Here is a 57,671-nt window from a genome sequence, read left to right as displayed (position 1 = left end):
CTTCCCGGCGCCGGGCAACCGGATGCTGCCGCGGCCGTGGCAGCCGGAGGGACCGCCGGTGTGGGTCGGGGGGAACGGGGCCGCCGCCCGACGTCGGGTCCGTGACCTCGCTGACGGCTGGCTCCCGTTCGAGCAGCCGGCCGAGCGGGCGAAGGTGACCGACACCCCCAGCCTCGACGCTGCGTCCCTTCCGGAGGCGATCGACGCCATCGCCGCGGGCCGCGTCGAGCGCGGCCGTGACCCGCACTTCGACGTCTGCTTCACACCGCTGCTCTCCGGCTCGGCGCCGGAGCGTGCGGAGAAGCTCGGCTCCATCGCCTCGGATCTCGCGGGCACCGGAGTGACCCACCTCGCCGTGACCGGCCGCGCCGCGAGTCTCGCGGACTGCATCGCTGAGCTGGAGTTGCTCGGCGACGTTGTCCGGCACGCGTAGCTGCGACACCGCCGTCCGGGGCCGACATCAGCGATCTGCAGGAAGGTCGATCGGAGACGGGTCGCCGGCCGCCCGCCCTCAGCAGGACGACCCCGTCGGCGCCGGACAGATGCGGCGGGTGTCACAGGGCGGCCGCTCGGGACCTAAGCCTCGGGTGCCCGCCTCGACGACCATGACAAACTCGGGGTATGCACCCCCGCGTCGATCCGTGGCTCGTGTGGCCGCGTGCGTTCTGTGTGGGTGCCGTCGCGTTCACGTTCGGGGTGGTCGGCCACGTCACGGCCGACGGGCTGCTCCCGGGACCGTTGCTGCTCGCCGTCGTGCTCGGCCTGTCCGTGCTGCTCTCGGTGCCGATGCTCGCGCGTCCGGCCGGCCGGCTCCGGCTGGTCGCGATGCTCGTCGGTGGACAGATGCTCGTGCACCTGGTCCTCACGCTCAGCGCCGGGCACCGTGGCGACGTGACCGGGGTCGCGTCGGGCCGCCCGGTGCCGGCCGGGCTGAGGTCGCTCCCCGTCGTCGACGGGCGCCGGGTGGGCTCGCTCCAGGACGCCTACCAGGGGATGTCCGGCCAGTCGGTCGGCGGCACGACCCCGACGCTGCCGATCGGCCACCTCGTCAGCGACCTGTCGGCGCACGCGCCGATGATGGCGGTGCACCTCGTGGCGGCCTCGGTCGTCGGGCTGTGGCTGGCCTACGGCGAGCGCTGCCTCTGGACGGTGCTGGCGCTGACGGGCCGTCGGGTGCTGGCGGCGTCGTGGGCGCTCGGCCCGGTTCCCGGCGCACCGCGGCCGGCCACGCGCAGCGCGTACGCCGAGCTGCCCGTCGTCACGGCCTCGTGGTGGCAGGCGCGGCCGCACACGCGCCGAGGGCCGCCGGCGCTCGCCTGCTGACCGCACCGCCGGCTCCCCGCCAGTCCCTGGCGTCGTGAGAGGCACGGCGTGCGGTCGCGCACGCCACCCCGCCGCCCCTTCCCGGGCCGCGGGGCATTCGCCCTTACTCACGAACAGGAATCATCGATGCTCCACACCCGCCTGGCGGCGGCGCTCGGCGCCGCCGTCCTCACGCTCACCCTCGGCGCCTGCGGCGACGACTCGACCGAAGGCTCGAGCGCCGCGGACCCCTCGTCCGCCTCGCCAACCGACGCCGCGGCCGGCTCCGCCGACATCGAGGCGGCGTCGCTCTCGATGCGAGACCCGTGGGTCAAGTCGGCCGCGACGGGCATGACGGCCGCCTTCGGCACCCTCGTCAACGCCGGCGACAGTGACATCACGGTCACCGCCGCGACCAGCGACGTCGCCACGACCACGGAGCTCCACGAGACCGTCCAGAACGACGACGGCGCCGTCACCATGCAGCCCAAGGAGGGTGGCTTCACGATCCCGGCCGGCGGCGAGCACGAGCTCGCACCGGGCGGCGACCACCTGATGCTCATGGACCTCGGTCGGGCTCTGAAGCCGGGGGAGGCCGTCACCATCAGGCTCGAGCTCGAGGACGGCAGCACGACCGAGGTCGACGCCACCGTCAAGAAGTTCACCGGCGCCGACGAGAAGTACCAGGACCACGACATGGCCGACATGGCCGACATGGACATGGGTGGCTCGGGCTCATGACCGACGACGCCCCCCGCCGCTGGGGTAGGCGTCAGCTGCTCCAGACCGGTGCCGTCGCCCTCGGGGGCGCCGGCGCCGGCTGGTCGGCCGCCGCAGTGGCCCTGCCGGCCGAGCACTCCGACGCCCCGGGTGCCGCGGACGACGGAGCGACGCCGTACGCCGCCTCGCCGGGCACGAGCACGGTGGCGTTCCACGGCCCCCACCAGGCCGGGATCGCCACCCCCGCGCAGGCGCACCTCAGCCTGCTCGGGCTGGACCTGCTGCCCGAGGTGCGGGCCGAGGGGCTCGGCCGGCTGCTCACCCTGATCAGTGACGACGCCGCTCGGCTGGCCCGTGGCCTGCCCGCGCTCGCCGACACCGAGCCCGAGCTCGCCACGACCCCGGCCCGGCTGACGGCGACGTTCGGGCTGGGGCCGCGGGTGATGTCGGACCTGCTCGGCTCCACGGTCGCCGTCCGGGCTCTTCCGGCCTTCGGGACCGACCGCCTGGACCCGGCCTGGGGACAGACGGACCTCGCGGTGCAGCTCTGCGCCGACGACCCGATGGCCGTCGCGCACGCGCGGCGGATGATCCTCAAGGACGTCTCCGGGTTCGCCCGGGTGCGGTGGATCCAGGACGGCTACCGCCACGCCCACGGTGCGGTGCCCGACGGCACGACCATGCGCAACCTGATGGGCCAGGTCGACGGCACGGTCAACCTGGCCGAGGCGATGCCCGACTTCGCCGACCTGGTGTGGTCGGACGAGACCGGCTTCGAGGGCGGCACCTTCATGGTGGTACGCCGGATCCGCGCGCGCATGGAGTCGTGGGACCGGGTCGACCGGGTCGGTCGTGAGGCCGCCGTCGGGCGCCGCCTCGCCGACGGGGCACCACTCACGGGGACCTCCGAGCACGAGGAGCCCGACTTCGAGGCCGTGGACGACCTCGGCTTCCCGGTCATCGACCCGGCCAGCCACATCGCCCGCGCCCGCAGCGCCGATCCGCGCGAGCGCTTCCTGCGCCGCGCCTACAACTACACCGTGCCCGATCCGAGCCGACCCAGCGGCGAGGACAGCGGCCTCGTCTTCATCGCGTTCGCCGCCGACGTCGACCGCCAGTTCGTCCCCGTCCAGCGTCGCCTCGCCGAGCTCGATCGACTCAACGAATGGGTCACCACGATCGGGTCCGCCGTCTACGCCGTCCCGCCGGGTGCCGCCGAGGGCGAGTACGTCGCCGAGCGGCTCCTCGCCGTCTGACCTTCCAGGAGCAGTCATGAGCAAGCAGAGCAAGAAGAAGCCGAACCTCCCACCCGTGCCCGCGGAGCAGCGGGCCGCGAGCGCCGACCGCCGGGCGGCGGCCGCGCAGCTCATGCAGCAGCAGCGTCGCCGGGACCGGCGCCGGACGGTCCTGATCCAGGTCGCCGTGGGCCTCGTCGCGGTCGTCGCGGTCGTGGCCACGACGCTGGTCGTCCTGAGCCAGCGGGACGGCGACGGCGCGGTTGCCACGACCCCGCCGGGCCTCACCGAGGACGGTGCGGTCCGCTTCGGCGCCGCCGACGCACCCGTCACCCTTCAGGCGGTCGAGGACTTCCAGTGCCCGGCCTGCCGGCAGTTCGAGCAGGCGAACGTCGACCTGCTGACGTCCTACCGGGAGGGCGACCAGGTCGCCGTCGAGTACCGCCCGATCGCTTTCCTCGACCGGATGTCGACCACCGGCTACTCGACCCGCGCCCTCAACGCCTCCATGTGCGTGCTCGAGGACGCCGGCAAGGACGCCTGGCTGGCGATGCACCAGTCCCTCTACGAGCAGCAGCCGCCGGAGGGCGGCGCCGGCCTGCCCGACGACCAGCTCGTCGGCATGGCCGAGGACGCCGGCGCCGGCGGCGCCGTCGAGGGCTGCATCGACGACGGCCGGTACGACGACTGGGCGGCCCAGCAGACCGCGGACGTCTTCAGCGGCGAGGTCAGCGGCACGCCGACGGTCTTCGTCAACGGCACGAAGCTCGGCGGCACCGACACGGCGTCGATCCAGAAAGCTGTCGCCGAGGCTGGTGCGAAGTGAGCGACCGGCCCGACGAGGTGGGCGGCGTGGTCGACGGGAACGAGCCGGTGCGGGTCCGCGGCTTCGGCGCCGGACTCGTCGTCCTCGGCGTGATCGGCCTGCTCGCCGCCTTCACCCTCACGGTGGACAAGTTCCGCCTGCTCGAGGACCCGACGTACACCCCGTCGTGCAACCTCAACCCGGTGCTGTCGTGCGGGTCGGTGATGGTGACCGAGCAGGCCTCGGCGTTCGGGTTCCCGAACCCGCTCCTCGGCCTGATCGGCTTCAGCGTCGTGGTCACGATCGGCGTGGTGCTGGCGACCGGGACGCGGCTGCCGCACGGGATCATGGTCGGGCTGGCCGTCGGCGCCGCGGCCGGGCTCGCGTTCGTCCACTGGCTCGCCTTCCAGAGCCTCTACCGGATCGATGCGCTCTGCCCCTGGTGCATGGTGGTGTGGGCGGTGACGATCCCGATCGCGGTCTGGTCGGTGCTGGTGGCCCTGCGGCTGCGCGGGTCGCACCGTCTGGTCGAGGGACTGTGGTCGGTGCGGTACCTCATCGTGCTGTTCTGGTATCTGGTGATCCTCGTGCTGATCCTGGTGCGCTTCTGGGACTACTGGAGCACCCAGCTGTGAGCGCCGCGATCCGTACCGTCGTCCGAGCCCTCACCGGCGCACTGCTCGGAGTGCTGGCGCTGGCGGTGCTGCCGGCGGCACCGGCCGCCGCGCATGCGGCTCTCGTGTCGTCGTCGCCGGCGCAGGGTGACCGGCTCCGGGTGCTGCCCGCCGAGGTGACCTTCGAGTTCAACCAGGACATGTCCGCGCCGGCGTACGTGATCGTGACCGCGCCCGACGGCTCGTCGGTGACCGACGGCGATCCGGAGGTCGACGGCGCGGTGGTCAGGCAGGCCGTGTCGGAGGGGCCGGAGGGCACGTACACCATGGCCTACCGAGTCGTCTCCGAGGACGGCCATCCGGTCACGGGTGAGATCGCGTTCACCGTCGGCGACGGGGGACCGGACCCGACCGGGACGCCGTCCGCGGCGGCGCCGTCCGAAGCCACGCCGGAGGCGGGTGGTCCGGCCCGGTCGACCGCAGATCCCGCACCGGGGCAAGGTGACTCGTTCGCCCGACGGCACGTCGTCGCGATCGCGGTCGGTGCCGCGCTGTTCTCGGCCGCCCTGCTCCTGCTGCTGCTCGCGCGGCGTACCGAGCCGTGACGGCGCCCTCCGTGCTCTCCGGCCGCCGCACGGCCCTCGGAGGGATCGTCGTCCTCGGCCTGGGGGCGCTGGTCGTGCTGCTGCTCCTCGGCGGTGGTGCGCCCCGGCCGGAGCCGGCCGGGCTGCCCGACCCGGGCCCGTGGACGGGGTGGGGGCTGCCGGTGCTCACCTACCTGGGACTGCTGCTCGGGATCGCCGTCGTCGGCGCCCTGCTGGTGCCCCCGCTGACGATGCCGGGTGGCGGCGAGCTGGGCGGCCGGGCCTTCCGAGCGGTCCGCACGGTCGGACCGCTCGCCCTGGCGTGGTTCCTGGTCACCGTGGGCGTGCTGGTGCTGACCTACTCCGACCAGTTCGCGGTGCCGGTGCGGCACGTGCGGCCGGAGGAGGTCTGGGGCTTCGCGCGGGGCGTCGACCAGGGTCGGGCGCTGCTGGTCCAGGCGGCGCTCGCGCTGGTGGTCGCGGCCGCCAGCCGCTTCGCCCTGACGGCGCGTGAGGTGGGAGTGCTGCTCGTGCTCGCCGTCGCCACGCTGATGCCGCCGGTCTTCACCGGCCACTCCGCGGCCGCCGGCAGCCACGACACGGCCGTCGTCAGCCTGCTCCTCCACGTGGGTGCCGCGGGCGTCTGGGTCGGTGGGGTGGTCGCGCTCTGGTGGCACCTCGGGTCCGCCCCGGCGCTCCGAGCGGTCGCCGCCCGGAGGTTCGCCCGGGTCGCCACGTGGTGCTTCGGCGTCACCGCGGTCTCCGGCGTCGTGAACGCGCTGGTCCGGCTCGGTGGCCCGACGGGCTTCGTCACCAGCGACTACGGCCGTGGCGCCCTGGTGAAGGTGCTCCTCCTGGGGGTGGTCGCTCTCGTCGCGTTCTTCAGCCGGGAGGTCGCCCTCGGGCGGCTGGCGCCGGACGGCCGGGGCTGGCGGGACCTCACGGTGCTCACCGGCATCGAGGTCGGCGTCCTGGCCGTCGCGACCGCGTTCGGCGTCGGGCTCGGCCGCACGCCGCCGCCCGTGGGGGAGATCTACACCTCGCTGGCGGAGAGCCTGCTGGGCGGTCCGGTGCCGCCCGCCCTGACGCCGTACCGGCTGCTGACCGAGCTCACGCCGTCGGGCATCGGCCTGGCGATCCTCGGCCTCGGCGGCACGGCGTACGCCGTCGGGGTGCTGTCGCTGCGCCGACAGGGCGTTCGCTGGGGCGCCGGGCGCACCGTGTCGTGGTACCTCGGCCTCGCGCTGGTCGGCTACGCGACCATCGGCGGCCTCGGAACCTACTCCCACGCGATGTTCAGCGCGCACATGGCCGCCCACATGGTGCTCTCGATGATCGCGCCGATCCTGCTGGTGCTGGGCGCGCCCGTGACGCTCGCCCTGCGGACCCTGCCGGGTGCCGACGTGCCCGGCGGGCGGGGACCGCGACACTGGCTCTCCGGGGTGCTCCGCTCGCGGCCGGTGCGGGTCCTGACGCACCCGGTCGTCGCCGCGATCCTCTTCGTCGGCAGCCTCTACGCGATCTACTTCAGCACGCTCTTCGAGGCGCTGATGAGGAACCACCTGGGCCACGCCTTCATGGAGCTCCACTTCCTGCTCGTGGGATGCCTCTACTTCGAGGTGCTCGTCGGCAACGCGCCCGTGCCGCGTCGTCCCTCCCACTTCGCCCGGCTCGGGCTGCTGCTGGTCGTGATGCCGTTCCACTCGTTCTTCGCCATCGCGGTGATGAACGAGTCGACCGTCATCGGTGGCGGGTACTACCGCCTGCTGGACCGTCCGTACGCGACCGACCTGCTCCAGGACCAGTACGTCGGTGGCTCCCTGACCTGGGCGTTGGGCGAGGTCCCGATGGTGCTGCTCCTCATGACGCTGGTCATCCAGTGGTACCGCAGCGACGCGCGGGAGGCCGTGCGCCACGACCGGCGCGCGGACCGGGACGACGACGCCGAGCTCGTGGCCTACAACCGGATGCTGGGCGGACTGGCCGCGCACGACGACGAGCTGCGCACCGTCGATCGGGGTGCCGTCGATCGGGGTGCCGGGGGTGCCGGGCGGCGGTGAGCAGGCAACCGTTCCCCGCGCCGGAACGGTTGCTGACGCACCGCCGTCCGGACCCCGACGCGCGGTCCGACATGACCGGCGGCTGTCAGGTGCAGTCAGACTCGATAGCCCGCCCGACACCCCGGCATTTTGGCCCGTTCGGGCTATCCCTCGGTGGTCAGGTCCGGCCTAGGGTCAGGGGCGCGGGCTGGGGACCCTCGATGCGTGGGGAGGAAGCAGCCCATCCGATCTCTGGGGGGAGACCAGCATGGGAATCATCGAACTCGTCGACCAGTCCGCGGCCACCGCGCTCGACCACGCGGCGACGCTCCAGGACCACCTCAAGACGGCCGGCACCAGCGCCACGATGGCCGAGTGCCGTGCCGAGATGCACCAGCTCGTCGGTGACATCGTGTCGCTGCGCAACGCCGCCGAGCTGCTCAAGCGGGCTCACGACGCGGCGTAGCCACACCGCTCGGTCGACCGTCACGTGCCGGCGGGAATGCCGGACCCGGACAGATGATTGAAATGTCCATGACTGAGATCGAGTTCGGCCTCGACACCTTCGGAGGGGTCACCCAGGACGCCGAGGGCAGGCCGCAGACGCACGCGCAGGTGATCCGCGACATCGTCGAGGAGGCGGCACGGGCCGACGAGGTGGGGCTCGACTTCTTCGGCGTGGGGGAGCACCACCGCAGGGACTTCGCCGTGTCGAGCCCGGAGATGGTGCTGGCCGCCCTCGCCTCGCGCACCGAGCACATCCGGCTGGGGTCCGCGGTCACCGTGCTCAGCTCCGACGACCCGGTGCGGGTCTTCGAGCGGTTCGCCACCCTCGACGCGGTGTCGCGGGGCCGCGCGGAGATCGTCGCGGGCCGCGGCTCCTTCACGGAGTCCTTCCCGCTGTTCGGCTTCGACCTGAGCCAGTACGAGACCCTGTTCGAGGAGCGGCTCGAGCTGCTCGCGGCGCTCCTGAAGGAGGAGCCGGTGACCTGGCGGGGGACGACCCGCGCCGCGCTGGTCGACCAGGAGGTCTTCCCGAAGACGGAGGGCGGGATCCGGGCCTGGGTCGGCGTCGGCGGCAGCCCGGAGTCGGTGGTGCGGACGGCGCGCTACGGGTTCGGCCTGTTCCTCGCCATCATCGGCGGGCCGAGCGACCGGTTCGCGACGTACGTCGACCTGTTCGAGCGCGCGCAGGACCAGTTCGGCGTCCCGCGGCAGCGCGTGGCGGTGCACTCCCCGGGGCTGGTCGCCGAGACCGACGAGGCGGCCCAGGCCCTGGTGTACGACGGCTGGCTGGCGATGCGGACCAAGCTCGGGAGCGAGCGCGGGTGGCCGCCGCCGCAGCCCGGGGACTTCGAGCGGGAGGTCGGCGACGGTGCGCTCTACGTCGGCTCGCCCGAGACCGTGGCGCGCAAGATCGCCGGCACGGTGAAGGTGCTCGGCCTGGACCGGTTCGACCTCAAGTACGACCAGGGCCAGGTGCAGCACGGCGACCTGCTGCGCTCGATCGAGCTCTACGGCACCGAGGTCGTGCCCCTGGTCAAGGACATGCTCAGCTGATCCCCCTTGCTGCGGTCGGTGTGCCTCAGGGCACGTCGGTGGCCTCGTCGACGATCGCCAGTGCCTGACGTCGCGAGGTGACCCCCAGCTTCCGGTAGATCGCCGCCATGTGCGTCTTGACGGTGTCGGGTGAGAGGTACAGGACCTCGGCGATCTCGCGGACCGTCTGGACGGTCCTCAGCTGGTACCACACGCGCAGCTCCCCGGGCGTCAGGGCAGCCAAGGGGGATCGCGCCGCCACCGCTCGGCGGGAGGCGCCCAGCACGTCGTCGAGCCACGCCGAGGGCGGGCCGAGGGCGCGGGTCCGGTCGGCGCGGTCCAGAGCGTTCCGGGCGGACCCGGCGTCGCCGATCATCGCCCAGGACTGAGCGCCGAACGCATCGACGAGGACAGCGACGCTGGGCATGGCGCGGGCGAGGTGGGTGGTCAGCGGCTCGGTCCGGGACAGATCGGCGCGCGCGGTCTCGAACCGCCCGCGCGACACCTCGAGGTAGCTGGTGAGGCCGAACAACAGCGCCGTGGCCGGCGCCGAGTCCTGCATGTCGCGGGCGATCCAGGCGGCTCGTGAGGCCTCCGCCATCGACGCGGCGGACTTCAGGTCACCGCGCGTGGCGTGCAGGAATCCCATCACGGCCGGTGCCTCGACCGCCGTGGTGCCGATGCCGATGGAGTCCGCCACCGCCCGACTGTGCTGGAGGATCGCAAGGCCCTCGTCGAACGACCCGTCGAGCACCTGCAGCCAGCCGTGCACCATGAGGGCCAGCGAGCGAACCCAGCTGTTCGTCGGCAGCGCGGCAGCGGCCGCACCGGCGAGATCCCGCGCGTCGTTCGTCGGGAGCGCGCCGCTCAACACGGCCAAAAGGGCCAGGCCGGGCTCGATCGGGGACCGATCCAGTCTCGCCGGCCAGTCCTCGCCCAGGCCGGCCTGCGCCGTCGCGACCCACCGCTCGACGCCCGGCCCGTCGGCGTTCTCGGCCGCGGTCCAGGCCGCGGTGACAGCGACTCCGGGTGCCGTCGCGCTGACCTCGGGTGGGACCCGGGCCAGCCAGTGCTCCACGGTGGTCGAGCGCCCCAGCATGAGGGCCCGCGCGCCGTACTCCCACATCAGGCTGCCCAGCAGTTTGTGGTCGTCGCCCTCGACCGCGTGCGTAATCGCCTCGTCCTCGTGGCCGCGCGCGGCGTACCACTGCGCGGCGCGACTGTGCATGCGTGCGGTCAGCGCCGGCTCCTCGACCAGTAGGGTGCCGAGCAGCCGCTCCCGGAGCAGGGGATGAGTCCGGTACCAGCCGCCGGATCCCTCCAGCCGCGACACGAGCAGGGTGGCCCGCTCGGCGCGACGCAGGAGGTCGGAGCTCGTGGACTCCTGGAGCACGTGGTCGCACAGGGCGCCGCTCAACGACGTCAGGATCGACGTACGGCGGAGGAGGGTCGCGATCTCCCCGGGCACACCGGTGAGCACCTCGGTGTCCATGAAGTCGTGCACCTCGCGAGCAGCGGTGTCGGAGAGGGCGCCGCGGCGGGCGAGGGACAGGGACTGGAGATAGACGCCCACGGGCCATCCGGCGGTGAGCCGATGGACTCCCTGGGTCTCGTCGATCGCCGGTGTGCGCTCCAGCGCCCGGCGCAGGTACTCCTGCACCTCTGCGGGGGAGAAGGCGAGCTCGTCGGGACCGACCGCGCTCAAGCGGCCCCGGCCCCGCCACAGGTCGACCGGCAGGGCCGGCCGGGAGCGGCCGACCAGCGCCACCTGAGATCCCTCGGGCAGCGAGTCCACCGCGGCCTGGAGCACCACCGTGGCCGGCGAGTCGGCCGTCGCGTGCAGGTCGTCGACGACCAGGGTGACGGGCCGTCGGATGCCCTCGATGGCGCGCTGGAAGCACGGCAGGACGCGCCGGGAGAACGCCGGCTCGTCGCCGGTCAGGATGCCCTCGGGCATGACCAGGCCGACGCCGGCCTGGTCGACGGCGGCCAGGATCGACGACATGAGCACGACCGGGTCGTGGTCGGTCGCGCCGGCCGTGGTCCAGGCGACCGGTCGTCCGGCCGCGTCGGCCCACTGGGCGACCAGGGTCGTCTTGCCGAAGCCGGCGGGTGCCAGCACCAGCACGATGTCCGCTGCCGAGTCGATCAGCTGATCGATCACGGCCGACCGCCGGATCGCCGCACGGGACGGCCGCGGCCGACGGGTCTTGGCGAGCGGAACCACGACGACTCCGCCGATGCCCGGACGCGGCACCGGCGGCTTCTCGGCTCCCTCGACTGTCGATGCCACCGGAGCCAGGGTATGGGCGCGGGACCGACCGCGTGGTCCTGCCCACGAAATGAGCCGTGCCGATTCGCGGGTGACCTCACCCTGTCTGTGTGATGCCGGCTGGGCCGTGACGGCGCATGCTGCCGGCATCGAGGCTCGTGGAGAGGTGGGACCGGGATGGGGATCTTGCGCGGACGCCGTGCTGGCGGGGACGCTCGGCGCTTCCAGATGCGGCAGAAGTTGGCGTCGATCGGGGACGACTTCTGGATCGAGGACGAGCAGGGCGAGCGCGTCTACAAGGTGAACGGGAAGGCGTTGCGGCTCCGGGAGTCGTTCGTGCTCGAGGACCTGTCCGGCCGCGAGGTGGCCACGATCCAGGAGCGCAAGCTCAGCGTTCGCGACAAGGTCGCGATCGAGCGCGACGGCCGTCCGATGGCGACCGTGCACAAGGCCCTGGTGGGCATCCGGGACCGCTTCGCGATCGACGTCGAGGGAGGGGCCGACCTGAAGGCCCACGGAAACATCGTCGACCACGAGTACGAGATCGAGCGGGACGGTGACGCGGTGACGCGGATCTCCAAGCGCTGGTTCCGAGTGCGCGACACCTACGGTGTCGAGATCGAGGCGGGTGAGGACGAGGCGCTGCTCCTCGCCGCCGTCGTTGCACTCGAGTCCCTGACAGACTGAGCGCCGGGGATTCGGCATCGAGCGACCGCAGGAGAGCTGATGACCATCGACGGGCACTCGCACACCACGACTCGAGGAGCCGCGCCCGCGGCCGGAGACGTCCCGACCGGCTACAACACGCCGATCCCGACGCAGGTCACCACACCCGACCGGGTGATGACCAGGCTCGGCGAGTTGGAGTTCGCCGACGGCGTACCGACGCACGCGACGACGGGGCTGCTCTTCGAGCACCTCGACTTCCTCCGCGGGGTGGAGGTGTTCCTGAACTGCATCCCCGCGGCCTCCCTGGAGGGGATGCGCCGCGGCATGGTGGGGGTGGGGCTGGACGCCTGCCACCGGGCCGCGATCACAGACCGGCTGCTGGACTCGAACCCGCTGTTCCTCACCGGCAACACCGATACGGTGTACGCGATCACGATGCTCGACATCGAGCGCGACGGTCCGACGGTCATCGAGGTACCGCCGGGGTGCGGCCCCGGAACCGTCGACGACGCATGGTTCCGGTTCGTGGTCGACCTGGGCGCACCCGGGCCGGACCGGGGCGCGGGCGGAACGTACCTGATCGTCCCGCCCGGGTACGACGGCGAGCGGCCCGAGGGCTGGTTCGTCGCCGAGACCCCGAGCGCGGTCAACCTGGTGATCCTGCGGGGGTTCCTCGTGGACGGCAAGCCCGACGCGGCGGTGCAGCTGTTCGAGACCGGGGTGCGGGTGTACCCGCTCTCGACCCGCGAGGACCCGCCGGCGATGGAGTGGACCTCCGTGTCCGGGGCGGTCGTCAACACGATCCACGCCAACGACCTCGGCTTCTACGAGGAGGTCGCGCAGGTGGTCGCCAAGGAGCCCGTCGACGTCATCGATCCCGAGACGCGGGGGCTACTCGCGTCGATCGGCATCACCAAGGACGCACCCTTCGAGCCGGACGAGCGGATGCGCGCGATCCTCACCGAGGCCGCGGCCGTCGGCAACGGCACAGCACGGGCGATCGCGTTCCGCTCACGGGAGGCCGACTGCCGCGTGTACGACGACCGTCGCTGGGCCACGCCGTTCCCCGGTGGGGACTACCGCTTCCTCCGCGACGGTGGCAGGGGTGGGCGCTTCCAGGACGCCCGCACGATGTTCTTCTACCTGGCGACCGTCAACACCCCGGCGATGGCGCTCGAGATGGTTGGCAAGGGCTCCCAGTACGCCCTCGCCACTGTCGACGTGAACGATGCTCCGCTGGACGGCGGCAGGACGTACCGGCTCCGCCTCCCCGCGGACGCGCCGGCGGCGGACTTCTGGTCGGTCGTCGTCTACGACCCGCAGACCCGCTCGGAGCTGCAGACGGGCCAGCCCCTGCCGAGCCGCAACAGCAAGCGGGACGCCCTCGAGTACAACACCGACGGTTCCGTCGACATCGTGTTCGGACCGGAGGAGCCGCCGAGCCTCGCCTCGAACTGGATCCAGACGGTCGCAGGCAAGGGCTGGTTCGCGCTGATCCGGCTCTACGGTCCCCTCGAGCCCTGGTTCGACCGTACCTGGCGACCCGGCGACATCGAACCGGCCTGACGCGCGAGCTGCCGGCAGCGGTGCCGCCGCAACATCACCCACCCTGGGTGAGGACCCTGGGCGATCGTCGGCCCTAGGTTCCCATTCCGGGCCGGACGGCGGGCGCGCCTCCGGATCGCGAGGGGGTGTCCATGTCCGCAGGCCGACCGGCCGACGCGTCGATCGACCACCTGCCACGCCTCCCGCGGGTCTACGTCCCGCGGCGTCGGCTCTGGACCCGCCTCGACCGCGCCGCCGAGGCGGCGGTGACCGTGCTCGTAGGCCCCGGCGGCGCCGGCAAGACCCTCGGCGTCGTGGGCTGGCTGCGCGAGACCGGCCGCACCGAGCAGACCACCTGGGTGCGCGCGGACCCGACCTGGACGCCGGAGCGGCTGCTCCCGCTGCTCGACCGCGACCGGCTGGTGGTCGTCGACGATGCGCAGGACCTGCCGATCGCCACCATCCGGGCGCTGGACGCGCGCCTCGACACCGAGCCCGACTCGCTCCGTCTGCTGATGGTGTCGCGGTGGGACCTGCCGTTCACCCGGCTCTCCTCGGAGCTGCTCGGCCACTACACAGTGCTCCGCGGCGAGCTCCTCCGCCTCGATCGCGAGGAGTCCGAGGCGCTGGTCGCCGCGCACGTGCCCGCCGACGCCGCCCAGGTGGCCGGCATGCTCGCCGATCGGACCCAGGGCTGGTGCGCCGCGGTGGTGTTGGCCGCACGTGCCGTCGCCGCCGCGCCCGACCCCGTCGACCACGCGCGGCGGTACGCCGACGGCGGCACGACCGTCGCGGACCGGGTCGCCACCGAGGTGTTCGCGACCCTCCCGGAGCGGCAGCGACACCTGCTGCTCTGCGTGGGCGCGGAGCCCGTGGTCGCCCCCGAGGTGGCCGTTGCCCTCACCCACGACCCCGAGGCCGGCGAGACACTCGCCGAGTTGGAGTCGATGGGCCTGCTGGTCGCCCGGCTTCCCGACGCCGACGGCGTCCGCTACGCGATCCACCCGCTGCTCGCGGAGGTGGTCCGTCGGCGTACGGCGACGGGGGGTGACGACGTGCACCGGGCGGCCGCGACCGTGCGGCGCGCCGTGCGGCTCGACGTCGCGGCGGGGACCACCGAGCACGCGTTCCGCCGACTGGTCGCCCTCGGCGACCACGCGGCCGTCGCGGAGCTGCTCGCCACCGTGGGACCGACGCTGCTGCTGCGCGGCCACGGCGCCGGCATCGGCGCATGGGCCCTCGCGCACCCCTCGGCCGTCGACGCGACCCCCGGAGCGTGGTTCACGATCGCCCTCGAACGATGGCTGACCGAAGCAGTGGGCGACGCCCGGCACTGGCTCGACCGCATCATCGCCGCGCCGCCGGCCGGCGCCGACATCACGACCCTCCAGCGAGCTGGTGCGCGACTGATGCGGTCGCGACTCGGCCTGGAGTCGGTCGCGGACGCCGTGGCCGACGCCGAGCGGGTGCTGGCCGACCGCCGACCCGAGCCCGACGAGGCGCTGGTGCCGGTGCTGCTCTGCCAGCTCGCGGTCAGCCAGAACTGGCTGGGCCGCCTCGACGAAGCGGCCGCCAGCCTGACGATCGCCCTCCAGCTCGGCCGATCCCGTGACCTCCCGGCACTCGTCGCGGTCGCGCTGTCGCACCTGGCGCTCACCCAGTTCATGCTCGGGAGGGAGGCCGGCTGCGTCGAGCTCACCGACGAGCTGCTGGCGTCGACCGAGCGACAGCCCTGGGGTGCACGGCTCGCCCGCGCCCGTGCGGTACTGGTCCGCGAGCTCGCGCTGCTCACCGACCTGCCGGCCGCCGCCGGCCGGAGCGTCGATCGCGAGGACCAGGAGTCGCTGCGCGCCGCTGACCCGGCCACCAGGTTCTGGGCGCGGATGCACCGCTCGCGGATCGAGCTGAACGCCGGCTCCCTCTCCGGTGCCGAGCGGGCGCTGGAGGTGTCGATCGAGACGCCCGAGCTTCCGGATCATCTCTGGGCCGCGCTCCAGGTCGAGCGGGCGTTCCTCGCGAGCCTGACCGGCAACCGGGCGCCGCTCGGCGGGCTGCGCGACCGGCTCGAGGAGCGCGGGTTCCCGGGCGAGGCCGCCCTCGTCGCCGGCCTGCGCGCCGACCTGCGCGGCGACCGGCGCGGTGCGGCCGCGCGCTTCGAGCGGGCTGCGGCTGCCGCTCGCCTCCCACAGCCGCCCGTGCAGGCACTCGCGCTGGTGGCGGCGGCCCAGCTGCGCGACGAGCTCGGCGAGGCCACGACCGCACGCGAGCTGATGGATCGAGCGGTGATCGCCACCGAGGTACGCCGCAACGCGGTGCCGTTCCTCGGCTGGACCCGCCACGGGACCCCGGTCGCCGGCATGCTCGAGCGGCAGTGGCGGGTGCACGCGACGCCGTGGGTCGGGGAGCTGGTGGCCACCGTCGCGGAGCTGCCCGGCGTCGCGGCGTACTTCGGTCCGACCCCGGCCGCGCCCGAAGCGGAACTCGAGGTCGCCGAGGCGAGCGGTGCGCCGGTGCTGAGTCCCCGGGAGCGGGACGTGCTCCGCGAGCTGGCTCGGGGAGCGACGTACGCCGACATCGCGGCGAAACTGTTCGTGTCGGAGAACACCGTGAAGACGCACGTCTCCAGCCTCTATGCCAAGTTCTCGGTCAACCGGCGCAGCGCCGCCCTCGCCGCCGCACGCTCGTTGCACCTGCTGTGAGCGGGCGCTCCGTCCACCCGAATCGGGCGAGCCCGGCGCAGCGGTCACGGGACGACCATGAGCGCATGACCAGCCAGCCCACCGCCCGGGGACGCCCGCCTGCCGCGGGTGCAGCCGCGAGGGGACGACGCGGGTGACCGGCTGGCGGCGGGTGCTGCGCCTGCTCACGTTCACCGCACTCGCCCTGGTGGCCTACTTCACCGTCCCGGTGAGCCTCGAGGACGAGAACCTGGTGGCGCGCGCGGTCACCGGGGTGGCCGCGCTCCTGCTGCTCGCGGCGGGCGTGATCTGGCAGGTCGTCGTCCACGTCGAGGACCAGAACCGGCAGGTCGACGGGCTGCTGCTCGCCCTGGTGATCGCGGTGCTCGCATTCGCGCTCGCGTTCTACCGGCTCGCGACCTCCTACCCCGGCGAGATCGTGGGCCTGGAGACCCGGTTGGACTCGCTCTACTTCACGATGACCACCCTGCTCACCGTGGGGTACGGCGACATCCATGCCCAGGGCCAGGTGGCCCGGGGACTGGTGTTGGTCGCCATGGTGTTCAACGTCCTCGTGATCGCGACCGCCGTCAGCACGGTCACGGCCCGGATCCGCAAGAAGGCCGAGGAGCGTGCCGAGGCGCGACGCGCCGACGTCGGGTCGGACCCTCCGGCCCAGCGACGGACGTTCAAGCGGAAGCCGAGGTGAGGCGTGCTCTCGGCCCGGCGGCGCCCGACCGGACCCGCGGCACCGCCGATCCACCCGTACCGGGTGATGCCATCGGGCCCCGGTGGCTCGAAGGTGGAAGCCCCCGATCAAGGAGCGCCCGGAATGTCAGATGAGAGCAAGAACCCCGACCTCGAGGTGAGCGCCGCCGCGGTCTCCGACGGAGCCCGCACCCTCCTCGTCGCGGACTTCAGCGACACCAGCATGGCGTGGGAGGCGTACGAGGCCCTCAAGTCCATCGAGGACGGCCGCACCGTCGCGGTCGAGGGCGTCATCGTGGTGCGCCGCTCCGAGGACGGCAAGCTGGAGGTCCAGAAGGCGACCGACCACAGCACGAGGTCCGGGCTCAAGTGGGGCATCGTCGGCGGCATCGCGCTCGGCGTGATCTTCCCGCCGTCGATTCTCGGCAGTGCGGCCGTCGCCGGCTCCGCCGGCGCGCTCGTCGGCAAGCTGCGCCAGCGCCATCACCACGGCGAGCTCGAGCAGCAGCTGGAGCACGCCATCCCGCCCGGGCACTCGGGCCTGCTCGCCCTGGTCTCCGACCCCGGCGCCGTCAGGATCCAGAAGGCGCTCGAGCGGGCCGACGCCATCGTCCAGTCCGCCATCGACAAGACGGAGGCCGACGACATCAAGGCGGCCGCCAAGGAGGCCCAGGAGGCCGACGGCTGAGAGCCCGGCCCTCGGCGGCCGACCGCTCAGCACCGACCGCCCGAGGGATCGCAGGGGCCCCAGCCCGCCACCGGTGCGCTCCAGCGGCGGCGGCTGGGAGCCATGTCGGCCTGCCCGCCCTTCGCGACCCGGACCGTGGCCCGCCACGAGCCCGGGTCGACGGCTCCCGGAGTCGGCGCCCGCAGGCACGACCAGAGGTCGAGCGCGAGCACGACGCTCCGCTGGCCGCTCCGGATCCGCCCGGCGGCCGGCCGATCGCCCTCGGGGGTCGTGCACGACACGCGCTTGCCCCCGCGGCTCCAGCCGCCGCCCACCCGGAACTCCTGGACCTTGCGCAGTGCCGTCCCGTGGGGCCGCGTCGGCGTGCGTAGCTGGAGGGTGACGTGGCCGTCGGGCGTCGCGTCGCCGTCGAGGTCGAACCACGCGGTCAGCCGATGACCCGGCCGGAAGCCCTGCGGCACCCGCACCCGCACGCTCTGCACCGAGTCCCAGTACCAGCTGGCGTCCAGCCTGACCCGGGAGATGTCGACGGCCGGAACCGAGGTGTGGCCGTCGCGGACGACGACGGTCTCCGGCGGGGGTCGCCCGACGCCCGTGGCCGACGGCAGCGCTGCGGCGAGCAGGAGGACGCACCCGGCCGGAACCAGGACGAGACGACGAGGACCCGGCATGCTCGCGCACCTCCACGGGTTCGGTGGCACGCGACGATAACACCGGCGGCTTCTCCGATCGCGCCAAATTGGGTCCCGCCCACTGGTGCCGGCGCGCCCCTCCGAGGGAGGTTTCATCAAGGTATGAGGGCGAGGCTGCGCCTCCCCGGCTGAGTTCGGCTGGGGAGGCGCTGGTCGATCTTCATCCCTTGATGAACCGGCGTCGCCGGGGACCACGGGCACGCGATGGTCCCCGCCCAGCCCGTGCGCGAGCGAGGACTCAGTCCAACTCGGCGCTCGGGTGGTACCGCCGGACCCGGCGCAGCGTGTTCTGGTCGGTGTGGTGCATCTCCGCGCCCGTGGCGGCGAGCCGGAGCAGCAGGTCCGAGGTGTAGCTGAACGTGTCGTCGTCCTCGAAGGTGAAGGCGCTGGTGAAGTCCTTGATCTCCGCGCGCTCCATCAGGTACCGGTTCTGGAGGATGCCGTACGACGGGTCGCCGGGCTTGGCGTCGAACCGGAGGACCCGGTCGCCCGGCCGGGCGTCGCTGCCGGCGAGGATCGCGATCCCGCGGCCGAACACGACGTTGCGGATGACCTGGCCGTGGGCCTTGTCCCACAGCAAGAAGCCGATCTCGTCGTGGAAGGGGTCCATCGCCTCCTCGCCGTGTCGCCACGCCGTCATGGAGTAGCTCAGCCCCCAGAGGACCTGCTGGCCGTTCTCCTGGATCGGGATCGGCTTGAAGGTGGCCTGCTCGAAGTAGGACGTGTGGCCGGTCTCGTCGTCCTGGTTGTGGTACGACAGGTCGACGCCGACGTCGCCCTCCCACTCGCCGACCAGCGGGGTCAGCGGCCCCAGCTTCTGCGGGCCTCGGACGCCGGCGTGGTCGAGGGCCGGGCTGCTGACGGTCGTGCTCATGTGCGTCTCCGCTCGATGGTGGGGCGAATGGTGGGGCGAATGGTCGGGCGATGCGTCGTGGTCCGGGCGCGACCGCCCGGCGGGCCCGGGCGGGCGGTGTCGTGCGGCCCCACCGAACTCTTGAACCAGTCCAGTTCACCTTCGCGCAAACGCTTGCAGGATGCAAGAGTTGTGACACGCAAGACTTCGGCCTCGCTCCGCCGACGGGCGCGGACGCGAGGCGCGGCCTCGCTCGGGTCACAGCGGCAGGTGCGGGTGCGGCTCGACGGCGCCGGTCTCGGCCAGGAGGTCGTGCAGCTTCGTCAGCGCGGCCGCGCAGGCGGCCCGCTCCGCCGGCTCGAGCCGGTCCAGCGCCTGGCTGAGCGACCGGCGGCGCTGCGTCGTCACCTGCCGGACCACGCGACGCCCCGCGTCGGTCAGCTCGAGCGTGACGACGCTGCGGTGGCCCGGGTCCGCGCCGCGGACCAGGTGCCCGGAGGCGTGCAGCCGATCGGCCAGCCGGGTCACCGAGGAGCCCGCCACCCCGAGCGCCTGCGCGCACCGGGTCGAGCTCGCGCGACCCAGCTCGTGCAGCACCATCAGCAGGCGGAACTGGGGCAGCGACACCTCGGCGTGCTCCACGCTGCGCAGCGCCAGGCCGACGAGGTCGCGGGTCGCGGCCTCGAAGGCCACCAGCTCGTCGACAGACGTCTGCGCCGGTCGGCCTGGTCCCACGCGGCGAGTATCGCATGAGCCGGAAGATCCGCTCGGTGTGCTGCATCTCGCGCGCCCACTGTCCGAACTCTTTGAGACGATGCCTTCATGCATCTGATCGAGCCTGTGGGTGTCCCGGACGAAGCGGTCGGACCTTCGCAGGATCGGTCGGACCCTGGCATCGACCGGACGGGCTCGCGGCGGCGTTCGTCGTCGAGGGCGGCCCGGTGACCGCCACGGCCACCGCCACGACTCCCGCCACGACCCCGGAGCGATCCCGCCGCTCCGGCCCGATCGTGCTGGTGCTCGCGCTCTGCGGCACGGCGGTCTCGCTGATGCAGACGCTCGTCGTACCGCTGCTGCCGGACTTCCCGAAGCTGCTGAATACCAGCGCCGACAACGCCTCCTGGCTGGTGACGGTCACGCTGCTCACGAGCGCGGTCGCGACGCCGATCCTGTCCCGCCTCGCCGACATGCACGGCAAGCGCCGGATGATCGTGGTGTCGCTGCTCGTGCTCCTCGCGGGCTCCCTGCTCGGCGCGGCGAGCGACTCCCTGGTCGTGCTGATCATCGCCCGGGCGCTGCAGGGCTTCGCCCCGGCGCTGATCCCGATCGGCATCTCCACGATGCGCGACGAGCTGCCGCCGGAGCGGATCGGCGGAGCGGTCGCGCTGATGAGCGCGACGCTCGCCATCGGCGGGGCGGTCGGGCTCCCGCTCTCGGGCGTGATCTACGAGTCGATCGGCTGGCAGGCGGTCTTCTGGGGCAGCGTGGTCATGGCTGTGGTCCTGCTCGTGCTGGTGCTGACCGTGGTGCCCGAGTCCACGCTGCGGACCCCCGGCAGCTTCGACTGGCTGGGCGCCGTGCTGATGTCGGTGGCGCTGACGTCGCTGCTGCTGGGCATCTCCAAGGGCGGCTCGTGGGGCTGGACGTCCCAGTGGACCCTGCTGTCCTTCGTGGTCGCCGCGCTCGTGTTCGCGCTCTGGGCGCCGTGGGAGCTGCGCACCGGCCAGCCACTGGTCGACCTGCGCACCTCGGTGCGCCGACCCGTGCTGCTGACCAACATCGCCGCGCTGCTGGCCGGGTTCGCGATGTTCGCCAACATGCTGGTGGCGGTGCAGCAGCTCCAGCTGCCCGTCGTGAGCGGCGTGGGGTTCGGCCTCGGGGTCACCGAGGCCGGGCTCGCGATGCTGCCCGGCGGTCTGCTGATGGTCCTGATGTCGCCGATCTCGGCGTCGATCACCCGGCGGTTCGGCCCCCGGACCACCCTGGTCGGCGGACTGCTGGTGACCGGCCTGGGCTACGTCGCCCGGGTGCTGTTCGACGCCTCGGCCCTCCAGTTGCTGATCGGCGTCGCGATCGTCTCGATCGGCGTCGTGATGAGCTTCGCGGCGATGCCGGTGCTGATCATGCAGTCGGTGCCGATCACCGAGACCGCGGCGGCCAACGGTCTCAACACCGTGGTCCGCTCCATCGGCACCTCGACCTGCTCGGCGACCGTCGCCGCGGTCCTGGCGGCGGGCACCGTCGCCGGCGGCTTCCCGTCGGAGGCGGCGGTGCACGCGACGAGCTGGCTCGCCGCGGCCGCCGCCTTCCTGGGTGCCGCGGTCGGCTTCTTCGTCCCGGCCCGGATCGCACCCGCCCTGGCGCCGCTGCCCGCGGCCCGGCCGGGGGAGAGGCCGACGGCCGTCCGTGCCGACGCCGTACGCCGGGCCGACGCCGGCGCCGAGGTCGTGGTCCGCGGTCGGGTGCGGCGCTCCGACGGCCGGCCGGCCCGGCTGGCGGTCGTGTCGGTGCTCGACCGGAGCGGCCGGCAGGCGGACTGGTCGCGCGCCGACAACGACGGACGCTGGTCGGTCGTGCTGCCGGGTGCGGGGGAGTACCTCGTCATCTACGCCGCCGAGGGCTGGGCCGCGCGGTCCGAGCTGCGCCAGCTCGCCCCCGAGGTGGTGCCGGAGCTCGAGGTCGCCGAGCGGCTCACCGTGGCCGGGGTGATCTCCCGGGGCGGCTGGCCGATCGAGGACGCGCTGGTCGTGCTCACCGACGCCACGGGCGAGTCGGTGGGTGCGACCCGTACCGACGAGGGTGGTCACTACGAGCTCGGACTGCCGCCGCTCGGTCGTTACGTGCTCACCGCGCTCGACCCCGGCAGCGGCCGCTCCGAGTCGCAGGACGTCGTGGTCAGCGCGCAGCAGCGGCGGTTCAACATGGTGCTGCCCGAGCTGCCCGAACCCACGGAGTCCGAGGTCGCGGCGCGGGTCTGAGGTCCCGCCCCGCCGGGGAGCGGGTCAGGCGAGGAACTTGGCGATGCGCTCGTGGTAGCCCGGCGGCTCGAGGAGGAACGAGTCGTGGCCGAAGGGTGAGGCCAGCTCCGCCCAGTCGACCTCCACCCCGAGGTCGCGCAGCTGCTCGGTGAGCGTCGCCGACTGCGCCGAGTCGAAGCGCCAGTCGGAGTCGAACGACGTCAGCTGGAAGCGGGTCCGCGTCCGCCGCAGCGCGGCGGCGGTCCCCGGGTCGGCGAAGGGGTCGAAGTAGTCGAGCAGTCGGGTCAGATAGAGATAGGAGAGGGCGTCGAACCGGTCCAGGAACACCTGTCCCTGGTGCTGCAGGTAGTGCTCCACCTCGTAGTCCGGCTGGAGCGTCCAGTCGTCGCCGTGCGAGCGCCGGCGGTGGCCGAACTTGGCCTCCAACGACTGCGGCGAGACGTAGTTGATGTGGGCCATCATCCGGGCGACCTTCTGGCCGCGCCACGGGAAGACGCCCTGCTCGACGTAGCGGCCACCGCAGAAGTCGGGGTCGGACATGATCGCCTCACGGCCGACCGAGGAGAAGGCGATGTTCTCCGCCGACAGCCGCGACGACGCGGCCACCAGGAGGGCCCGGTCGAGCGCGTCGGGATCGTCGATCACCCACTGCAGGGCCTGCATGCCGCCCAGCGACCCGCCGACGACGGCATAGAGCCGCTCCACCCCGAGGTGCGCGGTCAGCCGCCGGTGCACCGCGACCAGGTCGGTCATGTGCAGCATCGGGAAGTCGAGGCAGTACGGCGTCCCCGTGGCGGGATCGGTCGACAGCGGACCGGTGGTGCCCGAGCAGCCACCCAGCAGGTTGGGTGAGATCACGAAGAACCGGTCGGTGTCGACCGGCTTGCCCGGACCGATCAGGTTGTCCCACCAGCCGCGCTTCTTCGCACCCAGGTGCAGCCCTGCGGCGTGGGCGTCGCCGGTGAGGGCGTGGCAGACGAAGATCGCGTTGTCGCGCGCCGGCGACAGCGTGCCGTAGGTCTCGTAGGCGACCTCGACGTGGTCGAGCCGGCCGCCGCCACGCAGGAGCAGCGGGTCGTCCTGGTCGGCCAGGACGACCCGCTGCGTCTCGACGTAGCCGAGCGTGCCGCTCACGGCGTCATCGTGTCACTCTCCATGGTGCTGGCCGGGACCGGCCGCTCACTTGCTGGCCGCGAGCGCCTGATCCAGGTCGGCGATGATGTCCTCGACGTTCTCGATGCCGATCGAGAGCCGCACCATGTCCTCGGGCACGCCGGCGGCCTCGAGCTCCTCGGGCGTGAGCTGGCTGTGCGTCGTGGTGGCGTTGTGGATCGCCAGCGACTTCGCGTCGCCGATGTTGGCGAGGTGGCTGAAGAGGCCCAGCGACTCGATGAAGCGCTTGCCGCCCTCGCGCCCGGACTTCACGCCGAAGCTGATCAGGCCGCCGTACCCCTTGCCGGTGCCGATCCGGTCGAGCACCGCCTTGTAGGGGCTGCTGGGCAGACCGGGGAAGTTCACCCACGAGACCGCGTCGTGACCCTGGAGGTACTCCGCGACCTTGAGCGCGTTCTCGCTGTGCCGCTCCATCCGCAGGTGCAGCGTCTCGAGGCCCTGCAGGAAGAGCCAGGAGTTCATCGGGGTGGTGGCGGCGCCGGTGTTGCGCAGCAGCACCGTGCGGGCCCGGATGATGTACGCCGCGGGGCCGGCCGCGTCGGTCCAGACCGCGCCGTGGTAGGCCGGGTCCGGCTTGGTCAGGCCCGGGAACCGGTCGGAGTGCGCCGCCCAGTCGAAGTTGCCGGAGTCGACGATCACGCCGCCGATGGAGGTGCCGTGGCCGCCGATGTACTTCGTCGCGGCGTGCACGACGACGTCCGCGCCGTGCTCGAAGGGCTTGACGAGGTACGGCGTGGGCGCGGTGTTGTCGATGATCAGGGGCAGGCCCTGGGCGTGCGCGGCCTCGGCCCACGCGTCGAGGTCGACGACGTTGATGCTCGGGTTGCCGACCGTCTCGCCGAAGACCAGCCGGGTCTTCTCGTCCACGTGCCGGGCCAGGTCCTCCGGCTTCTCCGGGTCGACGAAGCGCACCTCGATGCCGAACTGCGGGAGCGTGTGCGCGAACAGCGCGTAGGTGCCGCCGTACAGCGTCGACAGCGCCACGATGTTGTCGCCGGCGTAGGTCAGGTTGAGCACCGCGTAGGTCGTCGCGGTCGAGCCGCTCGCCACCGCCAGCGCGCCGACGCCACCCTCGAGCTGGGTCATCCGCTGCTCGAAGACGTCCTGCGTCGGGTTCATGATCCGGGTGTAGATGTTGCCCGGCTCGGCGAGGCTGAAGAGGTTCGCGGCGTGCTCGGTGTCGTTGAAGACGTACGACGTGGTCTGGTAGATCGGCACGGCCCGGCTGTTGGTGGCCGGGTCGTGCTCCTCCTGGCCGGCGTGCACGGCCAGGGTCTCGGGGCGGTAGGTCATCTGTACTCCTGCAGGGGCGGTCGGTGCCGTCGGGCGTGTGAGCGAGCGTAGGCAGGCGCGGGCCGTCGGTCGGGCGCCGTCCACCTACCGGGCAGTGCGAGCCTTGGTCGCGCGCTCAGTAGGCGCGGCCCGGGTTGAGGATCCCGTCGGGGTCGAAGGCGGCCTTGACGCGATGCATGAGCTCGCGCTCGACCGGGTCGAGCTGATCCCCGACGAACGCCGTCTTCAGCGACCCGATGCCGTGCTCGCCGGTCACGGTGCCGCCGAGTGCGAGAGCGGCCCGCAGGATCTCGTCGAACGCCTGCCGGGCCCGGTCGGACGCACCCGGCTCCGCCGGGTCGTAGACCACGGTCGGGTGGAGGTTGCCGTCGGCCGCATGCCCGAAGGTCCCGATCGTGACCTCGCACCGCTCGGCGATCGCGTCGATCCGCTGCTGCATCTCGGCGAGCCGGGTCAGCGGTACGCAGACGTCGTCGAGCAGCACGCTGCCGAGCTGCTCGAGGGCCGGCAGGGCGGCGCGGCGCGCCTCCATGAACATCGCACCCTCGTCGGCGTCGACGGTCCAGAACGTGTCGAGCGCCCCCTGCCGTTGCGCGGCCGCCACGCAGGCCGCCACGCTCCGGTCCGGGTCGGCGGAGTCGAGCTGGACGATGAGCGTCGCGCCGGCGTCCTCGTCGAGTCCCATGCCCGTCATCCGGTTGACGGCGCGGACGGTGACGCGGTCCATCAGCTCGGCGGCCGCCGGCTCGTGGAGGGACTCGGCGACGAAGTGGACGGCCGTCGCGGTCGAGGCGAAGGTCGCGACCGCGGTCGCCCGGGCAGGGGGGAGCCGCGTCAGGCGGACGGTCGCCTCGGTGATCACGCACAGCGTGCCCTCGGAGCCGACGACGAGCGGCACGAGCGCGAGTCCGCACACGTCCTTGCGAGTGGTGGCGCCGATGGTCGTGACGGCTCCCGTGGGGAGGACGACGGTCAGCTGGAGCGCGTGGTCGCGGGTGACGCCGTAGCGGGCGCAGCACATCCCGCCGGCGTTCGTCGCCAGGTTGCCGCCGATCGACGAGATGGCCCGGCTGCCCGGATCCGGTGCGTAGAAGAGGCCGTGCCGCCTGGCGGCCGCGTCGAGGTCGCCGTTGACGACCCCCGCCTGCACGCGGGCCGTGCGGTTGAGCGGGTCGATCTCGAGGATCTCGGCCATCGCGGCGAGGGAGAGGACGATGCAGCCGTCGATCGCGTTCGCCGCACCGGCGAGGCCGGTGCCGGTGCCCCGGGTGACGACCGGCACGCGGTGTCGGGAGGCGATCCGGAGCACGGCCCGGACATCCTCGGTCGACCTGGCCAGGACGACCGCGGCGGCCGTTCCACTCTCGGCCGCGCCGCACTGGTCGCGCGAGTAGGCGGCCATCACGTCGGGATCGGTGATGACGCGGCCGGGCAGCTCGGTCAGCAGATCGCTCAGCACGGCTGCCTCCTCACGGTGATCGCCGGTCGGCGATCGGCGACGCCCATCATGCTCCTCGACGACGGAGCACCGGTCACCTTGTTCCGGCAGCACAGCATCGGCACTGGAATGTGAGCCGAGAGCACAAAGACAGACGGAGCTGGTCGCAGGACCATCGAGTCATGGCCTCCAGCATCAGCTCACCTCCCCGGCGCGTCGCGGTCCTCGGTGCGGGGATGGTCGGACTCTCCACCGCGTGGTACCTCCAGGAGCACGGCGTGGAGGTCACGGTGCTCGACCGCACCGGCGTCGCCGCCGGCTCCAGCTGGGGCAACGCCGGCTGGCTGACGCCGAGCATGGCGGTGCCGCTGCCCGAGCCCTCGGTGCTGAAGTACGGCGTGCGCGCCGTGCTCAGCCCGTCGTCGCCGGTGTTCGTCCCGCCGAGCGCGGACCCGCGTCTGTGGCGGTTCCTCATCCAGTTCGCGCGCAACTGCACGCCGCAGCGCTGGCAGCGTGCGATGCAGACCCTGATCCCGCTCAACAACGAGGCGCTGGCCGCCTTCGACGAGATGGAGCGGGGCGGCGTCACCGCGCGCACCAAGGCGGCGGAGCCCTTCGTCGCGGCGTTCCGCACGGTCGAGGACAGCCGCGCCCTGCTCGAGGAGTTCGAGCACATCCGGGCCTGCGGGCAGTCGGTGAACTTCGAGGCCCTCGACGGCGCCACCGCGCGCGCCCAGGAGCCCGCGCTCTCCGACGAGATCGGCACCGCGATCCGGATCCTCGACGAGCGGTACCTCAACCCGTCGGCGTACGTCGCGTCCGTCGCGGACTCCGTGCGCGTCCGGGGTGGGGTGATCCGTGGCGACCACGACGTCAGCGAGCTGCGCAGCGACAGCGGCGGGGTGAGCGTCGGCGGCGAGCGCTTCGACGCCGTCGTGATCGCCACGGGCGCGGTCCTCAACCAGCTGGCCGGGCGGTACGGCGTCCGCCGGATCGTGCAGGCGGGCCGGGGCTACTCGTTCACCGTCAAGGTCGACGACCTGCCCCAGGGGCCGGTCTACTTCCCGAAGCAGCGCGTCGCCTGCACGCCCGTGGGCGATCGGCTGCGGATCGCCGGGATGATGGAGTTCCGCAAGGCGGACGCGCCGATGGACCCGCGCCGCATCCAGGCCCTCGTCGACGAGGCCGGAACGCTGCTGAAGGGTGCCCACCTCGACCAGCGGGAGGACGAGTGGGTGGGCGCGCGGCCGTGCACCGCCGACGGCCTGCCTCTGGTGGGTGCCACCACCGACTCGCGCGTCTTCGTGGCCGGTGGCCACGGGATGTGGGGCATCACGCTCGGACCGGTGACCGGCCGGCTGCTCGCCGAGCAGATCGCGACCGGCCGGGCTCCCGCGCCCCTGCGCGCCATCGACCCCCTGCGCTGAGCTCCGGGCCCGACTCAGCCGCCGGCCCGGATCCGGGCGATCTCGAGCCGGACGGCGAGCCGCTGCAGTGGGTCGTCGAGGTCGACCGGGCAGGTCTCGGCCAGTCGGGCCATCCGGTAGCGGATCGTGTTCGGGTGCACGGCCAGCGCCCGGGCCGCGCGCTGCGGCTCGCCCCAGTAGTCGATGACGGCCTCCAGGGTGGTCAGCTCCGTGCCGGCCCTCTCGTGGTCGGCTTCGACCAGGGCCGCGACCGGAGACACCAGGGGCGTCTGCCCGAGCCCGGCCAGCGCTCGCGCGACCACGAGGGCCGCCCAGGACGTCTCGACCGACGCCACCGGTCGAGGCAGCGCGGCCGGGGCGAGCCGGTCGACCTCGTCGGCCTGGTGGCGTGACTCGGTCAGCTTGGCCAGGGTGCCGACGGGGCTTCCCGCGGCGATGCCGAGGACGCTGTTGCGGGGCCACTCCTTCTGCACGACCTCACCGAGCCAGGACCAGGTGCCGGGACCGGATCCCTCGGAGCCGAGCACGGCGTACACGCGGTCGTCCAGGTCCGCGACCAGCGGCTGGCGCCACCCGTGCCGACGGGCCAGCGCCAGCCACAGCTCGCAGCGTGCCTCGGCTGTTCCCGCCTGCGTGGGTCCGGTCAGGGCGGCGACCCGCCACGGCCCCGGTGGCAGCCAGTCGGGACGCTCGGGCGGCTCGCCGCGCAGCAGCGAGCGGATCTGGTCGAGCTGTACCTGCCGCTGCAACTCGCCCTGGGTCCGCAGCCGGAGCAGGTAGAGCGCGATCACCTGCGCCGCCGCGACCAGCTCGCGCTCGCGGGCCTGGGGCACGGGTGCGTCGACCACGGCCCAGACCGAGCCCAGCCACTCGCCGCCCGCGCGCACGGGCACGACGTACCGCGGCTTCACCCCGCCCTCGCCCGCGGGCACGAAGAACGGCTCGTCCGACCTGGCCAGCCGCCGGAAGACCCCGAGGGATCGGAAGTGCCCGCGGACCTCGCGCGGCACCCGGCGGCCGATGATCGTCGACATCCGCGCCTCGTCGACGTCGTGCTGTCCGGTCGAGTAGGCCAGCACGCGCGAGGTCGCGTCCTCGACGGTGACCGGGGCGTCGACGATGGCGCTGATCTTGTCCGCCATGTCGAACAGGTCGCTGTAGACGTGGGCGACCGGTCCCTGCTGGTGGCTCATCGTGCGGGCGATGTCGAGTGCGGAGCGCAGCAGTCCGAGCACCGAGGACCACGGGACCCCGTCGGCCACCGCCAGCAACGGCAGGTCCGCGGCCGCGCACGCCTCCCGCACCTGCGGAAGGTCGGCCCAGGTACGGCGCAGCACCAGTCCTGCCGCGGCCTCGGCGTGTCGTACGGCGTCGACCACCTCGTCCGCCCGGCGCGTGCCGACGAGCACCACCAGGTCGCCCCGCTCGACGGGCATCAGGTCTTCGGGGTCCACGACCTCGAGCCCGCTCACGGGACGCGCGGCGCCGGCCTGGACCATCTCGACGAACGCGGGGGTCAGGGCGTCGGCCACGCCGGCGGCGGTGATCACGGCACCACTGTGCCACTCGCGTGCCCGACCGCCGCTTTATGCCCCGAGGACAATGCACGCGCGCCGTTCTGTGCCGCTGGCCCAATCCCTCGGGCGGCCGGTCGGGCCATCCTGCTGACACCGACTCGAACCGGCCCGAACCGGCCCGAACCAGGAGAGCAGATGACGGACGCGCTCGTCGTACCGCCGCCGACGTCGCCCACGAGGGGTGAACGGGCGCTGGCGTGGCGCGAGGTCGACCTCGACGCCGTGCGCCACAACGTCCGCCTGCTCGCCTCGGCCAGTGCGCCGGCCGAGCTGATGGTCGTGGTGAAGGCCGACGCCTACTCCCACGGCGCGCCCCAGGTCGCCCGCGCCGCGCTGGAGGCCGGTGCCACGCACCTCGGCGTCGCGATCCTCGAGGAGGCCTTCGCGCTGCGCCGGGCCGGCATCGAGTCGCGGCTGTTCGCTTGGCTGGCCGCGCCCGGGGCGCCGTACGCCGAGGCCATCGGACTCGACATCGAGGTCGCGGCCTACTCGGGCGCGCAGCTGGCGGAGATCGCCGCCGCGGCGCGGGCCATGAGGGTCCCGGCGCAGGTGCACCTCAAGGCCGAGACCGGGATGTGGCGCGGGGGAGCGGCGGACGAGTGGCCGGCGCTGGTCGCCCTGGCGCACCGCTACGAGCAGGAAGGTCTCGTGCGGGTGGTGGGGGTCTGGTCCCATCTGGCGTGCGCCGACGAGGTCGACCATCCGGCCACGGACGAGCAGCGCGACAGCTTCCTGCGCGCCGTCGAGGTGGCCGAGGCCGCCGGGCTGCGACCGAGGCTGCGGCACCTGGCCAACTCGGCGGCGACCCTGACCCGCCCGGACCTGCGCTTCGACCTGGTGCGCTGCGGGCTCGCGGCGTACGGCGTGAACCCGCTCGTCGGGCAGCCGGCTCCGGTGGACCTCCGCCAGGCGATGACGGTCCGGGCCCGGGTCACCCACGTCAAGGACGCTCCCGCCGGCGCCGGCGTCTCCTACGGGCACACCTACCGCACGTCCGCCGCGACCCGGCTCGCCCTGGTGCCGGTCGGGTACGCCGACGGCCTGCCCGTGCTCGCCGGCGGGGGAGGGACCGTAGGCGTCGCGGGCGCGTCCGCCGCGATCGCCGGCCGGGTGTGCATGGACCAGTTCGTGGTCGACCTGGGCGATCTGCCCGTCGCCCCCGGCGACCGGGTCACCCTGCTCGGCCCCGGCTACGACGGCGAGCCCACGGCGGAGCAGTGGTCCGCCGTGAGCGGCCGCAGCAGGTACGAGACGCTCACCGCGCTCGGTCGCGACCGGCTGCCGCCCGTCTACGTCGGCGAGCGCGCCGCCACCTGAGCACGCCAACCGCTCAACAACGTCCAACGCACGACACTAGTCGGGGAACACCGGGACCACGGGCGCCTGGTAGTCGGCACCGTCGCCCGTCGACTGCTGGATCAGCATCCGCAGCGTGCCGAGCAGGTGGTCCTGGGCTGCCCGGGCCGCGCCCGCGCCATCGGCGTCGAGTACGGCAGCGTAGATGCGCTCGTGAACCGCGAGGATGTCCGCGAGCGTTCGCGTCTTCGTGGTCGACAGCCCGAGAGAGTGCATCTGCGACCGCACCTTCGCCACCGCGTCGACCACCCTCGAGTTGTCGGCCGCGCGGAGGATCGTCTCGTGAAACGTGAAGTCGTGCTTCTGGAACAGCTTCTCGTTGCCCGCCTCGCACGCGGCGCGCATGCCGTCGAAGGCAGCGGTGAACGTCTCCTTCTGCTCGTCGGACATGTGCGTGGCGGCCAGATAGGCGGCGGGAGCCTCGAGGAGGAGACGGAGCGTGTAGATCTCTTCGATGTCCTTGGTCGACAGCTGGAGGATCCGTACGCCGCGACTTCGCTCGAACCGCACCATGCCGTTGCTCGCGAGCTGCAACAGCGCTTCGCGCACTGGCGTCCGAGACACGCCGAGCTGATTCGACAGCTCGACCACGGAGTGCAGAGATCCCGGGGCGAGCTCGCCGCCGCGGATGGCGTCGCGAAGCTGCTCGAAGACGCGCTCGGTCAGCGAGGCGTGGTCGATGACCAGTGGCTTCACGGTGCGATTCCTCTCGGTGGCAAGGCCGGGGTGCTCATCATTAGCGCCCCGCTCACAGGAACGACAAGTCAGCACCCTGACTTGCCGGCAGAACTGTCTCGGCGTACAAGCGGCGCCACCCACGTTCCGGGAGTGGAGGCGGGCTGTACTCACCGAGTCGGCGCTGCACCTCATCTTCCTCCACGAGAAGGTCCAGGCGTCGGTTTTCCACGTCCAGACGCACCAGGTCCCCGTTGCGGACCACTGCGAGAGGACCACTGGCGGCCGCCTCGGGGTCGCAGTGCAGGACGACGGTGCCGTACGACGTGCCGCTCATGCGTGCGTCGGAGACCCGGACCATGTCGCGGACTCCCTGGCGTGCGAGCTTCTTCGGGATGGGCAGGGCGCCGGCCTCCGGCATGCCCGCCGCCCGGGGGCCTGCGGAGCGCAGCACCAGCACGTGGTCGGGCGTGACATCGAGGTCGGGGTCGTCCAGCACCGCAGCGATGTCCTGGTCGGCTTCCAGGACGAGCGCCGGCCCGGTGTGCTGGAGAAGTCGCGGGCTGGCCGCCGACGTCTTGATCACCGCGCCGTTCGGAGCCAGCGTTCCGCGGACGACCGCGAGTGCCCCGGCGGGACCCAGGGGGCGGTCCAGCGGAAGGATCGTGGTCTGCCAGTCCTGTCGTTCGGGGACGTCCCCGAGCAACTCGCTCAACGGCTGCCCCGCGATCCCCCGGGTAGCGGTATCGAGCTCCGGCTCCAGGACCTTGAGCAGCGCCGGCAGGCCGCCGGAGTGATGGAAGTCCTGCAGGTACTGGCTGCCCGAGGGCTTGCAGTCCACCAGCAGCGGCACCTTCGCGCCGATCGTGTCGAAGTCGGCCAGCTCGAGCTCCACGCCGGCCCGGCGTGCCACGGCGAGCAGGTGAACGAGTGCGTTCGTGGAGCCACCGAGTGCGGCGAGCACCTTGATCGCGTTGTCGAAGGCCGCCCGGGTGAGCACCTCGCGTGGCAGCGGGGCACCCTCACGGGCCATCGAGACCGCCCGTCGGCCGGTGGCGGTTCCATGCCGCAGTCGCTCACCGGTGGCGGCTCCGGGCGTTGCTCCGCCCGGCAGCATCATCCCCAGCGTCTCGGTCATGCAGGCCATCGTCGAGGCCGTGCCCATGACCGCGCAGGTGCCGGCGGTCGTGACCAGCTCTCCCCGAGCCTCGGCGATCTCCGCCGCGTCCAGCTCCCCGGCGCGGTGGCCGGCCCACAGGCGGCGGCAGTCGGTGCATGCGCCCATGCGCTCGCCTCGCCACTGGCCGGTCATCATCGGCCCGACCACTTCGAGAAGAACGGGCTTGTCGGAGGACGCGGCCGCCATCAGCTGAGCGGGGACCGTCTTGTCGCAGCCTCCGAGCAGCACCGCCGCGTCCATGGGCAGTGCTTGGATCATCTCCTCGGTGTCCATCGCCATCAGGTTCCGGTAGAGCATCGAGGTCGGCGAGGTGAGGATCTCTCCGAGCGAGACCGTCGGGAACGTCAGCGGCAGGCCGCCGGCCTCCAGGACACCCCGCTTCACCGCGTCGACCAGTGCGGGCATGTCGCGGTGGCAGGTGTTGTAGCTCGACGTGGTGACGGCGATTCCGATGATCGGCCGATCGAGGTCGACGTCGTCGTATCCACTCGAAGCCAGGAACGCGCGCCGCAGGAACCGGCTGAAGTCCTCGTCTCCATAGGAGGTGCGACTCGCGTCGATCGCCGAGGTGGCGGGATTGTCGGGCATGGGTGGCTCGTTTCTCGTCGGGGTGGCTTCGGGAGGCGTCAGGCCGTGAAGGGCATGGCAAGGGGGCGCATCGGGGCGCCGGTGGCGCCCCGGATCTTCAGGCAGGCTCCGACGAAGGCGAACTCGAACAGCCCGTCCGCGGACAGCTGCTGGCAGTCGACCAGCTCCATCATGGGTACGCCGGCCTCGCCCAGCAGGTAGGTGTGCACCACCTGCCAGTTCTCCTCGTCGTCTGCCGGCATCTGCTCCAACGCCGAGTTGTCGCCACCGATCACCGAGGCTCCGGCCTCGGCCAGCCAGCGCGCGCCCTCGAGGTTGAGTCCGGGGCTGTTGTCGATGTAGCGCCTCGGGTCCGGCCACTGCGACATTCGTCCGGTGCGGACCAGGGCGATGTCTCCCGGGTTGAACGTCACGCCCTGACGCTGCAGGCAGCCCCGGAGATCGGCAGCGCCGATCCCGTAGTTGTCCGGCAGCATCTCGACCGCGTGCAGCGCGGCCACGTCGAAGAGGACGCCCCGGCCGATGATGGGCGGCATCTTGTCCGCGCCGCACTTGAGCCAGTGCCGTGAGCTGAGGTGCTGCTCGGCGGAGAAGCCGTTCCAGATCTCGCCGCGATAGCCGAAGTGGTTCAGCGTGTCGATGTGCGTCCCGGTGTGTGTATACATCGACATCGCGTCCCCTGAGTACGCCACCAGCTCGTTCTGCACCCGACCGGCCCCGGTGAGGTCGTCGAGCACCGTGCCCCCGGGGGTGTGCGTCATCCACTGCTGGAAGGGCGGGTCGCCCGCCTTGGTCCAGGACGGCATGCCCATGAACAGGTCGACGGAGAGGTCGATCGCCGCGCCCGCGTCGGCGCGGGCGACGGCGCGTCGGGCCGCCTCGGGCGACAGCAGGTTGAGCATCCCGATCTCGTCATCAGCGCCGAACGGGGACCTCGTCACCTCCCGGAACCGGGCCGCGTGAGCTGCGATCTTCTTCCGAACCTCGTCGGTGATGATCTCGGGTCCACACATGGGGTCTGCCTTTCGCCTAGTTCTCGGGGGTCTGGGTGAGCACGCCGTACAGCTCCGGTCTGCGCTGCTCGAAGGGCGCCAGCTCGTACTCGCCGGGGAGGAACACCAGCCGCTTGTTGCGCGCCGCCGTCAGGTCGACGGTCGTCGCGAACACGCCTTCGGAACGATCGGCGCGGACCAGGACCTCCCCGCTCGGAGCGACGATCTGGCTGCCCCCGAGGTAGGTGGTCCCGTTCTCCACGTCGCCTCGGTCGGCGACCGCGAGGTACACGAGGTTCTCCGCGGCCCGGACGCGCGTGAAGTGCTCAGCAAGGAGGTGTGCCGAGCTCGGCCAGGCGGTCGGCATCGCGATGATGTCGGCGCCGTCGAGCGCGAGCACACGCGCCGACTCGGGGAAGCGGAGATCGAAGCAGATCATCAGGCCGACGCGCCCGATCCTCGTGTCGAACACCCGGGGACCGCGATCCGTCCCCGCAGCCACGAACCGGTCCGCCCCCAGGTGGGGCAGATGCTGCTTCCGGTAGTGGCCGACGACTCCTCGCCCGTCGACCAGAGCCGCCGAGTTGTAGACCCGATCACCGTCGCGCTCGAGGAAGCCCACCGTGGCCAGGACGCCGCTCCGGCGGCAGGCGTCGACGAGACCCGCCATGCGGGGATCGGTGAGCCCGATCGCCGCCGCGGCGGTGGCGCGCGGGTCGTCGAACAGGTAGCCGGTCAGATGGCATTCGGGGAAGACGACCAGATCGTGACCGAGGCGGCCCGCGGCGCTGATCTGCTCGAGGGTCGCCTCGAAGTTGCGGTCGAGCGCGCCCGCCGTCGCGCCCACCTGGGCGACGGCGACTCTCGCCGGAGCGGGCGGGTCTGGGTGCACGGGGTCTCCTTGCGGCGTCTGATCAGAAGGCACGACGACATTATGCATGCACTATTGACATGCTGCATGCAGCATGTCAATGTTCGGCGCGTGCCCAGTCACGGCGCTGCCGGAGCGATAGCGCTCGGTCGCAGCGGGGCGAGGCTCGCAGGCCGTGTCGTCACCGACCTAGGTCGCCGGCCGCCCCTGTCAGAGGAAGCGCCGGCGATGCGCCCACAGTCCGAACGGAGCGATATGAAGGATTGCGCCACCACCCCCCGGCTCGATGCCGGTCCCTGGTCGACGGCGGGAACGTCGCCACCGGTCCGGGACGGCGGCCGCGCCGTCGGACGGTGCCGGCGATGATCCGCGCTCCTCGGGCGATGCGATTCGCCTGGATCGGCGTCGCCACGGTCCTGCTGTTCGTGATGAGCCCGCTGATCGCGCCCGGCAGTCTCGACTCGGGCGCGCTGGCCGGCATGGTGCCCTTCGCCGCCGCCCTCGCCCTGATCGCGGTCGGCCAGACGCTGGTGCTCGCGCAGGGTGGCATCGACCTCTCGGTCCCCGCGATCGTGGGTCTGGCCGCAGTGGTGGTCACGAAGTTCGCCGACGGAGACGATGCCAAGCTTCCGGTGGCCGTGGTGCTGACTCTCGTGGTCGCCGCGGCCTTCGGCCTGGTCAACGGAATCGCGACCACGAAGCTGAACATCACGCCGTTCGTCGTCACGCTCGCCACGAACTCCGCCGGGCTCGGCGTGATCTATATCGTCTCGAACGAGTTCCCCACGCCCGCGGCGCCGGCCCTCACGACCTTCATGTCGGCACAGTGGATCGGTGTGCCCACGCCGGCGTTCGTCGCCGTCGCGGTGGTCGCGGTCGCCCATGTGCTGCTGAAGGGGACGACCCGGGGCCGGGTCTTCCTGATGGTCGGGGCCAACCGCACCGCCGCCGCGACGATGGGCATCCGGACCGATCGCTACGTCGTCGGCGCCTACGTGCTTGCGGCGGTCTGCTACGCCGTCGGAGCGATCATCCTCGCCGGCTGGGTCCGGACCCCGACGTTGTTCATCGGCGACCAGTACCTGCTGCCCAGCATCGCGGCGACCGTGTTGGGCGGGACCGCGATGACAGGCGGGATCGCCAGCGTGCTGTCCAGCTCGATCGGCGCGGTCTTCCTGACGCAGCTGTCCCAGGTGGTGCTCGCGGCGGGCGCCTCCACGGCCGGGCAGCGGCTCGTCGAGGCGCTGGTCCTGGCGGCCGGCATCGCTGTTCAACGCCTGCGCCTGCCCCGTGCGCTGACTCCGGCAGGCCGGACGCGGCGGCAAGAAGCTCGAGACGCCGTTTCAGAGAGAGAACCGAGAGAGGAACTGACGAACCATGTCAAGTTGTAGGCAGAACCCCGTGCGGAAGGCGGCCATCGGCCTCTCGGTCTCCGCCGTACTGATCGCCATGTCGGCATGCAGCGTGGCTCCGCCCGATGCCTCGGAGACGAAGACAGGGTCGGAGCAGAAGCTGACCACCGGCGACACCAGTCAGCTGAAAGAGATCACTGACTTCTGTGGCGACAAGCCGATGAAGGTGGCGCTCGCGGACGGCCAGGGCGGGAACGCATGGCGGAAGGTGACGCGTGCGGAGTTCGAGGACGAAGCAAGTCGGTGCGACAACATCGAGGTGCTGCCCTACGCGGACGGACAGAACAACCCGCAGAAGGCGATCAGCGACGTCAACGCTCTCGTGGCGCAGGGCGTGAACGGTCTCGTGGTGTTTCCCGACTCAGGGCCAGCCATGCTCCCGACCTTCCGCACGGCGTTCAAGGCCGGCGTATCGGTCGTTCCCTACACGTCGAACCCCGGAGGCGCCCCCGGCGTCGACTACACGACCTTCGTCAGCAACAACACCGCGGCGGAAGGGGGGATCTGGGCGGCCTGGATGTGTCAGACCCTGCAGCCGGAGGGCGGCAATATCGTCTTCCTCGGCGGCACGCCGGGCAATACCCAGAGCCTCACGGAGCTCGAGGCCGTCGAGGAGGAGATGGCGTCGAACTCGGACTGCAGCAACGTCAAGCTGCTGAACAAGTCCGGGCAGCCCTACGACACCAACTGGGAGCCCACGCAGGGGCAGAAGGTCGTCGCCGGACTCCTGACGCAGTACCAGCAGATCGACGGGATCATCAGCGACTCCTCCCAGGTGGTGGTCGCGGGACTCCGGGCGGTCAAGGCAGCGAAGCGGTCCACCCCGGCCATCGCCACGGTCGACCTGAACGAACTGTCCTGTCTCTGGGAGACCTACGACAAGGCCGGTGACGCCTTCCCGATGATGTCGATCGACGGCCGTCCGTGGCTGGTCAGGATCGCCCTGCGCAAGGCGGTCGCGGACTTCCAGGGCATCGACAACGACGAGCCGAACATCGTGACGGTACCGATCTTCGAGGACACGACCGACGACTCGAAGCCGGTCCGGTGCGAGCCCAGCCTGCCGCCGGAGGCCTCGGTCTCGTCGACCCTGAAGCCGGAGCAGCTGCAGAAGGTCTTCAACTAGCCGCCCGTACGACCCTCAGGAGGACTGAATGTCTTCATCTGGGCCCCTTGAGCCGGTTCTGAGCCTGCGGGGCATCACGAAGACCTACCCGGGCGTCCGTGCGCTCAACAACGCTTCATTGGATGTGTACCCCGGAGAGGTACTGGGCCTCGTCGGCGGCAACGGTGCCGGCAAGTCGACGCTCATCGGCGTGACGTGCGGGGCCGTTCCTCCGGACAGCGGGTCCGTCGAGCTCGCCGGGCAGGACCTGGTCGGCAGCGGATCGAGCCGCACGCGTGAGCTGGGCCTGTCGGTCGTGCACCAGCACCCTGCCCTCATGCCGCATCTGACCGTCGTCGAGAACATGCTCCTCGGCGTTCCAGCGCACGAGCGCCCGAGCTTCTCGGACGCTCGTGCGTGGGCCGACCGGCAGCTGCGCGAGTGGGGCTACCAGATCGACGTCGCGGCCAGGGTCCACGACGTCCCCGTGGCTCAACGCCATGCCGTCGAGATCGCGCGCGCTCTCGTCGGCAACCCGAAGGTGGTGATGTTCGATGAGCCGACGGAGGCGTTCACCCGGCAGGAGGTCGCGACCTTCTTCGAGCAGATCCGTCGCCTGACGGCTCGCGGAGTGGGTGTGTTGTACATCAGCCACCGACTGCCCGAGGTGTTCGAGATCTGCGATCGCATCATCTCGATGCGCGACGGAGTGCTGGGCACCGCAGCGCCCACCTCCAGTCTGTCCGAAGCGGACGTGATCGGGCAGATCGTCGGTCGGTCGGTCGGAGCGATCTATCCGGACAAGCGGCCGACTGCGGCCGAGTCCCGGACGCTGCTCGACGTGTGCGATCTCCAGACGGCATCGGGTGCTCGTGGATCCTTCACGCTCCGCGCTGGAGAGATCGTGGGGCTGGCCGGGGTCGAAGGCAACGGTCAACGCGAGTTCCTGCGAGGGCTCGCCGGTCACGACGTGGTGAGTGGTCGGGTGCTCGTCGACGGCGAGGCGGTGTCCGTCGCGACGCCGAGCAGAGCGGCCGGCTCCGGGATCGCGCTGGTGCCGCAGGATCGTGTGATCGAGGGCCTGGCCATGCAGATGTCGGTGCGGGAGAACCTGACCCTCGGCTCCCTGCCGAGCGTGTCTCGGGCCGGGTTCATCTCGAACCGTGAGGAGTCGCGCGCCGTCGCGGGGTCCATCGCCAGCCTTGCGATCAAGACGCCGCACAGTGAGGCGACCATCAGCCAGCTCTCCGGGGGAAATCAGCAGAAGGTGCTGATCGGTCGCACCTTGCTGGCTGACCCCCGGGTCGTGCTCTTCGACGAGCCGACCCAGGGAGTGGACGTGGGGGTGCGCGCCGACATCTACCGGCTGCTGCGCGAGGAGGCGGACGCCGGCAAGGCAGTCGTCGTCCTGAGCTCCAACAGCTCAGAGCTGGTGGGTCTGTGTGACACCGTGCTGGTCTTCTCGAGAGGGCAGATCACGAGGTCGTTGGCTGAGGACGGCGTCCACGAGACGGACATCGCCGAGGCGGCGCACCGCGCCGATCTGCTGACCACCGAGGTCGACCACGACCCAGCGGCGACCACCCGCTCCCGATCCGGAAGACTGACCGGGTTCCTGGCCGGCGACTACGGGCCGAGCGGCCTGCTGGCGGTCGCGATCGTGGTGCTGGGTGCCGTCGCCGCGAACCAGAACTCACTGTTCCTGTCGACGTTCAGCATCCGGAACATTCTGCTGCTGATGGCGCCGCTGCTGTTCCTGGCCGCGGCGCAGCAAGTGGTCATGCTCACCGGCGGGATCGACATCTCGGTCGGACCGTTGGCGGGCCTGTTGGTCGTCATCGCGTCGTTCTACCTCGTCGACGGCCAGAATCTGTCGGTCTGGATCACCGGCCTACTGCTGATGCTGGCCACGGCCTGCGCGGTGGGTCTGACGAACGGGGCACTGGTCCGGTTCGGCATGGTCCTGCCGATCGTCGCCACGCTGGTGACGAACGTCGGGCTGCAGGGCTTCTCACTCACCCTGCGACCGACCCCAGGCGGGGCGATCGCCACCCGGATCACCGATGCGCTGACGTACTCGATCGGCTTCATGCCGGTCTCGGTGATCGTCGGCGTGCTGTTCATGATCGGGCTGGAGCGCTGGTTGCGTCGGTCGCGGGCCGGGATGTCGATCCGGGCGGTCGGGTCCTCGGAGTCGGCGGCGCACCGCATCGGCATCCGCCTGACGCCGACACACATGCTCGCGTACCTGCTCTCGTCCGTCTTCACCCTGCTCGGTGCGCTGTGCTTCATGGCGCAGACGGGAGTCGGCGACGCCACAGCGGGAGTCAGCCTGACCTTCGCGAGCATCACCGCGGTGGTGCTCGGCGGCGCATCGGTGTTCGGCGGACGGGGGAGCTTCATCGGCGCGCTACTCGGCGCGGCGTTCCTGCAGGTGCTCCAGAACGCGGCCGTGTTCATGGGGCTGTCCACCGCCTGGCAGTACGCGTTGCTCGGCTGCCTCGCTCTGACGGCGACCGCCCTCTACGCGCGGGTGCGGCGGACCGATGCCGCCAACCTGTGACCCCGCACGGTCCTTTGATTCGGAGATGGAGAGATGACGAACACCAGCACCACCCTTCGTGAGTCCGCCGACCATCGCCTTCGCAGCCGCGCCGCGCGCGTGGTTCCGGGCGGCATGTACGGGCATCAGCGAGCCGGCCTCTTCCCGGCGAACTTCCCGCAGTTCCTGGCCGGCGGCAATGGGGCGATCATCCGCGACGTCGACGGTCGTGAGTTCATCGACTTCCTGCTCGGGTACGGACCGATGGTGCTGGGCTACCAGCATCCCGCGGTCGAGGAGGCGGCGGCGCGCCAACGAGCGCTCGCGGACTGTCAGAACGCCCCGTCCGAGCGGATGGTCGAGCTGGCCGAGATGTTGGTCGACATGGTCGACCACGCCGACTGGGCGTACTTCGCGAAGAACGGAACGGACGCCACCACGACCGCCTTGACGATCGCGCGGGCGGCGACCGGACGAGCGAAGATCCTCGTCGAGCGACACAGCTATCACGGAGCGGCGCCCTGGTGCACGCCGGGAGTCGCCGGGATCCAGGCCGCGGATCGCGAGAACATCGTCTACTTCGACTACAACGACCTGGCGAGCCTGCGCGACGCGTTCGCCGAGGCCGATGGCGATCTGGCCGGCGTGATCATCACCCCGTTCAAGCACAACGACGGGGTCGATCAGGAGCTCATCACCGCCGAGTTCGCCGGGGCCCTGCGGGCGGGGTGCGACGCGGCCGGTGCCGTACTCATCCTCGACGACGTGCGGTGTGGGATGCGGCTCCACCTGGGCAGCAGTTGGCGCGACGTCGACGTGGAGCCCGATCTCAGCGTGTGGGGCAAGGCGATCAGCAACGGCTACGCCGTGTCGGCGATCCTGGGTCGCGAGTCTCTGCGCGATGCAGCCACCTCGATCTTCAGCACCGGGACCTTCTGGTTCGCCGCGGTGCCCATGGCGGCGGCGCTCGCCACGATCGCCGAGTTGCGGAGGATCGACGGAGTCGGCCTGCAACGCCGAGCGGGTGACCGCTTCAAGGCCGGCCTCGTCGATCAGGCCAATGCCGCCGGGTTCGAGATCGCATACACCGGGCCGAGCCAGATGCCGTACCTGCGGTTCGTCGATGACGTCGACCACAAACTGAGCTTCGAGTTCTCGGAGGCAGCCCTCGAGCACGGGGTCTATCTCCATCCGCGGCACAACTGGTTCGTGAGCACCGCACACACCGACGAGGTGATCGATCGGGCGCTCGAGGGGACCGGCATGGCCTTCAAGCAGCTGGCCACGGCTCGCTGATCTCCCTACTGTGAAGGAATAGGTGACCTGCGTTGACCACGTACTTGCTCCGCGGCGGCCTGATCGTCGACGGCACCGGAAACCCTGGGTACCGAGCGGACCTCGCTATCGAGGAGGGGACGGTCCGGATCGTCCGAAGGCCCAAGGATGCCCCCGTCGGGGCAACCCAGATCGATGTGTCGGGGCTCGTGGTGGCCCCGGGCTTCATCGACATGCATTCGCACACCGGCCTGACGATCCTCGATGAGCCGCAACACAGCCCGAAGCTCACCCAGGGCGTCACCACCGAGCTGGTGGGCGTCGACGGCCTCTCCTACGCGCCGTTCGAGACGTCCAAGGACCTCGAGCTGTTCGCTCGGATGAACGCGGGCCTCGACGGTCTTCCGGAGATCGCCTTCGACTGGGGCTCGGTCGACAGCTATCTCCGCCGGTTCGACGTCGGGGTGGGCGTCAACGTCGCGATGCTGATGGGGAACTCCGCGCTGCGGATCGCCGCGGTCGGGTGGGACGAGGGGGAGGCCTCTGCCGAGCAGATCGCCACGATGCGCCGGCTCGTCGGCCGGGGGATGCGCGAGGGAGCGTTCGGCATCTCGACGGGCCTCGACTACCCGCCGGGCAGCTACGCGTCCACCGACGAGCTCGTCGAGCTCTGTCGCGAGGTGTACGAGCTCGGCGGGCTCTACCACACCCATGTTCGCTACTGGCTCGGCGATCGGCACCTCGATCCCTTCAAGGAGGCCTTCGAGATCAGCGAGCGAAGTGGCGCTCGCCTCCACGTCACGCACATGTACACGCGTGACTACATCCCGGACGGGGTCGGTGCTCTGGTCGGCCTGCTCGACGAGACCTACGCCGGTGGGGTCGATGTGTCGTTCGACGTGTATCCGTTCGAGTGGACCGGAACCCGGTCGACGATCTACCTGCCGCAGTGGATCCAGTCGGGAGGCCCGGACGAGACGCTGCGCCGGTTGGCGGATCCGGAGTGTCGGCGGCGGTTCGTGCAGGACCTGACGGATGCCGACCCTCGGGACTCCTGGCGTACGCAGATGGACTACGTGTTCGTCGGATATCTCGCGGGTGGCAAGAACGAGAAGTTCGAGAGCTGGACACTGGGCGAGATCGCCCGCTATCGCGGTGTCGACGTGGTCGACGCCTTCTTCGATCTGCTCATCGACGAAGACCTGCGGGTCGCGGAGGTGTTGTCCCCGGGGCCCCCCGGCAACCGGCTGCAGACGTTCCTGACACACCCATTGGGCATGATCGGCACGGATGCGATGTACCTGGGGGACCGGCCCAGCCCGCGGTCCTACGGCAGCTTCACCAGGATCCTCGGCGAGTTCGTCCGTGGCGACTCGATGATGCCGCTCACGGAGGCCATCCGCAGGTTCACCTCGTACCCCGCGCAGCGCCTCGGTCTCAAGCAGCGGGGCATGCTGCGCGACGGCCTGGTGGCCGACGTGACCGTCTTCGACCCTGCGACGGTCAGGTCGAACGCCACCCACGCCCACCCTCGGACGGAGTCGACGGGCATCGAGCATGTGTTCGTCAACGGTGAGCAGGTGCTGCGTGACGGCGCGCTCTCCGGGCGTCTTGCGGGCCGCGCCCTGCGCTTCGGGAACGACTGACACGCTGCTGCCGGGCGCCCTCGGCCGCGAGGTCGCCTCGGCAGGCACATCACTTCTGAAGCCGTCCGTCACGTCACCCGAGCCGGGTGACGTGACGGACGGCTTCGTCGCATTTCGGTACGGGCTCGCGGGTGCACCGCCGCGAGCCGGCGATGATTCTTGACTGGTTCAAGAAAGCCGGTCAGACTGCAGGCATGACCACCGACGCCGAGCGGCTGCTGCGGGAGGCGGGGTTGCGGGTCACCCGCCCGCGGCTCGCGGTCCTGGGCGCGGTCCACACGCATCCGCACGCCGACACCGAGTCCATCATCGCCGCCGTACGCCGCGACCTGCCCGACGTCTCGCACCAGGCGGTCTACGACTCCCTGCACACGCTGAGCGCGAACGGGCTGGTGCGCCGCATCCAGCCGTCGGGATCGGTGGCCCGCTACGAGTCGCGGGTCAACGACAACCACCACCACGTGGTCTGCCGTTCGTGCGGCGTCATCGCCGACGTCGACTGCGCCGTCGGCCACACCCCGTGCCTGACCGCCTCCGACGACTCCGGCTTCCGGATCGACGAGGCCGAGGTCATCTACTGGGGCCTGTGCCCCTCCTGCTCCACCGTGACAGCACCCGCATGACACCCGGCATCAAACCTGGCATCACACCGAAGTGTTGAGAATCCTGTTGGAAGGAAGCGCGAGACAACAATGACCGAGAGCAACGAGAACCCGACCGCGGTCGACCCGCAGGGCGTGGAGCGCAAGGCGGAAGGGGGATGTCCGGTCGTGCACGGCAGTGGCAGCGAGAGCGAGAACCCCGCGATCGCCTCGCCGACGCCGAGGACGGGCGGCCGCCCGCACACCAACCAGGACTGGTGGCCCAACCAGCTCGATCTGTCCGTGCTGCACTCGAACTCGGCGGAGACCAACCCGCTGGGTGCGGACTTCAGCTACGCCGAGGAGTTCGAGAAGCTCGACATCGAGGAGCTCCGCAAGGACATCGTCGAGGTGCTCAACACCTCGCAGGAGTGGTGGCCGGCCGACTTCGGCCACTACGGCGGCCTGTTCGTCCGGATGAGCTGGCACGCGGCCGGCACCTACCGCATCCACGACGGCCGCGGTGGCGCGGGCCAGGGCGCGCAGCGCTTCGCCCCGCTCAACAGCTGGCCGGACAACGTCGGCCTCGACAAGGCCCGGCGCCTGCTGTGGCCGGTCAAGCAGAAGCACGGCCAGAAGATCTCCTGGGCCGACCTGCTCGTGTACGCCGGCAACGTGGCGCTCGAGGACATGGGCTTCAAGACCTTCGGCTTCGGCTTCGGCCGCGCGGACATCTGGGAGCCGGAGGAGATCTACTGGGGCCCGGAGGACACCTGGCTGGGCGACGAGCGCTACAGCGGCGAGCGTGACCTCGCCAACCCGCTCGGCGCCGTCCAGATGGGCCTCATCTACGTCAACCCCGAGGGCCCGAACGGCAACCCGGACCCGCTGGCCTCGGCCCGCGACATCCGCGAGACCTTCGCCCGGATGGCGATGAACGACGAGGAGACCGTCGCGCTGATCGCCGGCGGGCACACCTTCGGCAAGACCCACGGCGCCGGCGACGCGGCCCTGGTGGGCCCCGAGCCGGAGGCCGCGCCGCTGGAGGAGCAGGGCCTGGGCTGGCGGGGCTCGTTCGGCACCGGCAAGGGCGACGACACGATCAGCTCGGGCCTCGAGGTCACCTGGACCTACCACCCCACCCGGTGGGACAACGAGTTCTTCCACATCCTCTTCGCCTACGAGTGGGAGCTGACGAAGTCGCCCGCCGGTGCGTACCAGTGGCGGCCCAAGAACGGCGCGGGCGCCGACATGGTGCCGATGGCGCACGACCCGTCCAAGCGTCGCGAGCCGCGGATGCTCACCTCCGACCTGGCCCTGCGCTTCGACCCGGAGTACGGCAAGATCTCGCAGCGGTTCCTGGAGCACCCCGACGAGTTCGCCGAGGCGTTCGCGAAGGCCTGGTACAAGCTGCTGCACCGCGACATGGGTCCGGTGGAGCGCTACCTCGGCCCCCTGGTCGCCCCGACGCAGCCCTGGCAGGACCCGGTGCCGGCGGTCGACCACGAGCTCGTGGGTGACGGCGACGTCGCCGCGCTCAAGGCGAAGGTGCTCGACTCCGGCCTCTCGGTCTCGGAGCTGGTCTCGACCGCGTGGGCCTCGGCGGCGACCTTCCGCTCGACCGACAAGCGCGGTGGAGCGAACGGCGCCCGCATCCGGCTCGAGCCGCAGCGCGGCTGGGCCGTCAACCAGCCCCAGCGGCTCGCGTCCGTCCTCGAGAAGCTCGAGGGCATCCAGCGCGAGTTCAACGAGGCCGGCGGCGCGCAGATCTCGCTGGCCGACCTCATCGTGCTGGCCGGCTCCGCGGCCGTCGAGAAGGCCGCCAAGGACGGCGGCGTCGACGTGACGGTGCCGTTCCGCCCGGGTCGCACCGACGCCTCGCAGGAGCAGACCGACGTCGACTCGTTCGCGGTGCTCGAGCCCCGGGCGGACGGCTTCCGCAACTACGTGCGCGAGGGCGAGAAGGTCCAGCCCGAGGTGCTGCTGGTCGACCGTGCCTACATGCTCGGGCTCAACGCTCCCGAGATGACGGTCCTGGTCGGTGGCCTGCGGGCGCTCGACGCCAACGTCGGCGGTGCGCAGCACGGCGTCCTCACCGACCGGCCGGGCGTGCTCACCAACGACTTCTTCGCCAACCTCCTGGCCCCCGGGCGGGAGTGGAAGGCGTCGGCGTCGCAGGAGAACGTCTACGAGATCCGCGACCTCGGCAGCGACGAGGTGCGGTGGACGGCCACGGCGGTCGACCTGGTCTTCGGCTCGAACTCGCAGCTGCGGTCGCTCGCCGAGGTCTACGGCAGCCAGGACGCGGGCGAGAAGTTCGTCCGCGACTTCGTGGCGACGTGGGTCAAGGTCATGGAGAACGACCGGTTCGACCTGGCCTGATCGCGCAGGCGCCTGTCGCAGAGGGGCTCACGTCGTACGACGTGAGCCCCTCTCGCATGTCCGGGACCGGATCCGGGCGCGGCTGAGGCTAGGCTCACCTTTCTGGAATCATTCAAGAAAAGGTGATTGGATGGAGCCATCCCCAAGGGAAGGATGACCCTCGTGACCGACATGCTGCACTCCGACCAGAGCACCCACGTCGCCCAGCCTCCGTTCACCGCTTCCGAGCAGCTGGCCACCCATCTCCAGCAGCTCGCGGTGGACCTCATCGACCTGCACCTGGTGGCCAAGCAGGCGCACTGGAACGTCGTCGGCCTCAACTTCCGAGACCTGCACCTGCAGCTCGACGAGGTCGTCGACGCCGCCCGCGAGTTCTCCGACCAGGTCTCCGAGCGGATGCGGGCGATCTACGTGACCCCCGACGGCCGCGCGACGACCGTCGCGGCGCAGTCCAGCCTTCCGGACTTCCCGACCGGCGAGGTCAACACCGCGCAGGCCGTTGACCTGATCGCGGCCAGCCTGTACGCCGTCTCCGGGACCGCCCGTCGGATCCACGACGACGTCGACGCCGAGGACCCCACCACCGCGGACATCCTGCACGCGATCATCGAGCGCATCGAGCAGCTCGCCTGGATGATCGACGCCGAGAACCGGATCGCCAACTCCAGCCTGCCCCGCCCGATCCACCGCTGACCGGCTCGGCAGGTCAGGCGTCGAAGCCGTCGTGGCGAGGTCGCTCGAAGCAGGCCACGACGGCCAGGCCGAGCACCAGCACGACCGCGGGCAGCAGCATCGACTGCGACATCGCGGCGGCGAACCCCTCGACGACCTCGGGGGGCAGCTGGCTCAGGCCCGACTCCGGCGCGGCGGAGGGGTCCAGCCCCTCCGCCGCCAGCCGGCCGTCCATGAGCACCGCGATGCCGGCCGCCCCGAGCACGGACCCGACCTGCCGGGTCGCGTTGTAGACGCCGGCGCCGGCGCCGGCCTGGTGCTCGGGCAGGTTGCGGCTGGTGGTGGTGGAGTTCGGCGCCCAGATGAACGCGTTGCCGACGCCCATCCCGGCCGTGGCCAACAGCAGCTCCCAGGTGTGGGAGTCCACGGTCATCACCTGGGAGAGCCACCCGAACGACGCCGCCATCACCGCGAACCCGAAGCCGATCAGCAGCCGCGGGTGCACCCGGTCGGTGAGCCGCCCGACCCGCCTGGCGAGCAGGATCGCCAGCACCGCCATCGGCACCAGCAGCAGCGCGGCCTCCGTCGGGCTCATCCCGCGCACGCCCTGGGCGTAGAGCATCAGCGGGAACGCCATCGCGGTGATCGCGAAGCCGACGACGGCGATGGCGGCGTTGCCGAGTGAGAAGTTGCGGTCGTGGAACAGCGTCAGGGGCACGAGCGGCTCGCGCTGGTTGCGCCACTGCCACCAGACGAATGCCGCGAGCACCACCAGGCCGCCGAGGATCATCGCCCAGATCCACGGCGCCCAGTCCTGCTGATGCCCCTCCTGGATGCCGAAGACCAGGAGGAACATCCCCACGCCGGACAGCACCACGCCGCCCCAGTCGAAGTCGCGCGAGTGCGTCTCGAGCGCCGGCACCAGTCGCACCGCGAGCACGAGGGCCACCGCGACGAGCGGGATGTTGACGAGGAAGATCCACTCCCAGCCGAGCGCATCGACGAGTACGCCGCCCATGAGCGGGCCGAGGAGCGTCGAGACGCCGACGGTGAGGCCCCAGACCGCCATCGCCCGACCCCGAACGACGGGCGGGAAGATCCGGGTGATGATCGCCATCGTCTGCGGCGCCATCATGGCCGCTCCGAGGCCCTGCGCGACCCGGGCGACGATCAGCATCTCGACCGTGGTCGTCAGTCCGCACCACAGCGAGGCCGCGCCGAACACCGCCAGCCCGAGCAGGTAGATGCGCCGGGGCCCGAAGCGATCGCCGAGCCGGCCGGTGATCAGCACCGGCACGGCGTAGGCGAGCAGGTAGGCACTGGTCACCCAGACCGCCTGGTTCACGTCCGCATCGAGCGCCGTGATGATCGCCGGCGTCGCGACCGAGACGATCGTCATGTCGACGAGAATCAGGAAGAAGCCCACGCACAGGGCGACCAGGGCGGCCCACGGCCGGTCGGTCGAGCCGGCGGCCGAGTGCCGGTCGGCCGGATCCGCGAGCCGCGGGGGGAGTGTCGAGGTCATCTCTCTCCTCAGAGCTCAGGTCAGAACTCAGGTCAGGGCTCGGGTCAGAACTCGGGCGACCGGGCGAGCAGGGCCCGGCCGAGCAGCCGCTGCCCCGAGGGCACGCGGAAGTGCGCCTGCGGCACGGGTACGGCGTACACCGCGTAGACGCCCTCGCGCGCCGGCACTCGCACCCGGGTGGCCGTCGCCGGCAGTCCGGCCTCCTCGACCAGGGCGAGCGTCTGCGCGATCGTGCGCTGCTGCAGCCGTGGCCAGACGCTGTCGAAGAACGCCTGCTGCGGTCGGTCGGTCACCATGTTCGCCAGCAGCACCAGCCCGCCCGGCCGGGTGATCGAGGCCGCGGCGCGGAGCAGGTGCGCGGCGATCCGGTAGCCCATCCGGCTGGTGGGGATGTGCTCGAAGAGCCCGACGAGGTCCACCACGTCGACGCTGGCCGGCTCGACGTAGGAGGTGATCGGCGTCTTGAGGAAGTTCTTGCGGAGCAGCTCGACGCGGTCGACGTGCCCGCGGATGCTCGCCTGGCCGGCGACGGTCGCGAGTGCCAACGGGTCGTGGTCGACGAACACGGCCCGGTCGACGGGCCGGCCCTGTGCCTCGAGCCGGTCGACCAGGTCGAGGACCGGCCCGCTCGCACCACACGCCAGGCTGAGGGTGCGCACGGGCTGGTCGTTCGGCCGGTCGCGGAGATGCTCGTGCACCAGGTCGAAGGCACAGTCGGCGCGGGTGCGCACCGCATGCGAGTCCGTGACCCCGATCAGGTAGTCGCGCGAGGTGAGTCCGTACTCGTCCGCGTTGTCGTCGAGAGCCCCGCCCGCGAAGAAGTCCCGGTAGCGGCCGAGGATGCGGTCCGCGCCCGCCGGGCTGTTCTCCTGGGTGATCAGGTCGCGCGCCGTTCGGGTGCCCTGGTCGAAGAGCGGTGCGTCGTACGCCGCCGGGTCGATGCCCTGCGCCGGTGTGGCGAGTCCACCGACGTCGTAGAGCGTGTGCAGCGCGACCGCCCGCTTGGCCACCCCCCACCAGGCCCGGCCCGCCGGATGGGTCTCGGCGTCGAAGAGCCACTGCACGAAGTCGGGCCGGGCGACCTGCTCGGCCAGGGCCCGGTCGACCTGGCCCTGCGTGTGATCGCTCAGCTCGAAGCGCGGGGCCGGGTCGGTGAGCGCGACGTCCAGTCCGGTGCTCGCGAGGCGGTTGATCTCCTCCATGACGGTCGGCTGTACGCCGAGGCGTCCGAGGGGGGCCTCCGTCCTCGGTGCGTGGTCGGCCAGCCGGTCGGTGCCTGATGCCTGGTGCACGATGGTGTCTCCGTCGCTCTGCTGGGGGCCGCGACGCTGGGGCGCGTGACCGGGACCTTCCTGGCCCCAGACCGAGACGCTAGGGACGAGGAGGCGCCGCCGACCGGCTCTTGAGCCACGGAAAGGGGTGGATGCTCGCCGGCCGCAGCCGCGGCCCCGATGCGGTGGTCGCCGCCTCCCGGAGCGGCTACCATCGCGCGGAACAAGAACCTGTTCTAGTGCGAGGTGGTCGTCGATGCCCGGTCCCCGTCCCCACGGCTTCAACCTCTCGACGGTGTTCTCCACGGTCGCCGCGGCGGTGCCCGACCAGGAGGTGCTGGTCTGGCGTGACCGACGGCCGACGTACGCCGAGACGGATGCCCGCGCCTCGGGCCTCGCGCGGCTGCTGGTCGAGCGCGGCCTGGGCTGCCACACCGAGCGGGACCGGCTGGCCGGCCACGAGTCCGGCCAGGACCACCTCGGGATCTACCTGCACAACGGCAACGAGTACCTCGAGGCGATGGTCGGCTCCTACCGCGCCCGGGTCGCGCCGTTCAACGTCAACTACCGCTACGTCGAGGAGGAGCTGGTCTACCTGCTCACCGACGCGCGGACCAGGGCGCTGGTCTACCACGCCGAGTTCGCGCCGCGGCTGGCGGCGATCCGCGACCAGCTGCCCGACCTCGACCTGTTGATCCAGGTCGCCGACGAGTCGGGTCACGCGCTGCTGCCCGGGGCGGTCGACTACGAGGAGGCCCTGCGCACGCCCGAGCCGGTGGCCGGGATGCCGGAGCCCGACGGCGACGACCTCTACGTCCTCTACACGGGCGGCACCACCGGCATGCCCAAGGGCGTGCTGTGGCGCAACGACGACATCTACGTCAGCTCCATGGGCGGCACGCCCTTCGGCACGACCGAGCCGTTCGCGTCGTACGACGCGATCGCGCAGCACGCCCGCGACGCGGGCGGCACCATGCGGCTGCTGATGATCCCGCCGTTCATGCACGGCGCCGCGCAGTGGTCGACGTTCCACACGATCACCAGCGGCGGCACGATCGTGCTGCCCGACGAGGTGCGCCGCCTGGTGCCGGGCGACGCCCTCGCGATCGCCGCCCGTGAGCGGGTGGTGAGCATCCCGGTCGTCGGCGACGCCGTCGCGCTGCCGCTGATCGAGGAGGTCGAGCGCGGTGGCCACGACCTGTCCGGACTCGCCGCCTTCAACAACGGCGGCGCGCCGCTGACGCCGGGCGTGCGCGACCGGATCCTCGAGGCGCTGCCGCACATCCTGGTGATGGACGCCGCGGGCGCCTCGGAGACCGGGCTCCAGATGAGCTCGCTGTCGCTCAAGGGCATGGAGGCCGGCACGGCGACGTTCGACCCGGTGCCGACGACGGTGGTGGTCGACGACCTCTTCACGCGGGTGCTCGGGGCCGGCGAGGGGGAGGGGTGGCTCGCCCAGCGCGGCCGGGTGCCGCTCGGCTACCTCGGCGACGGACCCAAGACCGGGCGCACCTTCCCGGTGATCGACGGTGAGCGGTTCTCGATCCCCGGCGACCGCGCGGTGGTCGACGACGAGGGCAGGATCGTGCTGCTCGGCCGCGACGGCGTCACCATCAACTCCGGCGGCGAGAAGATCTTCGTCGAGGAGGTCGAGCGCGCGCTGGCCGCGCATCCGGCCGTCCGCGACGTCGTGGTGGTCGGCCGCCCCTCGGAGCGCTGGGGGAGCGAGGCGGTCGCCGTGATCCAGCTCGAGGACGACGCGACGGCCACCGACGCGGAGCTGCTCGCCGAGGCCGAGCGGCACATCGCCCGCTACAAGGTGCCGAAGGCGATCATCCGGGTCTCCAGCGTGCAGCGGTCCCCGTCGGGCAAGGCGGACTACCGTTGGGCGAAGGCGCAGGCGGTGGGCTGAGGTCGGATCCGTGAGGCCGCGATGAGTACGCCGCCCGGCGCCGGTCGAACCGGTATCCGATTCCCACACCAGGAGGCGACCGTGGCCACCCAGCTGAACCCCTACCTGAACTTCCGAGGCCAGGCCCGCGAGGCGATGACCTTCTACCAGTCCGTCCTCGGCGGCCAGCTCGATGTGATGACCTTCGCCGACATGGGCGGCATGGGCGTGCCCGAGTCCGAGGCCGCGCAGGTCATGCACTCGTCGCTGGGCGTCTCCGACGCCGTGCAGCTGATGGGCTCCGACGTGCCGAGCCAGATGGAGGGCGACTTCGTCAACGGTCGGATCTCGCTCAGCGGTGACGACCGGGCGACGCTGCAGCGGTGGTTCGAGGGGCTCGCCGAGGGCGGCACGGTCAACATGCCGCTCGAGAAGGCACCCTGGGGCGACTGGTTCGGCGACCTCACCGACCGCTTCGGCGTGAGCTGGCTGGTGAACATCGCGGGCACCGACGGGGACTGACCGGCCCGACGGCGTACGCGCGGCCGCGCGCCGAGGCCGATGACCCTCATCGAGGTCATCGGGCCGGCGTCGTCCGGCCACCCGCGCGCCGTTGCGCGTTCACCGGCGCATGGTCGGCTCGCATCCGGGGCCGCTCCGGTCCCTCCCCACTTCTCGGAAGGACTCTCGGATGCACCTGCGCCTCTCCCGACAGCACCGGCGGGCCGCGGTCGCTCTCGCCGCCGTCACCGTGGTCGGCACCACCAGCGGCCTCGCCGTCGCCGGTGGCGGCCGGCACCACGACCCGGCGCCGGACGACCTCACCGCACACGCGGGAGCCACCCGCAACGACGGCGACCGCACCACCCAGGTGCGCAAGGCCGTCGAGGGCGGTCACGCCCGCAACGTGATCCTGCTCATCGGCGACGGCATGGGTGACTCGGAGATCACCGCCGCCCGCAACTACGCCGAGGGCGCCGCCGGCCGCTTCGCCGGCATCGACGCGCTGCCGCTGACCGGCCAGTACACGACGTACTCGCTCTCGAAGGCGACCGGCCTGCCCGACTACGTGCCCGACTCGGCCGCCACCGGCTCCGCGTGGGCGACCGGCACGAAGACCTACGACAACGCGGTCTCGGTCGACATCAAGGGTCAGCCGCAGCAGACGCTGCTCGAGCTGGCCAAGGCCAACGGGCTCAAGACCGGCGACGTGACGACCTCGGAAATCCAGGACGCCACTCCCGCGGTACAGGTCGCGCACATCTCGGCGCGGTCCTGCTACGGACCCGACCAGACCTCGGCGACCTGCCCCGAGGCGGCGAAGGAGAACGGCGGGCTCGGGTCGATCACCGAGCAACTGCTCGACACCCGCCCCGACGTGACGCTGGGCGGCGGCGCAGCGACGTTCGCGCAGACCGCCAAGGCCGGGACCTGGACCGGCAAGACGCTCCGGCAGCAGGCCGACGAGCGCGGCTACCAGGTGGTGACCGACACCGCCGGCCTCGACGCCGTACGCCGGGCCGACCAGCGCGCGCCGCTGCTCGGCCTCTTCGCGCCGGGCAACCTGCCGGTGCGGTACGTCGGCCCCGCGGCCACGCCGGGTGGCTCGAAGCTCCCCGCGCAGCGCTGCACGGACAACCCGAACCGTCCCGCGACGCAGCCGACGCTGGCCGAGATGACGGAGAAGGCGATCGACCTGCTGGAGAACCGCAAGGGCTTCTTCCTCCAGGTCGAGGGCGCCAGCATCGACAAGCAGGACCACGCCGCCGACGCCTGCGGCCAGATCGGCGAGACCGTCGACCTCGACGAGGCCGTCCAGGTCGCGCTGGCCTACGCGAAGCGGGTCGGCCACACCTCGGTGTTCGTCACCGCCGACCACGCCCACACCAGCCAGATCATCGAGGTCGGCAGCGACTCGCCCGGCCGCACCGTCACCCTCACCACGGCCGACGACGCACCCATGACCCTCAACTACGGCACGTCGACCGGCAGCTCCCAGCAGCACACCGGCAGCCAGCTGCGGGTGGCGGGCTACGGTCCCGGCGCCGCCAACATCGTCGGCCTGACCGACCAGACCGACCTGTTCTTCACCATCCGCGACACGCTCCGGCTCCGCTGACCACCTCGGGTCGTCCGCTTCAGGAGGGTGCCTGCACCGGCCTCAGGCGGACGACCCGAACCTCGGCGCGTCAGGTGATCGTCATCCCGCCGTCGACGGCGAGCGTCTGCCCGGTGACGTAGCCGCCGGCGTCGGAGGCCAGGAAGACGACGGCGGCCGCGAGCTCGGCCGGGTCGCCCTTGCGGCCGGCGGGGATGCGCTGCTGCTGGGAGTCGAGATAGCCGGGCGGGTACTGGTCGGTCATCTCCGAGGCGAAGAAGCCCGGGGCGATCGCGTTCACGCGGATGCCCTTGCGGCCGGTCCACTGCTGGGCGAGGTCACGGGTCATCCCGATCAGCCCGGCCTTCGACGAGGCGTACGCCGCCTGGGGGAGGCCCGCCGTGGTGAGACCGAGCACCGAGCTGATGTTGACGATGCTCGAGCCAGGCTGCATCACCCGGCCGCAGGCCTGCGCCATCCAGTAGCAGCCGTTGAGGTTCACGTCGATCACGGCCCGGAACTCGTCGGGCGTCTCCCGGGTCGCCGGCACCGCCGTACCGATCCCGGCGTTGTTGACCAGCACATCGACCCGGCCGAACTCCTCCATGGCGAGGGCGACCAGGTTGGCGCACGACTCGGGGTCGGCGACGTCGGTCTCGACGGTGAGCGCGCGCCGGCCGGCGGCCTCGACGAGCCTGGCCGTCTCGGCGAGCCGGTCCGCCCGCCGGGCGCCGAGCACGAGGTCGGCTCCGGCCTCCGCGAGGCCCTGGGCGAACGCGACGCCGAGACCGCTGGAGGCCCCGGTCACGATGGCGACCCTGCCGTCGAGCCGGAACAGATCGGGAACGCTGCGCGCGCTGCTGCCGGGTGAGCTCATGCCCGCGACTGTAGTCAGCCCGGCCGTCGGGGGTATCCTGAGGCCATGTGGAGGACCCTGCTCCTTACCTAGCCGCGTCGACGCGCACCCATCGACGCGGCCGCCCCTCGTGCCCGAGGGGCTTTTTTGTGCCCGGAGTCGACCATCCACCAGAGCATGAGAGAGACGAGATGAGCGAGCAGGAGACGTACGACGTCGAGGCCGTCCAGGAGAAGTGGCTGCCCGTCTGGGACGAGCTGCAGCCCTTCCGCGCCGACGAGGACTCCCCGCGCGAGAAGAAGTACGCGCTGACGATGTTCCCCTACCCGAGCGGCGACCTGCACATGGGGCACGCCGAGGTGACGGCGCTGCACGACGTGGTCGCGCGCTACTGGTGGCAGCGCGGCTTCGAGGTGCTGAACCCGATGGGCTGGGACTCCTTCGGCCTGCCCGCCGAGAACGCCGCCATCCGCAACGACGAGCACCCCGCGACGTACACCTACGCGAACATCGAGACGCAATACGAGTCGTTCAAGCGCTACGGCATCTCCTTCGACTGGTCGCGCCGCCTGCACACCTCCGACCCCGAGTACTACCGCTGGACGCAGTGGCTGTTCCTGAAGTTCCGCGAGCGCGGGCTGGCCTACCGCAAGAACAGCCCGGTCAACTGGTGCCCCAACGACCAGACGGTGCTGGCCAACGAGCAGGTCGTCGACGGCAAGTGCGAGCGCTGCGGCGCCGACGTCACCAAGCGCGAGCTGACCCAGTGGTACTTCAAGATCACCGAGTACGCCCAGGAGCTGTTGGACTGCCTGGACGACCTGGAGCCGACCTGGCCGGCCCGGGTCGTCACCGCGCAGCGCAACTGGATCGGCCGCTCCGAGGGCGCGCACGTCGACTTCGCGGTCGAGGGCCACGATCCGATCACCGTCTACACGACGCGTCCGGACACGATCTTCGGCACCACGTTCATGGTCGTCGCCGTCGACTCCGCGCTGGCCGAGGAGCTGGTGACCGACGGGCAGCGCGCCGCCTTCGAGACCTACCGCGACGAGATCCGCAAGGAGACGGAGATCGAGCGGCTGTCCACGGACCGCCCGAAGACCGGCGTCGACCTGGGGGTCACGGCGACCAACCCGGTCACCGGCACCCAGATCCCGGTCTGGGCGACCGACTACGTGCTGGCCGACTACGGCACCGGTGCGGTCATGGGCGTGCCCGGCGGCGACCAGCGCGACTGGGAGTTCGCCACGGTCATGGGCCTGGAGATCATCCGGACGACCCAGACGCCGGAGGGGTTCGAGGGCGAGTCGTACAACGGCGAGGGACCCGCGATCAACTCGCCCGCCCCCGGCGTCGACGCACCGCTGGACATCAACGGCCTGGGCGTGGCCGAGGCCAAGCGCGCCACCATCGACTTCCTGGAGCAGCGGGGCACCGGCAAGGGCGCCGTCAACTTCCGCCTGCGCGACTGGCTGCTGAGCCGCCAGCGCTACTGGGGCGTGCCGATCCCGATCATCCACTGCGAGAAGGACGGCGAGGTCGCCGTTCCCTACGACCAGCTGCCGCTGGAGCTGCCCGAGCTGCGCGGCGCCGACCTGAAGCCCAAGGGCGTCTCGCCGCTGGCCGCGGCGTCCGAGTGGGTCGACGTGGCGTGCCCGACCTGCGGCGGCCCCGCGAAGCGGGACAGCGACACGATGGACACCTTCGTGGACTCGTCGTGGTACTTCCTGCGCTACTGCTCGCCCACCTACACCGACGGCCCGTTCGACGTCGAGAAGGCCAAGGCGTGGATGCCGGCCGACATCTACGTCGGCGGCGTCGAGCACGCCGTGCTGCACCTGCTGTACGCGCGCTTCTTCACCAAGGTGCTGCGCGACATGGGGATGCTGGACGTCGGCGAGCCGTTCGCCGCGCAGCTGAACCAGGGCATCGTCATCAACCAGGGCAAGAAGATGAGCAAGTCGCTGGGCAACGGCGTCAGTCTGGGGGACCAACTTGCGGCGTACGGCGTGGATGCGGTGCGGCTGACGCTGGTCTTCGCCGGTCCGCCGGAGGACGACATCGACTGGGCCGACATGTCGCCGGCCGGGTCGCTGCGCTTCCTGCAGCGCGCCTGGCGGCTGTCGGGCGACGTCACCTCGGCGCCCGGCACCGCGCCGGAGGGCGGCGACGTCGCCCTGCGGCGGGCCACCGCCCACACGGTGCACGAGGCGGCCGAGCTGATCGAGGGCTATCGCTTCAACGTGATGGTCGCGCGGGTCATGGAGCTGGTGAACGCGACCCGCAAGGCCATCGACCTACCGGAGTCTCGCGGAGGCTGCGGCCCCGCCGACCCCGCGGTGCGGGAGGCGGCCGAGGCCGTCGCGATCCTGCTGTCGCTGGTCGCGCCGTTCACGGCCGAGGAGATGTGGGAGCGGCTGGGCCACCGGCCCACCGTCGCTCGCGCCGGTTGGCCGGCCGTCGACCCGGCGCTGCTGGTCGAGGAGTCGGTCACCGCCGTCGTCCAGATCCAGGGCAAGGTCAAGGCCCGGCTGGAGGTCGCCCCGGACATCGCCGAGGCCGACCTGGAGCAGCTGGCCCTGGCCGACCCGGACGTGATGAAGGCGATCGACGGCCGGCCGGTGCGCAAGGTCATCGTGCGCGCGCCGAAGCTGGTCAACGTCGTCGTCTGAGGGCTCGTCTGAAGGGTCGTCGGGGGCGGCACGACGAGAACGCGTTCTCGGGCGTCGTCTAACCTCTCCGCATGCCGGTCACGATCGTCACCGACTCGACCGCCAGCCTCCCCGCGGGGCTGGCCGCCGAGCGCGGCATCGTCGTGGTGCCGCTGCAGGTGGTGATCGGCGCGGAGGTCCTCGACGAGGGACCCGACGGTGCGACGCCGGAGCTGGTCGCGGCGGCCCTGAAGGAGTGGAAGCCGGTCAGCACCTCCCGGCCGGGGCCGGCCACCCTGCTCGAGGTCTATGAGCAGGCCGCCCGCGACGGCGCCACGGAGATCGTCTCGGTCCACCTGTCCGGCGACATGAGCGGCACCTTCGAGTCGGCCCAGCTGGCGGCGCGCGACGCGTCCGTGCGCGTCGTACCGATCGACACCCGGCAGGTCGGCTTCGCCACGGGCTTCGCCGCGTTGGCCGCCGCCGACGCGGTCGACGCCGGAGCCACCGCCGACGAGGCGGCCGAGGCGGCCCGGGCGCGCGCGGCGGCGTCGTCGTCGCTGTTCTACGTCGACACGCTGGAGTACCTGCGTCGCGGCGGCCGGATCGGCGCGGCCGCCGCACTGCTGGGCGGTGCGCTGGCGGTGAAGCCGCTGCTGCACATCGAGGACGGCAAGGTCGCCTCGCTGGAGCGGGTCCGTACGTCGGCTCGCGCGCTCGGCCGGCTCGAGGAGCTCGCCGTGCAGCGGGCGGGGGAGCAGGCGGTCGACGTCTGCGTCGCCCACCTCGCCAACCCGGACCGGGCCGGGCAGCTCAGCGAGCGGCTCGCCGAGCGGCTCGCGGCCAACCTCGAGGGCCGCGAGGTGTGGTGCGGTGAGCTCGGCGCGGTCCTGGGCGCGCACGTGGGCCCGGGCATGATCGCGGTCTGCGTCGCGCCCCGCGGCTGAGCCGCCAACCGTCCACAGCCACCCCTCCGACCGGCTCGTCCACAGCGGCACCCGTCGCCGCCGTTCCCGGTCGGCGGTGCTGCCTAGCGTCGCGGCATGGCCCCTCTTCGTCCTCGCGCCGACCACCAGCAGGCCGCCTCCCGGCGGCTGGAGCTGCTGACCGCCGAGCTTGCTGCCGCCCGGCCCGACCCGGCACCGGACGACGACCCGTGGCTCGACGGACACACCAGGATCCGACCGCTGCGGGCGGTGCCCGACCCGGTCCCGGAGCCGCACCCTCCTCGGCCACCCTCGCCGCCGCTCGTCCCGGTGCCGGGCCGGCA

47 protein-coding genes (2 of these 47 only partly in view) are annotated in these 57,671 nt (G+C 71.7%); 32 read left to right on the top strand and 15 right to left on the bottom strand.

Translation table 11 applies throughout. The annotated features are described in order from the left end of the window. The 10 genes from KM427_RS17580 to KM427_RS17535 all read left to right on the top strand — a co-directional run. A protein-coding gene (locus KM427_RS17580) for a TIGR03619 family F420-dependent LLM class oxidoreductase (protein WP_215524741.1) crosses the window boundary here: on the top strand, nt 1-433 show its end. 470 nt of this gene lie to the left of the window's left edge; 433 of the gene's 903 nt are visible here — the last part of the coding sequence; the start codon falls outside the window, past its left edge; its stop codon occupies nt 431-433. A 188-nt stretch (nt 434-621) separates the two neighbouring features. Further along, a complete protein-coding gene (locus KM427_RS17575) occupies nt 622-1,323 on the top strand; it encodes a hypothetical protein (protein ID WP_183593567.1) in 702 nt (233 codons plus the stop codon). Between the two features lie 126 nt (nt 1,324-1,449). Continuing rightward, nucleotides 1,450-2,043 carry a copper chaperone PCu(A)C gene (locus KM427_RS17570; protein ID WP_215524740.1) on the top strand — a complete coding sequence of 198 codons (594 nt, stop codon included), beginning with the start codon at nt 1,450-1,452 and terminating at the stop codon, nt 2,041-2,043. Further along, entirely contained in the window at nt 2,040-3,278 is a 1,239-nt protein-coding gene (locus tag KM427_RS17565; protein ID WP_215524739.1) for a Dyp-type peroxidase, read from the top strand. Before KM427_RS17570 ends, KM427_RS17565 begins: the two co-directional genes overlap by 4 nt. A gap of 16 nt (nt 3,279-3,294) precedes the next feature. After that, nucleotides 3,295-4,083 carry a DsbA family protein gene (locus tag KM427_RS17560; RefSeq protein WP_183593570.1) on the top strand — a complete coding sequence of 263 codons (789 nt, stop codon included), beginning with the start codon at nt 3,295-3,297 and terminating at the stop codon, nt 4,081-4,083. Further along, on the top strand, nt 4,080-4,697 hold the full coding sequence (locus KM427_RS17555) for a vitamin K epoxide reductase family protein (RefSeq protein ID WP_252274614.1): 618 nt from the start codon (nt 4,080-4,082) through the stop codon (nt 4,695-4,697). Before KM427_RS17560 ends, KM427_RS17555 begins: the two co-directional genes overlap by 4 nt. Beyond that, on the top strand, nt 4,694-5,281 hold the full coding sequence (locus tag KM427_RS17550) for a copper resistance CopC family protein (protein ID WP_183593571.1): 588 nt from the start codon (nt 4,694-4,696) through the stop codon (nt 5,279-5,281). The genes KM427_RS17555 and KM427_RS17550 overlap by 4 nt, the downstream gene beginning before the upstream one ends. After that, nucleotides 5,278-7,320 carry a bifunctional copper resistance protein CopD/cytochrome c oxidase assembly protein gene (locus KM427_RS17545; protein ID WP_215524738.1) on the top strand — a complete coding sequence of 681 codons (2,043 nt, stop codon included), beginning with the start codon at nt 5,278-5,280 and terminating at the stop codon, nt 7,318-7,320. The genes KM427_RS17550 and KM427_RS17545 overlap by 4 nt, the downstream gene beginning before the upstream one ends. A gap of 247 nt (nt 7,321-7,567) precedes the next feature. After that, a complete protein-coding gene (locus KM427_RS17540; RefSeq protein WP_183593573.1) occupies nt 7,568-7,765 on the top strand; it encodes a hypothetical protein in 198 nt (65 codons plus the stop codon). Nucleotides 7,766-7,833: 68 nt separating this feature from the next. After that, the gene (locus KM427_RS17535; RefSeq protein ID WP_215524737.1) at nt 7,834-8,859 is read left to right on the top strand and encodes an Atu2307/SP_0267 family LLM class monooxygenase; all 1,026 of its coding nucleotides are present in this window, start codon (nt 7,834-7,836) and stop codon (nt 8,857-8,859) included. A 25-nt stretch (nt 8,860-8,884) separates the two neighbouring features. On the opposite strand, the gene KM427_RS17530 is transcribed toward KM427_RS17535, so the two are convergent. After that, a complete protein-coding gene (locus KM427_RS17530) occupies nt 8,885-11,131 on the bottom strand; it encodes a LuxR family transcriptional regulator (protein WP_215524736.1) in 2,247 nt (748 codons plus the stop codon). Between the two features lie 207 nt (nt 11,132-11,338). Here KM427_RS17530 and KM427_RS17525 point away from each other — a divergent pair, with 207 nt between their 5' ends. The 5 genes from KM427_RS17525 to KM427_RS17505 all read left to right on the top strand — a co-directional run bounded on the left by KM427_RS17525 (nt 11,339) and on the right by KM427_RS17505 (nt 17,398). Further along, nucleotides 11,339-11,797: an LURP-one-related/scramblase family protein gene (locus tag KM427_RS17525; protein ID WP_252274612.1), complete on the top strand. Its 459-nt coding sequence runs from the start codon at nt 11,339-11,341 to the stop codon at nt 11,795-11,797. A 39-nt stretch (nt 11,798-11,836) separates the two neighbouring features. Then, nucleotides 11,837-13,345, top strand: coding sequence for a DUF1254 domain-containing protein (locus KM427_RS17520; RefSeq protein ID WP_215524734.1), 1,509 nt, complete (start codon nt 11,837-11,839; stop codon nt 13,343-13,345). Between the two features lie 131 nt (nt 13,346-13,476). After that, entirely contained in the window at nt 13,477-16,023 is a 2,547-nt protein-coding gene (locus tag KM427_RS25745) for a LuxR C-terminal-related transcriptional regulator (RefSeq protein ID WP_286674200.1), read from the top strand. A gap of 133 nt (nt 16,024-16,156) precedes the next feature. Beyond that, nucleotides 16,157-16,711: a potassium channel family protein gene (locus tag KM427_RS17510; RefSeq protein WP_215524733.1), complete on the top strand. Its 555-nt coding sequence runs from the start codon at nt 16,157-16,159 to the stop codon at nt 16,709-16,711. 123 nt (nt 16,712-16,834) lie between these two features. Next, the gene (locus tag KM427_RS17505; RefSeq protein WP_183593578.1) at nt 16,835-17,398 is read left to right on the top strand and encodes a DUF1269 domain-containing protein; all 564 of its coding nucleotides are present in this window, start codon (nt 16,835-16,837) and stop codon (nt 17,396-17,398) included. Between the two features lie 26 nt (nt 17,399-17,424). On the opposite strand, the gene KM427_RS17500 is transcribed toward KM427_RS17505, so the two are convergent. The 3 genes from KM427_RS17500 to KM427_RS17490 all read right to left on the bottom strand — a co-directional run bounded on the left by KM427_RS17500 (nt 17,425) and on the right by KM427_RS17490 (nt 19,678). Beyond that, complete coding sequence (locus KM427_RS17500; RefSeq protein WP_215524732.1) at nt 17,425-18,069, bottom strand: hypothetical protein; 645 nt, start codon at nt 18,067-18,069, stop codon at nt 17,425-17,427. A gap of 259 nt (nt 18,070-18,328) precedes the next feature. After that, a complete protein-coding gene (locus KM427_RS17495) occupies nt 18,329-18,964 on the bottom strand; it encodes a heme-binding beta-barrel domain-containing protein (RefSeq protein ID WP_215524731.1) in 636 nt (211 codons plus the stop codon). Between the two features lie 237 nt (nt 18,965-19,201). Continuing rightward, the gene (locus KM427_RS17490; RefSeq protein WP_252274610.1) at nt 19,202-19,678 is read right to left on the bottom strand and encodes a MarR family winged helix-turn-helix transcriptional regulator; all 477 of its coding nucleotides are present in this window, start codon (nt 19,676-19,678) and stop codon (nt 19,202-19,204) included. Between the two features lie 206 nt (nt 19,679-19,884). Between KM427_RS17490 and KM427_RS17485 the strand changes: the two genes are divergently transcribed. Beyond that, a complete protein-coding gene (locus KM427_RS17485) occupies nt 19,885-21,921 on the top strand; it encodes an MFS transporter (RefSeq protein ID WP_215524730.1) in 2,037 nt (678 codons plus the stop codon). 24 nt (nt 21,922-21,945) lie between these two features. Here KM427_RS17485 and metX read toward each other — a convergent pair whose 3' ends face one another. The 3 genes from metX to KM427_RS17470 all read right to left on the bottom strand — a co-directional run bounded on the left by metX (nt 21,946) and on the right by KM427_RS17470 (nt 25,846). Continuing rightward, nucleotides 21,946-23,055: a homoserine O-acetyltransferase MetX gene (metX, locus tag KM427_RS17480; RefSeq protein ID WP_215524729.1), complete on the bottom strand. Its 1,110-nt coding sequence runs from the start codon at nt 23,053-23,055 to the stop codon at nt 21,946-21,948. A gap of 45 nt (nt 23,056-23,100) precedes the next feature. After that, nucleotides 23,101-24,387: an O-acetylhomoserine aminocarboxypropyltransferase/cysteine synthase family protein gene (locus KM427_RS17475; RefSeq protein WP_183593584.1), complete on the bottom strand. Its 1,287-nt coding sequence runs from the start codon at nt 24,385-24,387 to the stop codon at nt 23,101-23,103. A 115-nt stretch (nt 24,388-24,502) separates the two neighbouring features. Beyond that, entirely contained in the window at nt 24,503-25,846 is a 1,344-nt protein-coding gene (locus KM427_RS17470; RefSeq protein ID WP_252274607.1) for an FAD-binding oxidoreductase, read from the bottom strand. Between the two features lie 161 nt (nt 25,847-26,007). Between KM427_RS17470 and KM427_RS17465 the strand changes: the two genes are divergently transcribed. Beyond that, nucleotides 26,008-27,252, top strand: coding sequence for an NAD(P)/FAD-dependent oxidoreductase (locus KM427_RS17465; protein ID WP_215524728.1), 1,245 nt, complete (start codon nt 26,008-26,010; stop codon nt 27,250-27,252). A 14-nt stretch (nt 27,253-27,266) separates the two neighbouring features. Here the strand turns inward: KM427_RS17465 and KM427_RS17460 are convergent, their stop codons facing one another. Continuing rightward, on the bottom strand, nt 27,267-28,802 hold the full coding sequence (locus KM427_RS17460) for a helix-turn-helix domain-containing protein (RefSeq protein ID WP_215524727.1): 1,536 nt from the start codon (nt 28,800-28,802) through the stop codon (nt 27,267-27,269). Nucleotides 28,803-28,964: 162 nt separating this feature from the next. On the opposite strand from KM427_RS17460, the gene alr reads away from it, so the two are divergent. Next, nucleotides 28,965-30,146, top strand: coding sequence for an alanine racemase (gene alr, locus KM427_RS17455; protein WP_215524726.1), 1,182 nt, complete (start codon nt 28,965-28,967; stop codon nt 30,144-30,146). A 36-nt stretch (nt 30,147-30,182) separates the two neighbouring features. Here alr and KM427_RS17450 read toward each other — a convergent pair whose 3' ends face one another. The 4 genes from KM427_RS17450 to KM427_RS17435 are packed head-to-tail and all read right to left on the bottom strand — an operon-like array spanning nt 30,183 to nt 34,512. After that, nucleotides 30,183-30,881, bottom strand: a complete 699-nt coding sequence (locus KM427_RS17450) for a GntR family transcriptional regulator (protein WP_183593588.1) — start codon at nt 30,879-30,881, stop codon at nt 30,183-30,185. Between the two features lie 52 nt (nt 30,882-30,933). Then, complete coding sequence (locus tag KM427_RS17445) at nt 30,934-32,628, bottom strand: dihydroxy-acid dehydratase (RefSeq protein WP_183593589.1); 1,695 nt, start codon at nt 32,626-32,628, stop codon at nt 30,934-30,936. A gap of 38 nt (nt 32,629-32,666) precedes the next feature. Then, nucleotides 32,667-33,641, bottom strand: a complete 975-nt coding sequence (locus tag KM427_RS17440) for a cyclase family protein (RefSeq protein WP_215524725.1) — start codon at nt 33,639-33,641, stop codon at nt 32,667-32,669. A 16-nt stretch (nt 33,642-33,657) separates the two neighbouring features. Beyond that, nucleotides 33,658-34,512 (bottom strand): carbon-nitrogen hydrolase family protein, encoded by an 855-nt coding sequence (locus KM427_RS17435; RefSeq protein ID WP_215524724.1) that lies wholly within the window; start codon nt 34,510-34,512, stop codon nt 33,658-33,660. A 341-nt stretch (nt 34,513-34,853) separates the two neighbouring features. Here KM427_RS17435 and KM427_RS17430 point away from each other — a divergent pair, with 341 nt between their 5' ends. The 8 genes from KM427_RS17430 (at nt 34,854) to KM427_RS17395 (ending at nt 46,127) form a co-directional block, all read left to right on the top strand. Continuing rightward, entirely contained in the window at nt 34,854-35,882 is a 1,029-nt protein-coding gene (locus tag KM427_RS17430) for an ABC transporter permease (protein ID WP_215524723.1), read from the top strand. 10 nt (nt 35,883-35,892) lie between these two features. Beyond that, a complete protein-coding gene (locus KM427_RS17425) occupies nt 35,893-37,029 on the top strand; it encodes a substrate-binding domain-containing protein (protein ID WP_215524722.1) in 1,137 nt (378 codons plus the stop codon). Nucleotides 37,030-37,057: 28 nt separating this feature from the next. Beyond that, on the top strand, nt 37,058-39,571 hold the full coding sequence (locus tag KM427_RS17420; RefSeq protein WP_183593594.1) for an ATP-binding cassette domain-containing protein: 2,514 nt from the start codon (nt 37,058-37,060) through the stop codon (nt 39,569-39,571). Nucleotides 39,572-39,604: 33 nt separating this feature from the next. Continuing rightward, nucleotides 39,605-40,846, top strand: a complete 1,242-nt coding sequence (locus tag KM427_RS17415) for an aminotransferase class III-fold pyridoxal phosphate-dependent enzyme (protein WP_215524721.1) — start codon at nt 39,605-39,607, stop codon at nt 40,844-40,846. Between the two features lie 32 nt (nt 40,847-40,878). Then, nucleotides 40,879-42,471 (top strand): N-acyl-D-amino-acid deacylase family protein, encoded by a 1,593-nt coding sequence (locus KM427_RS17410; RefSeq protein ID WP_215524720.1) that lies wholly within the window; start codon nt 40,879-40,881, stop codon nt 42,469-42,471. A gap of 194 nt (nt 42,472-42,665) precedes the next feature. Further along, on the top strand, nt 42,666-43,094 hold the full coding sequence (locus KM427_RS17405; RefSeq protein WP_183593597.1) for a Fur family transcriptional regulator: 429 nt from the start codon (nt 42,666-42,668) through the stop codon (nt 43,092-43,094). 69 nt (nt 43,095-43,163) lie between these two features. Next, entirely contained in the window at nt 43,164-45,434 is a 2,271-nt protein-coding gene (gene katG, locus KM427_RS17400) for a catalase/peroxidase HPI (protein ID WP_215524719.1), read from the top strand. Between the two features lie 171 nt (nt 45,435-45,605). Next, on the top strand, nt 45,606-46,127 hold the full coding sequence (locus tag KM427_RS17395) for a Dps family protein (RefSeq protein WP_246391179.1): 522 nt from the start codon (nt 45,606-45,608) through the stop codon (nt 46,125-46,127). A 13-nt stretch (nt 46,128-46,140) separates the two neighbouring features. On the opposite strand, the gene KM427_RS17390 is transcribed toward KM427_RS17395, so the two are convergent. Further along, nucleotides 46,141-47,631 (bottom strand): DHA2 family efflux MFS transporter permease subunit, encoded by a 1,491-nt coding sequence (locus KM427_RS17390; protein WP_215524718.1) that lies wholly within the window; start codon nt 47,629-47,631, stop codon nt 46,141-46,143. Between the two features lie 44 nt (nt 47,632-47,675). After that, nucleotides 47,676-48,833: an SAM-dependent methyltransferase gene (locus KM427_RS17385; RefSeq protein WP_215524717.1), complete on the bottom strand. Its 1,158-nt coding sequence runs from the start codon at nt 48,831-48,833 to the stop codon at nt 47,676-47,678. Nucleotides 48,834-49,158: 325 nt separating this feature from the next. Here KM427_RS17385 and KM427_RS17380 point away from each other — a divergent pair, with 325 nt between their 5' ends. The 3 genes from KM427_RS17380 to phoA all read left to right on the top strand — a co-directional run bounded on the left by KM427_RS17380 (nt 49,159) and on the right by phoA (nt 52,912). Then, the gene (locus tag KM427_RS17380; protein ID WP_215524716.1) at nt 49,159-50,814 is read left to right on the top strand and encodes an acyl-CoA synthetase; all 1,656 of its coding nucleotides are present in this window, start codon (nt 49,159-49,161) and stop codon (nt 50,812-50,814) included. A gap of 81 nt (nt 50,815-50,895) precedes the next feature. Beyond that, nucleotides 50,896-51,315, top strand: a complete 420-nt coding sequence (locus KM427_RS17375; RefSeq protein ID WP_183593603.1) for a VOC family protein — start codon at nt 50,896-50,898, stop codon at nt 51,313-51,315. A gap of 169 nt (nt 51,316-51,484) precedes the next feature. After that, nucleotides 51,485-52,912, top strand: a complete 1,428-nt coding sequence (gene phoA, locus KM427_RS17370) for an alkaline phosphatase (RefSeq protein WP_215524715.1) — start codon at nt 51,485-51,487, stop codon at nt 52,910-52,912. A gap of 70 nt (nt 52,913-52,982) precedes the next feature. Here the strand turns inward: phoA and KM427_RS17365 are convergent, their stop codons facing one another. Then, on the bottom strand, nt 52,983-53,768 hold the full coding sequence (locus KM427_RS17365; RefSeq protein ID WP_183593605.1) for an SDR family NAD(P)-dependent oxidoreductase: 786 nt from the start codon (nt 53,766-53,768) through the stop codon (nt 52,983-52,985). Between the two features lie 170 nt (nt 53,769-53,938). On the opposite strand from KM427_RS17365, the gene leuS reads away from it, so the two are divergent. The 3 genes from leuS to KM427_RS17350 all read left to right on the top strand — a co-directional run. After that, nucleotides 53,939-56,422: a leucine--tRNA ligase gene (gene leuS, locus KM427_RS17360; protein ID WP_215524714.1), complete on the top strand. Its 2,484-nt coding sequence runs from the start codon at nt 53,939-53,941 to the stop codon at nt 56,420-56,422. A gap of 71 nt (nt 56,423-56,493) precedes the next feature. Next, nucleotides 56,494-57,348, top strand: a complete 855-nt coding sequence (locus KM427_RS17355; protein WP_215524713.1) for a DegV family protein — start codon at nt 56,494-56,496, stop codon at nt 57,346-57,348. 96 nt (nt 57,349-57,444) lie between these two features. Beyond that, a protein-coding gene (locus KM427_RS17350) for a helix-hairpin-helix domain-containing protein (RefSeq protein ID WP_215524712.1) crosses the window boundary here: on the top strand, nt 57,445-57,671 show its beginning. Its footprint extends 703 nt past the window's final position; only the first 227 of its 930 coding nucleotides appear in the window; the start codon lies at nt 57,445-57,447; its stop codon lies off the right edge, out of view.

Source organism: Nocardioides sp. LMS-CY, from assembly GCF_018732145.1.
Classification (GTDB): Bacteria; Actinomycetota; Actinomycetes; order Propionibacteriales; family Nocardioidaceae; genus Nocardioides; species Nocardioides soli.
The sequence above is the reverse complement of the archived record's forward strand: the minus strand, read 5'-3'. Positions and strand labels throughout refer to the sequence as shown.

Excerpts from the sequence above, each read along its gene's own strand:
- leuS (WP_215524714.1), top strand. The coding sequence starts at position 53,939 with ATGAGCGAGCAGGAGACGTACGACGTCGAGGCCGTCCAGGAGAAGTGG.
- alr (WP_215524726.1), top strand. The coding sequence starts at position 28,965 with ATGACGGACGCGCTCGTCGTACCGCCGCCGACGTCGCCCACGAGGGGT.
- KM427_RS17495 (WP_215524731.1), bottom strand. The coding sequence starts at position 18,964 with ATGAGCACGACCGTCAGCAGCCCGGCCCTCGACCACGCCGGCGTCCGA.
- KM427_RS17365 (WP_183593605.1), bottom strand. The coding sequence starts at position 53,768 with ATGAGCTCACCCGGCAGCAGCGCGCGCAGCGTTCCCGATCTGTTCCGG.
- KM427_RS17465 (WP_215524728.1), top strand. The coding sequence starts at position 26,008 with ATGGCCTCCAGCATCAGCTCACCTCCCCGGCGCGTCGCGGTCCTCGGT.
- KM427_RS17500 (WP_215524732.1), bottom strand. The coding sequence starts at position 18,069 with ATGCCGGGTCCTCGTCGTCTCGTCCTGGTTCCGGCCGGGTGCGTCCTC.
- KM427_RS17420 (WP_183593594.1), top strand. The coding sequence starts at position 37,058 with ATGTCTTCATCTGGGCCCCTTGAGCCGGTTCTGAGCCTGCGGGGCATC.
- KM427_RS17540 (WP_183593573.1), top strand. The coding sequence starts at position 7,568 with ATGGGAATCATCGAACTCGTCGACCAGTCCGCGGCCACCGCGCTCGAC.
- KM427_RS17525 (WP_252274612.1), top strand. The coding sequence starts at position 11,339 with ATGCGGCAGAAGTTGGCGTCGATCGGGGACGACTTCTGGATCGAGGAC.
- KM427_RS17535 (WP_215524737.1), top strand. The coding sequence starts at position 7,834 with ATGACTGAGATCGAGTTCGGCCTCGACACCTTCGGAGGGGTCACCCAG.
- KM427_RS17390 (WP_215524718.1), bottom strand. The coding sequence starts at position 47,631 with ATGACCTCGACACTCCCCCCGCGGCTCGCGGATCCGGCCGACCGGCAC.
- KM427_RS17440 (WP_215524725.1), bottom strand. The coding sequence starts at position 33,641 with ATGTGTGGACCCGAGATCATCACCGACGAGGTTCGGAAGAAGATCGCA.
- KM427_RS17395 (WP_246391179.1), top strand. The coding sequence starts at position 45,606 with ATGCTGCACTCCGACCAGAGCACCCACGTCGCCCAGCCTCCGTTCACC.
- phoA (WP_215524715.1), top strand. The coding sequence starts at position 51,485 with ATGCACCTGCGCCTCTCCCGACAGCACCGGCGGGCCGCGGTCGCTCTC.
- KM427_RS17575 (WP_183593567.1), top strand. The coding sequence starts at position 622 with ATGCACCCCCGCGTCGATCCGTGGCTCGTGTGGCCGCGTGCGTTCTGT.
- KM427_RS17570 (WP_215524740.1), top strand. The coding sequence starts at position 1,450 with ATGCTCCACACCCGCCTGGCGGCGGCGCTCGGCGCCGCCGTCCTCACG.
- KM427_RS17405 (WP_183593597.1), top strand. The coding sequence starts at position 42,666 with ATGACCACCGACGCCGAGCGGCTGCTGCGGGAGGCGGGGTTGCGGGTC.
- KM427_RS17380 (WP_215524716.1), top strand. The coding sequence starts at position 49,159 with ATGCCCGGTCCCCGTCCCCACGGCTTCAACCTCTCGACGGTGTTCTCC.
- KM427_RS17355 (WP_215524713.1), top strand. The coding sequence starts at position 56,494 with ATGCCGGTCACGATCGTCACCGACTCGACCGCCAGCCTCCCCGCGGGG.
- KM427_RS17475 (WP_183593584.1), bottom strand. The coding sequence starts at position 24,387 with ATGACCTACCGCCCCGAGACCCTGGCCGTGCACGCCGGCCAGGAGGAG.
- KM427_RS17520 (WP_215524734.1), top strand. The coding sequence starts at position 11,837 with ATGACCATCGACGGGCACTCGCACACCACGACTCGAGGAGCCGCGCCC.
- KM427_RS17565 (WP_215524739.1), top strand. The coding sequence starts at position 2,040 with ATGACCGACGACGCCCCCCGCCGCTGGGGTAGGCGTCAGCTGCTCCAG.
- KM427_RS25745 (WP_286674200.1), top strand. The coding sequence starts at position 13,477 with ATGTCCGCAGGCCGACCGGCCGACGCGTCGATCGACCACCTGCCACGC.
- KM427_RS17415 (WP_215524721.1), top strand. The coding sequence starts at position 39,605 with ATGACGAACACCAGCACCACCCTTCGTGAGTCCGCCGACCATCGCCTT.
- KM427_RS17445 (WP_183593589.1), bottom strand. The coding sequence starts at position 32,628 with ATGCCCGACAATCCCGCCACCTCGGCGATCGACGCGAGTCGCACCTCC.
- KM427_RS17560 (WP_183593570.1), top strand. The coding sequence starts at position 3,295 with ATGAGCAAGCAGAGCAAGAAGAAGCCGAACCTCCCACCCGTGCCCGCG.
- katG (WP_215524719.1), top strand. The coding sequence starts at position 43,164 with ATGACCGAGAGCAACGAGAACCCGACCGCGGTCGACCCGCAGGGCGTG.
- KM427_RS17385 (WP_215524717.1), bottom strand. The coding sequence starts at position 48,833 with ATGGAGGAGATCAACCGCCTCGCGAGCACCGGACTGGACGTCGCGCTC.
- KM427_RS17505 (WP_183593578.1), top strand. The coding sequence starts at position 16,835 with ATGTCAGATGAGAGCAAGAACCCCGACCTCGAGGTGAGCGCCGCCGCG.
- KM427_RS17430 (WP_215524723.1), top strand. The coding sequence starts at position 34,854 with ATGATCCGCGCTCCTCGGGCGATGCGATTCGCCTGGATCGGCGTCGCC.